The 57671-nt window shown below is 37.7% G+C and carries 51 protein-coding genes; 30 read left to right on the forward strand and 21 right to left on the reverse strand.

All coding sequences use genetic code 11. From position 1 onward, the window contains the following. Positions 1-209 precede the first annotated feature (209 nt). Positions 210-530 (forward strand): hypothetical protein, encoded by a 321-nt coding sequence (locus ABIB40_RS09910; RefSeq protein ID WP_354358529.1) that lies wholly within the window; start codon positions 210-212, stop codon positions 528-530. Between the two features lie 227 nt (positions 531-757). Here ABIB40_RS09910 and ABIB40_RS09915 read toward each other — a convergent pair whose 3' ends face one another. Continuing rightward, entirely contained in the window at positions 758-2959 is a 2202-nt protein-coding gene (locus ABIB40_RS09915) for a B12-binding domain-containing radical SAM protein (protein WP_354358531.1), read from the reverse strand. A 147-nt stretch (positions 2960-3106) separates the two neighbouring features. Between ABIB40_RS09915 and ABIB40_RS09920 the strand changes: the two genes are divergently transcribed. Next, positions 3107-3868 (forward strand): hypothetical protein, encoded by a 762-nt coding sequence (locus tag ABIB40_RS09920; RefSeq protein WP_354358533.1) that lies wholly within the window; start codon positions 3107-3109, stop codon positions 3866-3868. Between the two features lie 78 nt (positions 3869-3946). Here ABIB40_RS09920 and ABIB40_RS09925 read toward each other — a convergent pair whose 3' ends face one another. The 8 genes from ABIB40_RS09925 to ABIB40_RS09960 all read right to left on the reverse strand — a co-directional run bounded on the left by ABIB40_RS09925 (position 3947) and on the right by ABIB40_RS09960 (position 10592). Next, positions 3947-4168 carry a hypothetical protein gene (locus ABIB40_RS09925; RefSeq protein ID WP_354358535.1) on the reverse strand — a complete coding sequence of 74 codons (222 nt, stop codon included), beginning with the start codon at positions 4166-4168 and terminating at the stop codon, positions 3947-3949. 197 nt (positions 4169-4365) lie between these two features. Next, positions 4366-4824: a GyrI-like domain-containing protein gene (locus tag ABIB40_RS09930; RefSeq protein ID WP_354358537.1), complete on the reverse strand. Its 459-nt coding sequence runs from the start codon at positions 4822-4824 to the stop codon at positions 4366-4368. A 51-nt stretch (positions 4825-4875) separates the two neighbouring features. Then, on the reverse strand, positions 4876-5598 hold the full coding sequence (locus ABIB40_RS09935) for a helix-turn-helix transcriptional regulator (protein ID WP_354358539.1): 723 nt from the start codon (positions 5596-5598) through the stop codon (positions 4876-4878). Positions 5599-5818: 220 nt separating this feature from the next. After that, positions 5819-6217, reverse strand: coding sequence for a type II toxin-antitoxin system VapC family toxin (locus ABIB40_RS09940; protein ID WP_354358541.1), 399 nt, complete (start codon positions 6215-6217; stop codon positions 5819-5821). Beyond that, positions 6217-6459 carry a hypothetical protein gene (locus ABIB40_RS09945; RefSeq protein WP_354358543.1) on the reverse strand — a complete coding sequence of 81 codons (243 nt, stop codon included), beginning with the start codon at positions 6457-6459 and terminating at the stop codon, positions 6217-6219. The genes ABIB40_RS09940 and ABIB40_RS09945 overlap by 1 nt, the downstream gene beginning before the upstream one ends. A gap of 281 nt (positions 6460-6740) precedes the next feature. Then, positions 6741-8366 carry a DNA cytosine methyltransferase gene (locus tag ABIB40_RS09950; RefSeq protein ID WP_354358545.1) on the reverse strand — a complete coding sequence of 542 codons (1626 nt, stop codon included), beginning with the start codon at positions 8364-8366 and terminating at the stop codon, positions 6741-6743. A gap of 5 nt (positions 8367-8371) precedes the next feature. Further along, the gene (locus tag ABIB40_RS09955) at positions 8372-9208 is read right to left on the reverse strand and encodes a TdeIII family type II restriction endonuclease (RefSeq protein WP_354358547.1); all 837 of its coding nucleotides are present in this window, start codon (positions 9206-9208) and stop codon (positions 8372-8374) included. 193 nt (positions 9209-9401) lie between these two features. Then, entirely contained in the window at positions 9402-10592 is a 1191-nt protein-coding gene (locus ABIB40_RS09960; protein ID WP_354358797.1) for a BaiN/RdsA family NAD(P)/FAD-dependent oxidoreductase, read from the reverse strand. Positions 10593-10641: 49 nt separating this feature from the next. Here ABIB40_RS09960 and ABIB40_RS09965 point away from each other — a divergent pair, with 49 nt between their 5' ends. The 3 genes from ABIB40_RS09965 (at position 10642) to ABIB40_RS09975 (ending at position 15140) form a co-directional block, all read left to right on the forward strand. Then, positions 10642-11781: a 5-(carboxyamino)imidazole ribonucleotide synthase gene (locus ABIB40_RS09965; protein WP_354358549.1), complete on the forward strand. Its 1140-nt coding sequence runs from the start codon at positions 10642-10644 to the stop codon at positions 11779-11781. Positions 11782-12507: 726 nt separating this feature from the next. Continuing rightward, entirely contained in the window at positions 12508-13023 is a 516-nt protein-coding gene (gene purE, locus ABIB40_RS09970; protein WP_354358551.1) for a 5-(carboxyamino)imidazole ribonucleotide mutase, read from the forward strand. Between the two features lie 386 nt (positions 13024-13409). Next, a complete protein-coding gene (locus ABIB40_RS09975) occupies positions 13410-15140 on the forward strand; it encodes an arylsulfatase (protein WP_354358553.1) in 1731 nt (576 codons plus the stop codon). A 140-nt stretch (positions 15141-15280) separates the two neighbouring features. On the opposite strand, the gene ABIB40_RS09980 is transcribed toward ABIB40_RS09975, so the two are convergent. After that, positions 15281-15844, reverse strand: a complete 564-nt coding sequence (locus tag ABIB40_RS09980) for a YqgE/AlgH family protein (protein WP_354358555.1) — start codon at positions 15842-15844, stop codon at positions 15281-15283. Positions 15845-15888: 44 nt separating this feature from the next. Here ABIB40_RS09980 and pdxH point away from each other — a divergent pair, with 44 nt between their 5' ends. The 19 genes from pdxH (at position 15889) to ABIB40_RS10075 (ending at position 36338) form a co-directional block, all read left to right on the forward strand. Beyond that, positions 15889-16539: a pyridoxamine 5'-phosphate oxidase gene (pdxH, locus tag ABIB40_RS09985; RefSeq protein ID WP_354358557.1), complete on the forward strand. Its 651-nt coding sequence runs from the start codon at positions 15889-15891 to the stop codon at positions 16537-16539. Positions 16540-16552: 13 nt separating this feature from the next. After that, positions 16553-17467 carry a 3-hydroxyacyl-CoA dehydrogenase family protein gene (locus tag ABIB40_RS09990; protein WP_354358559.1) on the forward strand — a complete coding sequence of 305 codons (915 nt, stop codon included), beginning with the start codon at positions 16553-16555 and terminating at the stop codon, positions 17465-17467. A 631-nt stretch (positions 17468-18098) separates the two neighbouring features. Next, entirely contained in the window at positions 18099-19121 is a 1023-nt protein-coding gene (gene ruvB, locus ABIB40_RS09995) for a Holliday junction branch migration DNA helicase RuvB (RefSeq protein ID WP_354358561.1), read from the forward strand. A 71-nt stretch (positions 19122-19192) separates the two neighbouring features. Continuing rightward, positions 19193-19444, forward strand: coding sequence for a hypothetical protein (locus tag ABIB40_RS10000; protein ID WP_354358563.1), 252 nt, complete (start codon positions 19193-19195; stop codon positions 19442-19444). Positions 19445-19620: 176 nt separating this feature from the next. Continuing rightward, the gene (thrS, locus tag ABIB40_RS10005) at positions 19621-21546 is read left to right on the forward strand and encodes a threonine--tRNA ligase (RefSeq protein ID WP_354358565.1); all 1926 of its coding nucleotides are present in this window, start codon (positions 19621-19623) and stop codon (positions 21544-21546) included. Between the two features lie 23 nt (positions 21547-21569). Further along, complete coding sequence (gene infC / locus ABIB40_RS10010; protein ID WP_354358567.1) at positions 21570-22139, forward strand: translation initiation factor IF-3; 570 nt, start codon at positions 21570-21572, stop codon at positions 22137-22139. 33 nt (positions 22140-22172) lie between these two features. Next, positions 22173-22373, forward strand: coding sequence for a 50S ribosomal protein L35 (gene rpmI / locus ABIB40_RS10015; RefSeq protein WP_354358569.1), 201 nt, complete (start codon positions 22173-22175; stop codon positions 22371-22373). Positions 22374-22452: 79 nt separating this feature from the next. Continuing rightward, positions 22453-22797: a 50S ribosomal protein L20 gene (rplT, locus tag ABIB40_RS10020; RefSeq protein ID WP_354358571.1), complete on the forward strand. Its 345-nt coding sequence runs from the start codon at positions 22453-22455 to the stop codon at positions 22795-22797. Positions 22798-22925: 128 nt separating this feature from the next. Next, positions 22926-23690 (forward strand): DeoR/GlpR family DNA-binding transcription regulator, encoded by a 765-nt coding sequence (locus ABIB40_RS10025; RefSeq protein WP_354358573.1) that lies wholly within the window; start codon positions 22926-22928, stop codon positions 23688-23690. A gap of 41 nt (positions 23691-23731) precedes the next feature. After that, entirely contained in the window at positions 23732-24097 is a 366-nt protein-coding gene (locus tag ABIB40_RS10030) for a response regulator transcription factor (protein WP_354358575.1), read from the forward strand. 447 nt (positions 24098-24544) lie between these two features. Next, positions 24545-26137, forward strand: a complete 1593-nt coding sequence (locus ABIB40_RS10035; protein ID WP_354358577.1) for a beta-galactosidase — start codon at positions 24545-24547, stop codon at positions 26135-26137. Positions 26138-26319: 182 nt separating this feature from the next. Beyond that, entirely contained in the window at positions 26320-27000 is a 681-nt protein-coding gene (locus tag ABIB40_RS10040; RefSeq protein ID WP_354358579.1) for a TolC family protein, read from the forward strand. A gap of 17 nt (positions 27001-27017) precedes the next feature. Further along, complete coding sequence (locus tag ABIB40_RS10045; RefSeq protein WP_354358581.1) at positions 27018-29162, forward strand: exopolysaccharide transport family protein; 2145 nt, start codon at positions 27018-27020, stop codon at positions 29160-29162. A gap of 39 nt (positions 29163-29201) precedes the next feature. Further along, the gene (locus ABIB40_RS10050) at positions 29202-30479 is read left to right on the forward strand and encodes an O-antigen ligase family protein (RefSeq protein WP_354358583.1); all 1278 of its coding nucleotides are present in this window, start codon (positions 29202-29204) and stop codon (positions 30477-30479) included. Between the two features lie 243 nt (positions 30480-30722). After that, positions 30723-31892, forward strand: a complete 1170-nt coding sequence (locus ABIB40_RS10055; protein ID WP_354358585.1) for a glycosyltransferase — start codon at positions 30723-30725, stop codon at positions 31890-31892. Positions 31893-31920: 28 nt separating this feature from the next. Further along, positions 31921-33117, forward strand: coding sequence for a glycosyltransferase (locus tag ABIB40_RS10060; protein WP_354358587.1), 1197 nt, complete (start codon positions 31921-31923; stop codon positions 33115-33117). Further along, the gene (locus ABIB40_RS10065) at positions 33114-33971 is read left to right on the forward strand and encodes a beta-1,6-N-acetylglucosaminyltransferase (protein WP_354358589.1); all 858 of its coding nucleotides are present in this window, start codon (positions 33114-33116) and stop codon (positions 33969-33971) included. Before ABIB40_RS10060 ends, ABIB40_RS10065 begins: the two co-directional genes overlap by 4 nt. A gap of 29 nt (positions 33972-34000) precedes the next feature. Next, positions 34001-35101, forward strand: coding sequence for an acyltransferase family protein (locus ABIB40_RS10070; protein ID WP_354358591.1), 1101 nt, complete (start codon positions 34001-34003; stop codon positions 35099-35101). Positions 35102-35312: 211 nt separating this feature from the next. Next, positions 35313-36338, forward strand: a complete 1026-nt coding sequence (locus ABIB40_RS10075) for an acyltransferase family protein (protein WP_354358593.1) — start codon at positions 35313-35315, stop codon at positions 36336-36338. Between the two features lie 337 nt (positions 36339-36675). Here the strand turns inward: ABIB40_RS10075 and ABIB40_RS10080 are convergent, their stop codons facing one another. Together ABIB40_RS10080 and ABIB40_RS10085 are read right to left on the reverse strand one after the other, a co-directional pair. Next, the gene (locus tag ABIB40_RS10080) at positions 36676-37464 is read right to left on the reverse strand and encodes a glycosyltransferase family 2 protein (protein ID WP_354358595.1); all 789 of its coding nucleotides are present in this window, start codon (positions 37462-37464) and stop codon (positions 36676-36678) included. Positions 37465-37477: 13 nt separating this feature from the next. Then, positions 37478-38332 carry a glycosyltransferase family 2 protein gene (locus ABIB40_RS10085; protein WP_354358597.1) on the reverse strand — a complete coding sequence of 285 codons (855 nt, stop codon included), beginning with the start codon at positions 38330-38332 and terminating at the stop codon, positions 37478-37480. Between the two features lie 137 nt (positions 38333-38469). Here ABIB40_RS10085 and ABIB40_RS10090 point away from each other — a divergent pair, with 137 nt between their 5' ends. Further along, positions 38470-38982: an LbetaH domain-containing protein gene (locus ABIB40_RS10090; protein ID WP_354358599.1), complete on the forward strand. Its 513-nt coding sequence runs from the start codon at positions 38470-38472 to the stop codon at positions 38980-38982. A gap of 37 nt (positions 38983-39019) precedes the next feature. On the opposite strand, the gene ABIB40_RS10095 is transcribed toward ABIB40_RS10090, so the two are convergent. Both ABIB40_RS10095 and ABIB40_RS10100 read right to left on the reverse strand, forming a co-directional pair. Continuing rightward, positions 39020-39925, reverse strand: coding sequence for a glycosyltransferase family 8 protein (locus ABIB40_RS10095; protein ID WP_354358601.1), 906 nt, complete (start codon positions 39923-39925; stop codon positions 39020-39022). 2 nt (positions 39926-39927) lie between these two features. Further along, a complete protein-coding gene (locus tag ABIB40_RS10100) occupies positions 39928-41277 on the reverse strand; it encodes a lipopolysaccharide biosynthesis protein (RefSeq protein ID WP_354358603.1) in 1350 nt (449 codons plus the stop codon). 113 nt (positions 41278-41390) lie between these two features. On the opposite strand from ABIB40_RS10100, the gene ABIB40_RS10105 reads away from it, so the two are divergent. Both ABIB40_RS10105 and ABIB40_RS10110 read left to right on the forward strand, forming a co-directional pair. After that, on the forward strand, positions 41391-41966 hold the full coding sequence (locus ABIB40_RS10105; protein WP_354358605.1) for a gluconate 2-dehydrogenase subunit 3 family protein: 576 nt from the start codon (positions 41391-41393) through the stop codon (positions 41964-41966). Continuing rightward, a complete protein-coding gene (locus ABIB40_RS10110; protein ID WP_354358607.1) occupies positions 41966-43663 on the forward strand; it encodes a GMC oxidoreductase in 1698 nt (565 codons plus the stop codon). Before ABIB40_RS10105 ends, ABIB40_RS10110 begins: the two co-directional genes overlap by 1 nt. 957 nt (positions 43664-44620) lie before the next feature. Here ABIB40_RS10110 and ABIB40_RS10115 read toward each other — a convergent pair. The 6 genes from ABIB40_RS10115 to ABIB40_RS10140 form a co-directional block, all read right to left on the reverse strand. Beyond that, positions 44621-46126: a right-handed parallel beta-helix repeat-containing protein gene (locus tag ABIB40_RS10115; RefSeq protein ID WP_354358609.1), complete on the reverse strand. Its 1506-nt coding sequence runs from the start codon at positions 46124-46126 to the stop codon at positions 44621-44623. A gap of 386 nt (positions 46127-46512) precedes the next feature. Next, entirely contained in the window at positions 46513-47472 is a 960-nt protein-coding gene (locus ABIB40_RS10120) for a glycosyltransferase family 2 protein (protein WP_354358611.1), read from the reverse strand. 56 nt (positions 47473-47528) lie between these two features. Then, the gene (locus tag ABIB40_RS10125) at positions 47529-48521 is read right to left on the reverse strand and encodes a UbiA family prenyltransferase (protein WP_354358613.1); all 993 of its coding nucleotides are present in this window, start codon (positions 48519-48521) and stop codon (positions 47529-47531) included. A gap of 1 nt (position 48522) precedes the next feature. Further along, a complete protein-coding gene (locus tag ABIB40_RS10130) occupies positions 48523-49602 on the reverse strand; it encodes a hypothetical protein (RefSeq protein WP_354358615.1) in 1080 nt (359 codons plus the stop codon). 1 nt (position 49603) lies between these two features. Then, positions 49604-50779, reverse strand: a complete 1176-nt coding sequence (locus ABIB40_RS10135) for a glycosyltransferase family 4 protein (protein ID WP_354358617.1) — start codon at positions 50777-50779, stop codon at positions 49604-49606. Further along, complete coding sequence (locus ABIB40_RS10140) at positions 50776-52593, reverse strand: ABC transporter ATP-binding protein (protein WP_354358619.1); 1818 nt, start codon at positions 52591-52593, stop codon at positions 50776-50778. The genes ABIB40_RS10135 and ABIB40_RS10140 overlap by 4 nt, the downstream gene beginning before the upstream one ends. A 151-nt stretch (positions 52594-52744) precedes the next feature. Between ABIB40_RS10140 and ABIB40_RS10145 the strand changes: the two genes are divergently transcribed. Both ABIB40_RS10145 and ABIB40_RS10150 read left to right on the forward strand, forming a co-directional pair. After that, entirely contained in the window at positions 52745-53662 is a 918-nt protein-coding gene (locus tag ABIB40_RS10145) for a glycosyltransferase family 2 protein (protein ID WP_354358621.1), read from the forward strand. Beyond that, positions 53662-54840: a glycosyltransferase family 2 protein gene (locus ABIB40_RS10150; protein WP_354358623.1), complete on the forward strand. Its 1179-nt coding sequence runs from the start codon at positions 53662-53664 to the stop codon at positions 54838-54840. Before ABIB40_RS10145 ends, ABIB40_RS10150 begins: the two co-directional genes overlap by 1 nt. Here ABIB40_RS10150 and ABIB40_RS10155 read toward each other — a convergent pair whose 3' ends face one another. Next, positions 54841-56358, reverse strand: a complete 1518-nt coding sequence (locus ABIB40_RS10155; RefSeq protein ID WP_354358625.1) for a GumC family protein — start codon at positions 56356-56358, stop codon at positions 54841-54843. 254 nt (positions 56359-56612) lie between these two features. Here ABIB40_RS10155 and ABIB40_RS10160 point away from each other — a divergent pair, with 254 nt between their 5' ends. Further along, positions 56613-57068, forward strand: a complete 456-nt coding sequence (locus tag ABIB40_RS10160; protein WP_354358627.1) for an OmpA family protein — start codon at positions 56613-56615, stop codon at positions 57066-57068. Positions 57069-57671 lie beyond the last annotated feature (603 nt).

A 57671-nucleotide genomic window follows, 5' to 3' on the forward strand; every position in this document is an offset into this window, starting at 1 on the left:
AAATCACCCTGAACTCATTTCAAGGTCTTTTCTTTTAATCGTAATTATACTATTCTATGGTATAACCTTATACAAATCAAGATAAACGTTTATGTTGATTTTTAATTTCAGTCAAAACATTCACTCAGTAAGTGAATGTTTATTAAATTTGAATTATGGAAACGGTTCTGCTCCACATTAATTTATTCAAATAATTATAACTTACCAAAATGGACAAGGACATTATAGAGGTAATCGCTGAGATGCTGATTAAGCAGGATGAAACTACGGCGGGAATAAAAGAAACCAACGAGAGGATCAAAGGAACTGCCGAAAAGATTAATGAAACCAACGAAATATTACGTGAGTTTATGGCTGTTTCCGTTAAGCGATGGGACCAACAACAAAGATTCAACGAGAAATTCTTTGAGAAATTAGGAAATATCGAAAAATGGATGGAAAAGATGTCATTGCTTGAAGACCGTGTAAAGCATCTCGAAAGCTTAGAAGATAGGTTGCTTAGAATCGAAAAATTATTAAAAGCCTCTTAAACCTCAAAAAACTTCAAGATGGTTTCCCTTTATTAAGGGATATACATTCATCTTAACCCGCTAGACATCATTAATGATTAAATATGTAATTGGACTAGTCTTTTTTTTTCATCAATAAAGTCGGTGCATGCTCAATACATATCAAAGCAAATAAGACATCAGTACACTTAATCTTATTGTTGAGCTTTCTCTTTTGATGAATAGCCGTTTTAAAATTTTAGGACTTTTTAAAGTACCAACAAACCGTTTTTTCTTAAGATATTAATCGGCTTTGAAAACCAGAAAAGCTCAAAATTTTCAAGCTGTTCTTCGAAATTTTGTTTTAATTCTCCGAAAGTATATATTTTCTCATTTCCTACGGATACGCGATTTAGCATTTGCGCCAACCAAATCCCTTGGTTGCGATTCGTTTGGATGCTGATGGTTTCTTTTTTGGTGTGAAAAGTAAGCGAGGACATTTCCCAGGTTTTTCCCTTCTTCGATTTTTGAGAAAATGTTAGAGCGGCCTTCGCCGAAATCCAAACAACCTTTGCACTTGCCTTGATGTTAAAGAGGTGCTCATCTACCAAGGCATCTTCTATAAAGTTTGATTGGATTTTTGTTTTCGGAATTTTAAAGTCGAACCATTCTTGCAACTCGAAATCGAAACAAATTCCATGCATATAGTTAAACAAGGATTTTTTTAAACCATGACTAAACTTATTATGGTCGATACCCGTTTTATCTACATAATTTATGTCGTTATTGGCGAAAGTTCCAACAGTTTCTGTCTCTTTAACCACCCCAAATTTTTCTGGATACATGCCAACTGGGCTATGCGCGGTCATGGCAAATTGGTGCCAAAACCCGGATTGCAATACACCGGTTTCAAACATTTGCCGCACCATTTCTAAGCTATCTACCGTTTCTTGAATGGTTTGGCTTGGATAACCGTACATTAAATAAGCATGTACCATGATGCCAGCTTCGGTAAAATTTCTAGTTACTTGGGCTACTTGTGCTACAGTTACTCCCTTATCTATCAACTTAAGCAGTCTATCTGAGGCCACTTCTAAACCGCCAGAAACGGCAATGCAACCTGCCGATTTTAGCAGAAAACAAAGGTCTGCAGTAAAGCTTTTCTCAAACCTGATGTTAGCCCACCAGGTTACAGAAGTTTTTCTTCTTAATATTTCTAGTGCTACTTCTCGCATCAATGCTGGCGGCGCAGCTTCATCTACAAAATGGAAGCCATTTTGCCCAGTATTTGTAGCCAGCTCTTCCATTCTATCCACAATCATGCTTGCCGCTACTGGCTGGTAATTTTTGATGTAGTCGAGCGAGATGTCGCAAAAAGTACATTTTCCCCAGTAACAGCCATGCGCCATGGTCAACTTATTCCATCGCCCATCACTCCACATCCGGTGCATGGGGTTTACCATTTCTATTACAGAGATATAATCATCTAGCAGCAAATCGCTATAATCTGGCGTACCGACCTCAGCATGTTTGTAATCAGCCTGAAAGGCATCATTTCGATAGACTACTTCGCCATTTTCTAACAAAAATGTTCTTTTAAAAAGTTGTGCTTCTTTGGGTATGTCGCTGCAAATATTTTTATGCAAAAGTTCTATGGGTACCTCCCCATCATCCAAAGTAATGTAATCGAAAAACTCAAACACACGCGTATCGCTCAACGAGCGTAACTCTGTATTTGGAAATCCGCCACCCATGGAAATTTTAATAGTCGGATAATTTTTCTTTACAAATTTGGCAATGCGAAAAGCGCTGTACAGATTTCCAGGAAAGGGAACAGAGATAAGTAGCAATTTTGGTGTTGTATTCTCGATTTTTTCTGCCATCAAATCGAGCGAAATGGCATCGATGTAGCTGGGTTTTTTAGCTAGCGTTTCATAAAGTTCATCAAAAGAATTGGCGCTGCGGCCTAGTCGTTCTGCATACCTGCTAAAACCAAAATTTTCGTCTACACAAGCCACCATAAAATCAGATAGGTCTTCTAAATAAAGCGTTGCTAAGTGTTTGGCTTTATCTTGAACACCCATGCTGCCAAAAGCCCAATCTAATTCTTCTAACTGATCAAATCGCGAAGCTTCGGGCAAGTAATCGCCACTGCTGATCTGCATAGCCAATGTTGGATTTTTACCTTGTAAAAAAGCTATCACCCCATCTATTGTTCTTAAATACTCTTCTTTGAGTGAAAAAATTCGAGAGATGTTAGGCAATTCAGGTGTAACTTTTTCCGCAGCTTCAACGAAGATGTCGCGTAATCCATTTTTGGAGAAAAGTTTTGTAATAACCTCTATTCCCAAATCTGCCTGGTAGCACGATATTTTTTTGGTATTTAAAAAACCTTTGATGTATGCCGAAGCCGGATACGGAGTATTTAGTTGGGTAAACGGTGGCGTGATTACAAAAATGTCTGATTTCAAAGGCTAAGGTTGAATAAGCAAAAGTAAATATTTTAAAGGATTTAAGTGGAAAGCGCAGTCGTTTCTGATAAAATGTATAACAACCAAGGTAGAAAAGCCATTCTAACTTGTCTTTTATAAGATTGGCTAAGCATTAATTGTAATTAATTGCCAAAACAACCGTTAAATAATCCTGCACCCCCTTTATTGCCTATGCGTTTAAAATATTTGGTAGTTTTCTTGTTTTTAACAAATGTTGCCACTGCACAAAAATCATTTCATTTCCCCAAAATCCCATCGGCGATAAGCGCTGTTGAACAGGCAGTACCAGCAGGATGGCATCTTTTCTCTAAAACCTATGGCGATTTAAACAACGACGGAACAGATGATTTGACCGTTATTTTAGAGGCCAACCAAGAAATAAATGAAACACGGGTTTATGGCGACAACCATACCGCAATCATTCGAGAAAAACAGAAACCCAGAATTTTGGCCATGTTCTTTCGGGATAAGAATTCAAATCAATATCAACTATCTGTCCAGAATAATAATTTTATTCTAAGGGCAAAAGAAGGCGGCGTGGTGGGCGAACCTTTTGAGCAAATGGCCATAAAAGACGAACAGCTTTATCTGCGCTTTAAAGGCGGAAGTGTTTGGCGTTGGGAAATGGGTTATACGTTTAAGTTTTTAAACAACAGTTGGACGCTTACAAATGCCATTAGTTCCTATTACAACAACAATACCGGTGCTTTTACCGAACGAATTTTTGATTTTATTAACCGCCAATTGTTTACCAATTTGGGTAATCTCTATCAACGTGATTTGGCAAACCGAAAAACCAGCGAGATCCTCTTGTTTGGTAAAATGCGAACATTCGATACCTTTAAGAAACCTTGGGCTTGGGAAATTATGCCCGATGTTTATTTGTAGTCGTTTGTGCGCCAATTATTTTTGATGCGACCAGCTCAACAAAGCCTTATTTTTTAGATTTATGTATTTTCCTGTAAGTCAGCTTTTTAGGTGTGCGATACCTGTTTTGTACAAGTCCAACGCTTTTTGTAAAATGCGCTCAATTTTCTTTATGGGCAAATCTTTGTTTGGGTTAACTCTAAAAATCTTCATTCTGGAACGGTCGCCTTCTTCCAATTCGGGATGGTTAATATTTTTTCCTTCTACCATAAGAATGTAAGGTTCGTCCGTCTTTTTATCAGTCCATAAATAGCAAAACATTTTTTTCTTATAGCAGAATCAAGGCATTCCCCACTTCTGCGTTTCAGTAATGTTTGTATCCTGATTAAGAATAATGCCGCGTAAGGCGAGCAAACAACTTTTGTTTGGCTCGTTTTTGTCTAGATAAAAGTTTTGAAGTTCCTGTGCCATTTCGTGCAATTGTTGTTAACGATTTTAATTGCAAACATAGTATTGGTTTAGTTTATTGCAATTAGAATCTCCACTTCCGCATCATTTGAGTTTTGTGCCTTTTCGCCATAAATTTCAAAATCGGTAGAGAATAGTCTCGGTAATTCGGTGTTCCAAATTTCTATCCATTTATTATAGACGATATTTTGTTGCAAATTTCCTTTTGCTATAAAGCTTGAATAAGATGCTTCGGGAATATTTTTGCTTATTAGCCCATCTGGAAGAGTATCTAGCGTAGAAACTTTACATCCTAAAATTACGGTATAGGGCATGGTATGGTCTTTTTCATAATCAGTGTACATACAATAAATAGCATCACTTACTTTGTTAGGGATTTTTTTAAGCACTTGCTCTGACATGAATTTAGACCATAACGCAGGAATATCTTTTGCAGCCTGATTATCTTCATTTGTGGTTCTTATCGAAATACCGATTACTTGAAAGGACTCGATTTTTACTTTTTTCATTTGTTATTGATTTTTGTTAAGTCACAAAATTAAAACGGTGTTTTGACAACCCTATGTCAAGGGTTGCGACGAATATTTCTCTTTGCAAATTTCGAAATATTCCTGCAAAGTCATTTTGTGAGGTTCAAACGACTCGTTTAGTGTCATAAGGTTTTGGATTCTATCAAGGCGAAATGCCCTAAAATCCTTCCGTAGTAGGCAAAAAGCAATAAGTAACCAGTTGTCTTGCGTGCTGTAAATGGCAAAAGGTTCAATTGTTCTTTCAGTAGTTTGGTCATTATCGGGTGAATGATATTTTATTTTGACAAGCTTAAAATTTGTTAAGGCTAATTGCAATGTTGATAGATAATTGCTTGTTCGGTCATTGTCTGCATTTTGTCTAAATACAATTCGGTCGGAAAGCAAGTTTGCTTTGTTTTTGGTGTTATATTTAAGTACAGATTTTATTTTGCTGATGGCTTCTGAATACTCCCTTACGAATGAGGCATCTTTGTTTTTTAGTATCAGTTGTTCGGCTGTTATAAGTGCGTTGGCTTCACTTTCGGTAAACATTACAGGAGGAATCCTGTAACCTTCCATTAGGGTGTAGCCTTTCCCTTCTTCTGTAAGGATCGGAACACCTGCTTGCTCCAATGCTTTTATGTCCCGGTAAATAGTCCGAACGCTTACAGAAAATTTGTTGGCCAATTCCGAAGCTGTTAAAAGTCGTTTTGTTTGCAATTGGGTCAGAATTGCAGTCAGTCTCGAAAGCCGTTTTGTATCGTTCTCATTCATTTGTTATTTTTGTCTGATGGCTATTTGCAGGATTTTCGGTAGTAATATGCGTAACGCTTTGGTGGGTTTTCCGATTTTTAATTTTACTTATTTTAATAAGCCACAGCACTAACTTAATTGATAGTTACGACTCTCGCACAGTTTTTAATATCTCAGATTAGGAATACCACATTATCAGAACTTCGGGATCCGCAAGGGCAACATTCCGAAGAGCAAAACGTCATCGTTTTACCCAGTTTTCTATTTCGATACTAGAAATCCGCTCAAATTCCCTAACGTTTTCTGTAATCATTATCAAGTTATTTGCAATTGCCGTTGAACCAATCAAAAGGTCAAAATCACTAATCATTAACCCTTTTCTTCTTAAACAAACTTTTTCTTTTGCGTAAATGAAGATTGAGCTGAAAATCGGCAGAATTTTTACTTGTTCAGAAAAAGCATCAATAATTTTATAATTCTTTTTAGGATTTGGACTGTTTTCTGCCCCAAAAATCAATTCAGCTAAAGTGATTTCTGAAATTGCACAATCATCTAAATTTATTTCCCTAAATTTTTCTATCAGATTAAATTTACCACGAAAAAGATGAATGCAGATATTTGTATCCAGTAAGTACTTCATTATAAGTTTTCGGTATTTTGCTTTTCAACCCTCGAAGACTTAATTTCGCTTATTATCCCGTCAGATGTTCTATCATCTTCCCAAACTCCAAAAATCGATTTGATATCAAATGCCTTTTTTGGTTCAGTTTCTATAGAGTTGGTTAATTTTACTATCAAATCCTTTTTGGCATTATTATCCAAGTATTTCAAATAACCGAAATATTTGTCCAATATTTTATTTGATATAGCTAAACTTCCCATTTTTTGTTTTTTTATGCAAGTTACTTATTTTACCGTAATGTTTTACCAACAGCATTAGCCGCAGTTGCGATGTGGCGAAAATTCCTCTAAATGTTTCAAGGCATAAAAAAAGCTTCTAAAATATTGGAGTTGCTTTCAATAAGCAAAACGGCTTTCGATATTTCCCGTAGGTAAATCTGGTCGTTTTGTTTGGAATTGATTTTTAATATATCAGATTAGGAATACCACATTATCAGAACTTCGGGATGCGCAAGGGCAAAATTCCGACAAGCGGCCTTGTTCTAACAAGGTCTTAATTGTTGACTCTGTGAATCCATCGAAGGCTTAGTTGTTACAAGCGAGCTTTTTTCCTTTGGTTGCTCAGCAATTGTTCGGTATATAAATTTGTCGGCAACGCTCGGGCTTTTTGTAGATGTCGAAACATTATCAAAAACACCTGTCTCAATGATTGCTTTCGCTAATATTTCTATCACAGGAACAGAAACGCTGTTACCAACTAACTTCATCCATCTTGCTCGGTTTTCTGGCAAAATATAATCTTTCGGAAAACCTTGAATTAAACAGGCTTCTTCTTTGGTAACTCTTCGGTAGTTTTCTTTTTTATATACTTTGTTAATAAAAGAATTTCTATGCTCTTCTTCGTTTTTCGCATTAATAACTCTTGTCGTTACATAGTCGTTTGTATCGCTTGCAACAAGCGTAGGAAAGATATTTGAAGTTGGAAGGAAAATTCGGTTTACGCCGTAAAGCCCTGTGCTGATTTTAGTATTCTTAAAATCATATCTTGTTTCAGTTGGAATAAGGATTTCCTTTTCAATCAATAATGGTAATATTTTAGAAAGAGAAATCTTCTTCAATTTAAGTTCCCTGTTGATTTTTAAAACATCAACCACTAATAAATCATTTTCACAATTGTTGATGATAATATTTTCATCTTCAGATAAACAAATTGCTTTGGCTCGGTTGATGTTGAATGAATAACTAACTTTTTTCAAAATTTTCATTTCAACCAATTCATCCAATTCACCTTCATCAATTGAATTGTCTATATCTTGAAAGTGTTTTAATGATAAAGGATTTCCGTCCAAATTTCCATAGTTACTTTTTCGCCTGTTTTTAAGTAACAAATAACAAATTCTTTTTTGTCTTTCTGTTGTATCTAAAATATCCCAAGAATGAATTGTTGAGTGTCCGTTTCGCAAATCATTAAATAAAAAATAATCGTTTAATCCATTACTGGTTGATAAACTCATACTTCTTTGTGTAATGATTTCTCCAAATAAATCTCTTGGTTGTTCATTTTCTTTTTCAATGATTTTTTCATTGAAGTCAGATAAAATGTCTGCTAATTTAATTTTTTTGTCGATTGGTTTCGGCAATCTAAATTTATCAGCAAATTTTTTATCTCGAAAACCAATAATGTAAATCCTAATTCTGTTTTGTGGTACACCATAATCAAAAGAATTTAAAACATAATAATTTGCAAAATATCCTGCTTCGGATATTCTTTCTAAAATATAGTCTAACGCTTTCTTGTTTCTTGGATCAACTAAACCTTTTACATTTTCAAAAATAAATGCGTCAGGCCGTGATTGATTTAGCAAAAATATAGTGTCATTCCACAACTGTCCACGATCATCATCAAAACCTAAATTGCGTCCAGCAATTGACCAACTTTGGCAAGGAACACCTGCTGTCAAAAAATTATGTTTTGGCAACTCTTTTATTTTAGTAATGTCTCCTAAATTTTTCTCAATTGGCTCGTTTGAATTTTTGCAATAGGTGTCAATTGCATCTTTGCTTATTTCGCTAAAATGCAAACACTCTCCGCCATTGTTTTCAAGTGCCATTCTGAAACCACCAATACCAGAAAACAAGTCTATGAAAGTGAATTTATTCGTTTCCATAGTTTTTATTTTAGTGGATTTTTGTCAAAGCTTTGAGGCGGCTCAATTTCTAAAAACTCACGATAAATCCGTTCTCTGTATGTTGTGCCAAGTTTGTTTACTTCAGTTATGAAAGTTTTGTAAGTTCCCTGGCCACCAATTAAATCCCAAAATTCGTTGCCAATTAATACAGATGCGTCTTCGTGCATATTGAACCAACGCATTGGGAAAGTCCATTTGTAATCTGATTTTTTGCCGTAAGGATTATAGACGAGTGCATAAAAAGCATAATCTACTTGCTTTGGTTCCATTGCAAGTAGTTTCAGTATTTTCTCTTTGCTTACTTTTGTCTGGTCGCTATTAGGCAATGGCCCTTTTAGCTCAAAAGCATATTTTGTGTTTGTTTCTTCATTATAGATAAAGATGTCGCAAGTTACACTCACAGGAATTGGTTCGCCACCGCCCTGTTTAATGTATTCAAGTTCTTTAGCCCAGTCTGGTTTTATTTTCGCTTTACCTTTTTGATTATGTTCAAGATTGTTAAGCACTTCTTGAATTCTACGCAAGCTTTCACTTCCAACAATTCCACTAACATTATGCCCCATTGCGCAATGTCCATGATTTTCGGTGGCTACAACTTGTGCTAACTTTTCCCAAACACCACCGAAAGGTGTTACAAATCGCCTTTCAAAATGAGAACCTTTAAATATTTCGTCAGGTACTAATGCAGCGTAAAGAGGTTTTAAAGAATGATGTTTTTCTTTAATGAATGGATCTTTTATGAGCACATTGTTCAATACCCTTTCCATCATAGTTGAAACTACATTTTTTATTCCTTCGCCAACTCGTTTTCGCTTACTCAAAATTTAATTGAAATATCTGTCTGCGAATTTACATATTTTATGTTTATGATTTTCGCCTTGAGGTCAAAAGTCGCGATTCGGGCAGGTTTGCTTTTAGCGGCCGCTAGATTGAAGATATTGGTTTAAAAAATAACCGCAATTCATAATTAGGTGAACTTTATCTTGCCCAAGTGTGAAAACCTTTGGGAAACCCTCACAAACCCTGCGCAATCACAAAACCGCTTGCCCAGGCCCATTGAAAATTGTAGCCGCCCAACCAGCCGGTAACATCTACACATTCGCCGCCAAAAAATAGGTTGGGCACTTTTTTGCACATCAATGTTTTGGAGTTTATTTCTTTGGTGTCTATCCCGCCACGCATCACTTCGGCTTTTTGATAACCTTTATCGCCGGCAGGCTTAACCTTAAACTGGTGGATGGTTTTAGCAATCATTGCCAACTCTTCTTTGCTCAAAGAAGCAATCGGTTTTTCTAATGGCAAGAATTTTGCGAATGCATCGGTTACGCGTTTGGCATAAAACCTATTTAAAAAATTAGAGAGTTGTATCTTTCCATTTAATCCGCGTTCTTTTTCTAACAAGCCGGCAATATTTTGATGTGGCAATAGGTTTAAATTAATCTCTTCGCCCCGTCTCCAATAAGAAGAAAGCTGCAAAATTGCCGGCCCGCTCAATCCCCAATGGGTAAACAATATGTTTTCTTCAAAAGAGATCTTATTGTTGCTTACCTCGCAAAAAATGCTGTTTCCAGATAAGCTTGCAAACCATTCTTCATCTTTTCCGGTAATGGTAAGCGGCACAAGCGCTGGGGCAGTTTCTATAATGCTTAAGCCAAGTTCTCGCGCAAACCGCAAGGCAAAATCGGTGGCGCCCATTTTCGGGATGGGTAAACCGCCTGTTGCAATAACCAAGCTTGGGGCGTTAACCTTATTTGTTTTTCCATTTCTTTCAAACACCACCTCAAAACCCTCGGGTTTGAGGCATATATCTACCACGTTTGCATTGCAGACAATGTTTTGGTCGAAATCTGCACATAACGACGAGAAAATCTCTACCACATCTTTGGCATTTTTTTCTTTCGGAAAAAGTTGTCCCAAGGTTTTTTCAGCGCCGTTGATGCCGTTCATTTCGAAAAAGTTAACGCTATCTTCAACAGTCCATTGGGCTAAAGCCGATTTAATAAAATGTGGATTGTTGGAGATAAATTGCTCTTCTGTAGTGTGCAAATTAGTGTAATTACATCGGCCGCCGCCAGAGATAAGGATTTTTGCTCCGGCTTTTTCATTTTTCTCCAAAACAAGTACTTTTTTGCCCAAATAACCTGCCTGCACGGCACACATCAGTCCACAAGCGCCGCCTCCAATTATAATTGCATCTGTATCCATCAATAAAAATTTATACTTTTGTACAAAAGTAGTATACTTTTTCAACGTCATGGCAAAACAGATAAGCGATTTAAAATTAGGGATTTTAGGCGGAGGCCAGCTTGGCAGAATGCTTATACAACAGGCTATCAACTACAATTTAACCACGTTTGTGTTAGATCCCGACCCAGATGCGCCGTGCAAAGACCTTTGTAAGGTGTTTGAAAACGGCTCAATTACCGATTTCGATACGGTGTACAATTTTGGAAAAAAAGCAGACATCATTACCATAGAAATAGAAAAAGTAAACATTGACGCTTTAGAACAGTTAGAAAAAGAAGGGAAAAAAGTCTTTCCGCAATCGCGCGTAATTAGGCTGATACAAGATAAAGGCGTGCAAAAGCAGTTTTTTAAGGAGAATGACATTCCTACAGCTCCGTTTCAAGTGGTTACCGGGCTAGACGATATTCGCCAAAGTTCATTTTCTTATCCTTATGTATTAAAACTTAGAAAAGATGGGTACGATGGCAAAGGGGTAATGGTAATTAACAGCGACAAAGATGTAGAAAATGCATTTGAAGCACCTTCGATTATAGAACAATATGTCGAATTTGAGAAGGAAATAGCTGTAATTGTAGCTAGAAATTCTAAAGGTGATGTGAGCACTTTTCCAATGGTAGAAATGGAATTCAATTCCGAGGCAAACTTGGTTGAGTTTTTAATCTCGCCATCTACTTATGCAGAAACGGTTCAACAACGTGCCGAGAACATTGCCAAGAATATTGCTGGGGCTATGAACATTACCGGTATTTTGGCTGTAGAGATGTTTGTTACCAAAGAAGGTGAAATATTGGTAAATGAAGTGGCGCCGCGTCCGCATAATAGCGGGCATCATACCATAGAAGGCAATTACGTTTCGCAATATGACCAATTAATTCGGGCTATTTTTAATTTGCCTTTGGGCGATACCCGCAGTTTAACCAATGCGGTTATGATTAACTTACTGGGCGAAAAAGGATTTGATGGCGTGGCGAAATACGAAAATTTAGACAAAGTATTATCGATAGATGGCGCTTATGTGCACCTTTACGGAAAAAAATACACCAAACACTTTCGTAAAATGGGGCATGTTACCGTGGTAGATATAGACCGAGAGAAAGCCATAGAAAAAGCCAGGTTTATCCAAAAAACACTGAAGGTTATTGCTTAAGTCCCCTAGGCCTTAACGGTAATGTCATAAAGTTAAGGAAAAACCTACGCAATGGCATCATTCAGAGGTTTAATATATTTCACATAAATCAACATAAATGATGTTTTTTAACGCGCTATAGCCATCTCGCTACTCCCGGCCTAGCAGCAGTTTGGAGGGAAAAATGCCAGAAGCTGCTTGCGGAAGCCGGGCACTTTGCAGCTACGAAGAGGATTCGCAGCCTTGCGAGGGAATAAGCTTAGGGAAAGGCCTCGAAGCATCGATACTAAACAGCTTGGCGAATTTTTACCCAAAGAGGTGCCAGCCTTGATTTTATTCATCAGTGTTTATTGTTTTATTTGCATTCATGAGCTCGCAGAAATGCTCGGTTTGTCTCTTTTTATCAAGAAAAAGAGAGACGCCCCTCCGGCTAGGAGAACGTAGGGAAGAGTTGGTAGCCATTTTTTATAAGACTGAAGGAACGAGTAATAAAAATGAGACATAATTTAATTAACTGATAGTAAATAACTTATGTTAAAACGTCAATGGTAGCTTCAAGAATGGTCGGGACAAGTAGTCGAAGGACAGCCATTTTATTAGTTTTTTAGATTTATTTAAGGTCTTCGACAGGCTCTGACTGACAGTAATTTAGCTTAACTTTATGGCATTGCCCCTAAGGGGAAGATAAAGAAGAGTGTTAACAATAGGTTGAAAAAAATAAATGATGATAAAAGTATTAGTAATAATATGAACGAAATAAAGGAAAAAGCCCCTTCAGGGGTTGGGGTAGTGGGCATTATTATGGGTAGCAAATCTGATCTTGGTGTGATGCAAGATGCCGCAGATGTGCTAAAAAAATTCGAAGTGGATTTTGAACTTACGGTAGTTTCTGCACATCGCACGCCACAGCGGATGTTCGATTATGCTAAAGAAGCTGCATCCAGAGGTTTAAAAGTAATTATTGCTGGCGCAGGCGGTGCTGCACATTTGCCGGGCATGGTTGCTTCCATTACAACATTGCCTGTTATTGGCGTTCCAGTAAAATCTTCGAACTCTATTGATGGCTGGGACAGCATTCTCTCTATTTTACAAATGCCAAACGGAGTTCCCGTGGCAACTGTGGCGCTAAATGCAGCAAAAAACGCAGGTTTATTAGCCGTTCAAATTTTGGCTACCGCCGATGATTCTTTGCGAGAAAAAATGCAGGCGTACAAAAACGAAATGCGAGAAGCTGTGGAGAAAAGTGCCGAGAGTTTGGGGTAGAGATTTTGAGTTGCGGGTTCAGAGTTATGCGACTAGTCGTGTAGGGGTTAGGCGGTTAGAGTTTAGTCGGTGAGGCGGTTATTTAGGTTAGTTGTCGGGCGTTTAGTCGGTTAGGTGGCTTTAGGTTTAGTTCGTCAAAAGATTAGTAGTTCTCATGTCTCAAATCTCATACCTAACTCTCGCATCTCAAGTCTTCGCTCTGCTAATTAGGTTTTTTATCCACTTTAATGTTTTGTGAATGTCTGATTTCTGACCTCTGACCTCTGATTACAACCTGCTCTCTATTCCTTGCTCTCTTAGCATTTTATCAAATTTTTTTAGATATTAGCTACATTAAATCGATTTATGGATATTTGAAAAGGAAATATTCAATAAAAATTAAAACCATGGGCAAAAAAAATGGGTCAAAAACAAAAATGGCGGTTGCGTCATTAGTTTTTGGAGTTATTTTCGTTACTGTTTTTGCGTTTAAAAATCAGCATAAAAAGATTAATGTTGTTCAAAAGCGCCCAAATATAGTTGTTATTTTGGCCGACGATTTGGGTTTTTCTGATCTTGGTTGCTACGGTGGCGAAATACAAACTCCAAATTTAGATTACCTCGCATCAAAAGGTGTACGATTTACCAATTTTTACAACACATCGCGTTGTTGTCCAAGCCGTACATCATTGCTTACTGGACTTTACAATCACAATGCGGGAATTGGCGAAATGACTACAGATGAACATTTTCCTGGCTACAGGGGGCACATCACAAAAAATGCAGTAACCATTGCAGAGGTTTTAAAGGCAGCGGGTTATCATACCGCTATGTCGGGCAAATGGCATGTGTCAAATACAGTTGTACAGCAAAATCCAAAAGAACAACTCAAATGGTTAAACCATCAAACGAGCCATCCGTTGTTTTCGCCAATAGATCAATACCCAACAAATAGAGGTTTTGAAAAATACTTTGGCAACATTTGGGGGGTGGTAGATTATTTCGATCCATTTAGCTTGGTGAGCGGCACCATGCCGATAGAAAGCGTTCCAAAAAATTATTATCACACAGACGCTATAAATGATACCGCTGTTACTTACATCAAACAGTTAAGTAAAGAAAACAAGCCGTTTTTCCTCTACGTTGCAGAAACCGCGCCACATTGGCCGTTGATGGCATTGCCCGAAGATATTGCAAAATATAAAGATACATATAAGGTGGGATGGGAGGCTGTTCGCGAGGCAAGGTACAAACGAATGGTTAGTATGGGATTGATCGATTCGACAAAAGCCATGCTTTCTGAACGCTGGAAAGATGGTTTAGATTGGAAAGACAACCCAGATAGTGCTTGGGATGCACATGCCATGGCCGTGCATGCAGCTATGGTTGATCGGATGGATCAAGGCGTTGGCCGAATTATTAAAGCTTTGAAAGAAAGTGGTCAATTAGAGAATACACTGATTGTTTTCTTGAGCGATAATGGCGCGAGTGCAGAAAATGCAGCAGCCTATGGGCCCGGATTCGACAGGCCGAGTGAAACGCGAGATGGTAGAGCTATTACTTTTAGAACGGATAAAAAAGTTTTGTCTGGTCCCGAAACCACGTATTCTTCTATCGGGCAAAGATGGGCAAACGTTGCAAATACACCATACCGCTATTGGAAACAAGAGAGTTACGAAGGCGGTATCCATACCCCGATGATTGCTTTTTGGCCGAAGGGAATTAAACTTAAAGGCGGTAGCAAGACCCAACAAATTGGGCATGTAATGGATTTTATGGCGACCTTTATTGAGTTAGCGAAAACATCTTATCCAACTAATTATCAGGGGAATACCATAACACCAATGCAAGGCATTAGCCTATTACCAATCTTTAAGGGCAAAACAAGGCAAGGCCATAAGGTGCTGTTTAACGAACATACTGGCTCTAAGTATGTGCGCTATAACGGATGGAAACTGGTGACCGGTAGCAGAGATCGCGATAAAAAATCTGTATGGCACCTGTATCATATCGCTGTAGACCAAACGGAAACGCATGATCTGGCCGCTAAATATCCTGATAAGGTAGCCGAGCTGACCCAAATGTGGAAAGATTGGGCTGTGAAAAATAAAGTGTTGCGAAAAGGGGAAAAAGAGTAAGGGCTTGAGGTATGAGACGTTAGATTTGAGAACTACTAACATTCTACAAACTAAACCTCAAACCGCCTAAACGAACAAGCGAACAAGCGACTAACCTCTAACCTCCTAACCCCCTAACCTATAACCTCTAACCCCTAACCTCAATTCAAACTCGGATCTGTCGGAAAATTGCCAATGTGCGCATATTTTGGGCCTAAATTCACCACCACGTCGCGCCAAAGTTTTTCCTCATCTTTGCTAAAAATAGTATCCGGATTTGGAATATCGCTCACCATCCAAGCATTCTGCTCCAATTCTTGCTGAAGTTGTTCCTTTCCCCAACCAGAGTAACCAATAAAAAACTTAATTTCAGACGCGGCAATAGCATTATTATTGATTAATATTTTCAAAGTTTCGAAGTTGCCGCCCCAATAAATATCATCGCCAATAGCCTCTCCACTAAGCATTTTATCATAACATCTATGGATAAAAAAAATACTATCTGTTTGTACCGGGCCGCCAAAATAAATCTTATTTTCCGCCTCGAATGTATCGTCCAATACGTCTTTAAGCTTTATTTGCTCTGGTTGATTTAATATAAAACCAATGGTTCCTTCTTCATCGTGCGCAGTAAGCAGCACTACCGATCGTTTAAAGTTTGGATCCGACATAAATGGCTCTGAAATCAATAATCTGCCTTGGGCGGGTTTTATAGTGTTGAGCATAAATTTTCTTTGTAAGCCGTTTAATTTGGCGTAAATTTGTTGGTATGCAAATTACCAGTGAAGCGCTACAAAATATGCGCCAAAATTACATTAACGCTACCTTAAATGAGGCAGATGTAGATGAAAATCCTATTGTTCAGTTTAAAAAATGGTTCGAGCATGCGATAGAAAGTAAGGTAACCGAGCCAAATGCCATGACTTTAGCTACGGTAACCAAGACAGGAAAACCAGATGCTCGCATTGTGTTACTTAAAGGTATCGATGAGAACGGCTTTCAATTTTACACCAACTACCTAAGTGCAAAAGGAAAAGAATTGAAAAAAAACCCTTATGCCAGCTTGGTGTTTTTTTGGCACGACCTAGAACGTCAGGTGCGCATTGAAGGAACGGTAACAAAGCTGGATAAGGAAACATCTGAAGCTTATTTTAAATCTAGACCTCGTAAAAGTCAAATTGGCGCCATTGCTTCTCCACAAAGTCAGGTGATCGAAAGTAGAGTTATGCTTGAAGATAAATTTAACGAGCTGGAGACTCAAAACGAGGGAAAAGAAATAGTTAAACCAGCACATTGGGGCGGTTTCCTTGTAAAACCAACCCGCATAGAGTTTTGGCAGGGTAGAAGAAGCCGCCTGCATGATCGAATTAACTATGAACTTGTCGCCAACAAATGGGTGAAGACAAGGTTGGCTCCTTAAAATTTTTGTATACATGGATCACTTGATTAGAAATATAGCTGTTTTAGGTTCTGGCACCATGGGGAATGGAATTGCACACACCTTTGCGCAGTTCGGCTACCAAGTAAATTTGATAGACATCAACCAGGCTGCTTTATCAAAAGCCTTAACAACCATACATAAAAACCTAGATAGGCAGGTTGCAAAAGAAATTATCAGCGAAAAGCAAAAAGAACAAACGCTAGCCAATATTATTTGTATTGATGACTTGGAAAAAGGCGTGGCAAATGCCGATTTTGTAATTGAAGCTGCAACAGAAAATACAGGGCTAAAATTAAATATTTTTAAAGAGTTAGATAAGTTTGCACCCAAAGCAGCAATTTTAGCATCGAATACTTCCTCTATTTCCATCACTAAAATAGCTTCTGTTACCAATAGAGGAGAAAAAGTGATTGGTATGCACTTTATGAATCCAGTGCCGGTAATGAGATTGGTTGAGGTAATTAGAGGATACGCTACGAGTAAAGAAACCACGAAAATGGTTATGGATTTGGCGACAACATTACAAAAAAACCCAGTTATGGTAAATGATTATCCAGGTTTTGTGGCCAACAGAATATTAATGCCCATGATTAATGAAGCCGTTTACACGCTTTACGAAGGCGTTGCTGGCGTTACCGAAATAGATACTGTGATGAAATTGGGGATGGCACATCCAATGGGTCCTTTGCAGCTGGCAGATTTTATTGGGCTAGATGTTTGTTTGGCCATCTTAAAAGTATTGTATGATGGTTTTGGAAATCAAAAATATGCACCTTGCCCGTTGTTGGTAAATATGGTCGCTGCTGGTAAGCTTGGCGCGAAGACTGGTGAAGGATTTTACCGTTATACAACGGGCAGTAAAGCACTTGTTGTGGCAGAAAAGTTTAAGTATCCTGAAACAATGTAAACCTAGTTTAATCTTGGATTTTTAAAGTTCCACAAACATCAGCAGATCTAAAGTCGATATGTAAGAAAGAATTCAACTTTTCTAACGAAAATTGTCAATGTGAGGTTTAATATATTTCATAAAAATGACGTTTTTTAACGCGCTAAAGCCATCTCGCTAATACCGGCCTAGCAGCAGTTTGGAGGAAAAAACGCTGGAAGCTGCTTGCAGAAACCGGACACTTTGCAGCTACGAAGAGGGTTCGCAGCCGCGCGAGGTTATGGGCGAGGGGAGGCCTCGAAGCATCGATGTAAAACAGCTTGGCGAGTTTTTGCCCAAAGAGGTGCCAGCCTTGATTTTTGTCTCTTTTTATCAAGAAAAAGAGAGACGCCCCTCCGGCTAGGAGAACGTAGGGAACAGTTGGTAGCCATTTTTTATAAGACTGAAGGAAGAAGTAATAAAAATGAGGTGTGATTTAATTAACTGATAGTAAATAACTTATGTAATCACGTCAATGGTAGGTACGAAGCAATTTTAATGAATTGCCAGACTGAGATTGCTTCCATAAAAACCTAACAATAATCGATGTAAAAAATATAAAAACAGAAATTTTTGCGGTGACTGCCTAATTTCAACTATAGAAATAAAACCAATGAACGACAACCTAGATCCATCCTCAGAAAACCTAAACCAAACCGATAGAGAAATCGAACGGGTACTGCGGCCGCAAGAGTTTGAAGATTTTACGGGCCAAGAGAAGGTAATGGAAAACCTGAAGATTTTCGTTCAAGCGGCGAAACTTCGTGGCGAATCTTTAGACCATGTATTGTTGCACGGCCCCCCAGGTTTGGGAAAAACAACCTTATCGCATATTATAGCCAATGAAATGGCTACGGGCATAAAAGTTACCTCTGGGCCAGTGTTGGATAAGCCAGGCGATCTGGCCGGATTGCTTACGGGTTTAGATACGGGCGACATTTTATTTATTGATGAAATCCACCGCTTATCGCCGTTGGTAGAAGAATATTTGTATTCTGCCATGGAGGATTTTAAAATCGACATTATGTTAGAGACTGGGCCAAATGCCCGTTCTGTACAGATTTCTTTAAATCCGTTTACCTTGGTGGGTGCCACCACGCGATCGGGGCTTTTAACTGCACCGCTTCGTGCCCGTTTTGGTATCAATTGCCGATTGGCCTATTACGATTCTAAGTTATTAACCACCATTGTATTACGGTCTTCTACCATTTTAAAAACAGAGATTAGCGATGAAGGTGCTTATGAAATTGCCCGCAGGAGCAGGGGAACCCCCAGAATTGCAAATGCATTGTTGCGTAGAACCAGAGATTTTGCCCAAATTAAAGGCAATGGTAAAATAGATACAGAAATTGCTAAATATGCCCTAAACGCGCTTAATGTAGATGAACACGGCTTAGATGAAATGGACAATAGAATACTCGTTACCATTATAGATAAGTTTAAAGGCGGGCCGGTGGGGTTGAAGACGATTGCTACTGCCGTTGGAGAAGATGAGGGCACAATTGAAGAAGTTTATGAGCCATTTTTAATTCAAGAAGGTTACATTATGCGCACTTCTAGAGGAAGAGAAGTAACCGAGGCGGCGTATAAACATTTAAAGAAAAACTATCCAAACCAAACTGGAAAGCTGTTTTAGGATGATATTTCGTTTATAAACTTGGTCAAACATATATTTTGCTCCGAAAGGAAAAATAAATTCAAATAACAATGAAACCATCAAAAATATACAGTTTTATAGCACTTGGCTTTTTACTTCTTGCATTGCTAGTGTTCGTTTCTGGCGGATATTCTTTTGTCGGCATTCCAACCATCGACTTGTTTTTTGCGCTGGTGGCTTTCGCTTATGTTACTGCGTTTATTGCATTAATGAAAAATACAAAATCCGTGCTAAGTTGGTCGGTGCTTATACTCGTTTCTATATTGGTGGTTTGCGTTATTTATTTCATTAGCAATTTTTAGTTTAAAATGTAATACTTTTAAAATACAGAAAGAAAACTTCCATAATTCACCTTATTCGTTTAGGTTGCTTTTAAAACCCTCATATTTTCCTTACCTTTGAATCATTCGCATTGTAGGCGGACATTAAAATTTTTTAACCGTTTGAAGTTTTTACTAAGAACAAATCATAGTTGTAGATGATTAATATTACGTTACCTGATGGCTCCGTCCGTCAGTATGAAAAGGGTGTTTCTGCCCACGGTATCGCCTTATCGATTTCTGAAGGTCTTGCTAGAAATGTGCTTGCCGCCGAAGTGAACGGCGAAGTTTGGGATTCATCTCGAGCCATCGAAAATGATGCGGCCGTTAAGCTACTAACATGGAACGATACAGAGGGGAAATCTACTTTTTGGCATTCTTCTGCGCATTTGATGGCCGAAGCATTGGAAGTACTCTATCCGGGAACAAAATTCGGTATCGGCCCTGCTATAGAAACAGGTTTTTATTACGATGTAGATTTTGGCGAAAGGGAATTTTCTTCAGAAGATTTTAAAGCCATTGAAAACAAAATGCTCGAGTTTGCAAAGCAAAAGCAGGTATTTGAGCGTGAAAAAGTTAGTAAAGCCGATGCAATTAAATATTTCGAAGAAAAAGGCGATGAGTATAAGTTAGACCTAATTGATGGTTTAGAGGACGGAAAAATTACTTTTTACACACAAGGAAATTTTACCGATTTATGTCGTGGCCCGCACATTCCAAACACTGGTTTTATCAAAGCCATAAAATTGATGAATGTTGCAGGTGCTTACTGGCGCGGCGATGAAACAAAAAAGCAACTTACCAGAATTTATGGGATAACTTTTCCCAAAGCTAGTGAGCTAACAGAATATCTTGCTATGTTAGAGGAAGCCAAAAAGCGCGACCATAGAAAGTTAGGCAAGGAATTAGAACTTTTTGCTTTCTCGGAAAAAGTGGGAATGGGTTTGCCGTTATGGTTGCCAAAAGGAACTGCTTTAAGAGAACGTTTGGTTAATTTTTTAACCAAAGCACAAGCTAAAGCAGGTTATGAGCAAGTTATTACACCACATATTGGGCATAAGAATTTATATGTAACTTCTGGCCATTGGGATAAATATGGCGCTGACTCTTTCCAACCGATAAAAACTCCGCAAGAAGGAGAGGAGTTCTTTTTAAAGCCGATGAACTGCCCGCACCATTGCGAAATTTATAAAACCAAGCCACGATCTTACAAAGATTTACCCGTAAGATTTGCAGAATTTGGAACCGTTTATCGCTACGAGCAAAGTGGAGAATTACATGGCTTAACACGCGTTAGAGGGTTTACACAAGATGATGCCCATCTGTTCTGCATGCCGAGCCAAGTAAAAGAAGAGTTTAAGAAAGTGATAGATTTGGTGCTTTACGTATTTAAATCTTTGGGCTTTGATAATTATACTGCACAGATTTCACTTCGAGACAAGGCAAAAAGTGATAAGTACATTGGCTCTGATGAAAATTGGCGACTATCTGAAAATGCCATTATAGAAGCAGTTGCAGAGAAAGGCTTAAACACCACTATAGAGTACGGTGAGGCGGCTTTTTATGGTCCCAAGCTAGATTTTATGGTAAAAGATGCACTTGGAAGAAAGTGGCAATTAGGTACTATTCAGGTAGATTATAACTTGCCAGAGCGTTTTGAGCTAGAATATACGGGTAGCGATAATTTAAAACACAGACCGGTAATGATTCACAGAGCTCCTTTTGGATCTTTGGAAAGATTTGTTGCTGTGCTAATAGAACATTGTGCCGGCAATTTCCCGTTATGGTTAAGTCCTGAACAATTTACCATACTGCCGATATCAGAAAAATTTGAAGAATATGCCAAAAAAGTTTTGGATGAGCTAAATAATTCCGATATTCGCGGGTTGATTGATTTTCGTGACGAAAAAATAGGCAGAAAAATCCGCGACGCAGAGGTAAAAAAAATTCCATATATGCTCGTTATTGGTGAGAAAGAGATGGAAGAGGGTAAGGTTTCGGTTAGAAAGCACGGTGTGGGAGATTTGGGGAGTATGAGTCTGGCCGATTTTAACCTCATGATTATGAATGAAATAACAATTTAGTAATATCTAAAAACAGTACAAATTTGGCATTAGGAAGACCAGGATTTAATAGGGGGCCGCGTCCACCTTTTAAGAAGAAAGAAGCAGAGCATCGCATCAACCAGTATGTAAAAGCACCAGATGTGCGTTTGTCTGGAGATAATGTAGAACCCGGAATTTACCCACTTGCACAAGCTTTGGCCATGGCCGATGAACAGGAGTTAGATTTGGTGGAAATTTCGCCGAATGCAGCGCCGCCTGTTTGTAGAATTATAGATTACAGCAAGTTTATTTACGAGCAAAAGAAAAAGCAGAAGGAGATAAAATCTAATGCAAAACAAACTGTAATTAAGGAGATTCGCTTTGGGCCTAACACCAACGAACACGATTTTCAGTTTAAGCTAAAGCATGCAATGAGCTTTTTAGAAAACGGTGAGAAAGTTAGGGCTTACGTACATTTTAAAGGTAGGGCCATTGTCTACAAAGAACAGGGTGAGATATTGCTTTTAAAATTTGCACAGGCTTTAGAAGACATAGGCAAGGTAGAGCTTTTGCCGAAATTAGAAGGCAAGCGAATGTTTTTAACCGTTGCGCCTAAGGTATCAAAGAAATAAATACACATATAATAAATATAATAAAAACAGGTTATGCCAAAAATGAAAACCAATTCTAGTTCAAAAAAGCGATTTTCGCTTACTGGAACAGGTAAAGTCAAAAGAAAGAATGCATACAAAAGCCACATTTTAACCAAAATGAGCACTAAGCGTAAACGCGCTTTAGGCCAAACCAGTCTGGTATCTGACGCCGATTTGGGAAATGTGAAACGCATGCTTTGCATCGGAAAGTAATTAATTAATTTAACCAGGTATCAGGCATTAAAGTTTCCTTTAAAAATAGGAACGCCGCTTACCAAAAAACAACAAAAACATGCCACGTTCGGTAAACGCAGTCGCTTCGAGAAGAAGAAGAAAGAAAATCCTTAAAATGGCCAAAGGCTATTGGGGAGCTAGAAGTAAGGTTTATACTGTAGCTAAAAATACGGTAGAAAAAGGTTTGCAATATGCATACCGCGATAGAAAAGTTAAAAAGAGAGAATTTCGTAGTTTATGGATTCAGCGTATCAATGCAGGTGCACGCCAGCACGGATTGTCTTACTCTCAATTCATTGGCAAGCTAACCTCAAAAGAAATTGGTTTAAACCGTAAGGTGTTGGCAGATTTGGCAATGAACCATCCAGAGGCATTTAAGGCCGTGGTTGATGCTGTAAAATAGTAGCTGCATATAAATATACTTAAAAGAGGCTTTGTTTTAGGCCTCTTTTTTGTTACAACAAGCTTTTTTCAGAAAATAAAATTTCTAATTTTCTGTTTAAAGAAGGGATAAGACACCGATTAATATATATGAAAAATTTAACCGAACGACACCAGTTCATTTTAGATCGTTTATTAACCGATCAGTTTATACAGGTGGTAGATTTGTGTGAGGAGTTGAGGGTATCGCAGGTTACCATTAGAAAAGATTTGCAGCTGCTAGAGAATAAGGGCCTTTTGTTTAGGACTCATGGCGGAGCTACCCAAAACAACCCTTATACTGTTGATATACACTTCAGCGAAAAAGAAAAGCTACAATTGGCCGAGAAGCAACGAATTGCTGCAGCTGCTGTAGTTCTTTTAAAAGAAAATGATTCTATTGTAATCAACAGCGGCACTACCGTGCTGTTTTTTGCAAAGAACATTCCCGTTATTCCTAAGCTTACGGTATTAACATCGGCATTGAATGTAGCATTGGAATTGGCCAGAGATACCAATATAGAAATCATCCAACTTGGGGGCTCTTTAAGGCAAAGTTCCTCTAGTGTTACAGGCAGTTACGCCGAGCAGATGCTTGGTGATTTCTTTTGCAACAAACTCTTTTTGAGCGTAGATGGCATAGATTTAGAGTTTGGGCTAACCACTACAAATGCAACCGAGGCCCAGTTAAGCAAAAAGATGGTCAAATCTGCGCAACGAACCATTGTATTGGCAGATTCTACCAAATTCGGACGAAAAGGTTTTGGCCGAATATGCGGCATAGAGGAGATAGACCACATCATTACAGATGGCGGTGTTTCTACGCAGATTGTAAAACACTTGGAAACAGCTGGCGTTAAGGTTACCGTTGTATAAAATAAAAGTTATATTTACCGCTTGAAAATTTAAATCCGACAATGGAAAAGAAAAGAATACACATCCTAGAAGACGATCAAGATATAAGAAACGTAATAGAGATTTTTTTAGAGGAAGAGGGATATGAAATGCAACTTTCCTCTTCATTTGCAGATCTAAAAAGGAACATTCAAGACGCGATGCCCGATTTATTTTTGCTTGATGTAATGTTGCCAGACGGAAATGGTGCAGAGATTTGCAAAGATTTAAAAGAGGATATGTTTACCAAGCACATTCCAATTATTGTGATGTCTGCCCAAAACAACAGCGAACAAAAAGCCGTAGAGGCCTTGGCCGACGATTATATTAGCAAACCATTTGATATTAACGATGTGTTGGCTAGGATTAAAGCGCAGATTAAGGATTAGGCGAGGGAGCAAGGTTAAAGAACGAAGACCAAAGCTGAAAGACTAAAGCTACCCTGACCGTCGTCAAGGTGGAAAGCAGTCTGTTTTTTACTTAAAGGCGTAAATAAAGAGCAAAGCGGTAGCCAAGGCCAGAAGGAGGAGTGTTTGAGATGCTGGCTTTTAAATTCAGACGAATTGTAAATCAGCAATCAGTTATCAGACATTTACTTAGGAACAGCTACAGGGTTTCGTAAATCAAACTCCCCTCCTTATCTTCAAGGTGGGGTCGGGGGAGATTTGGAATAGGAGCACAGAGCATCGTCTTCCGATTTCTGACATCTGATTTCCCTAAGCTGGCGCACGCATGTCGCGTGTGAGCCATCAATTCAAGTTATTTTCTTTTATCTAGTTTGTTTTTCCAAGATTTTAGCAGCTTCTTTGTATAGAAATCAAGCAAAACCAAACGGAATGAAGAACCCACTAGTGTTTTTATTAATTTGCATTTCCGCGTTTGCCTGTAACGGCATCAATAGCTTTCGCAAGCAAGCCGCTCTACCTAATTTTTTAAGAGATACAGTTCCCAAAAATCTTTCTAGCGTACCTTTTAAAAATTACTTAGAGGTAAATGCTTTCGAATGGGATTTTGTTGGACCCAATAGTCCAGATAAAATAGATGAGTCTAAGTTCGATGTGATAAAATGTTTTGGTGGAATTAGGCATTATTTAGATTGGGTAAGAATAGAGCCACAAAAAGGTAAATATACTTTTAGCGTTACACATGCGGGCGGTTATGATTACGATTTGATTTATACCCGCATGAAGGAAGCGGGACTAAACGTTTTGATAGACCTAAAAACTTGTCCAAAATGGTTGGTGAACACCTATCCCAAAGACCAGAGAGATGCGGAAAACGTGCCGGCGCCTTATGGTTTAGACAGAGGTAAGGCAAAATCATACATTTTACAGGCAAAAGCTGCCTTTCAATTAGCTGCCAGATATGGGGCCAATAAAAATATAGATAGCAGTCTACTTTTGGTAGACACAACTATTAGGTGGCACGAGGATAAACAAAACACCGTTAAAATTGGGTTGAATGTCATTAAATACATCGAATGCGACAACGAGCGTGATAAATGGTGGAAGGGAGCAAAGGCGCAGCAAAGTCCAGAAGAATACGCTGCAAATATGTCTGCATTTTACGATGGCGATAAAGGGAAATTGGGTGAAAATGTAGGGGTAAAAACTGCGGACTCAACCATGCTGGTGGTAATGGGCGGCCTTGGTACCGCTGATCCTAAGTTTGTAGAGAAAATGATTGAATGGTGCAGGAAGTATCGCGGTATTAAGCCTGATGGTAAGGTAGATTTGTGTTTTGACGTAATAAATTATCACTTATATGCCAACGACGCCGATGCGCATGGGGGTAAAGCGACCGAAGGCGTTGCGCCAGAGTTATCAAGTCTAACCGCTGTGGCGAGAGATTTTTTAAAAATGGCAAAAGAAAAGGCTAATGATATGCCAGTTTGGGTAACCGAAAGTGGTTACGATGTTGGCAAGTCAACTCCACAGCGTGCCATCCCGATCGGTAAAAAAAGTAGCGAGGTAACACAGGCAGACTGGAATTTAAGAACAGCATTGCTGTATGCTAGGTTGGGCATCAAGAAATCTATCTTTTACATGTTAGACGATGTTGATTTAAATTCTACCAGCCAATATTCTTCTTCTGGCTTTGTAAATGCAGATGGGTCTCGGCGGCCATCGGCAGATTATTTTCTGCAAACCAAAAAACTTATCGGAGATTTTAGCTATAGCGGGACGATCAATAACAACCCGATTGTTGATGTGTACAAACAAGGAAGCAAAAAGATATTTGTACTTGTTACACCAGGTCAAACAGGTATATTAACTCATTATCAGTTAGATATGGGAAATTCGAAACAAGCCACAATTTATTCCTTGCAAATAGGTAAAAACCAAATGCTTGCTAAAACCGTAAGCATATCAAATGGTAAATTAAACATAGAAGTTTCTGAGACACCTATATTTGTAGAGGTTCTTTAAGAGAGCTAGGATAGGTTGAAGCAACTGCCGAACACACGACAAAAAAGTGTATTTTTAAATTGAACGTAGTCTGAAATGGCGACTTTTTTTTACAATTAAGTAGATTGAAATTATATCTTCTAGTTAAAGCTAGTTTTCATATCTTTACCGAGACATAATCTAAACATAAAAGCATCCCAAAAATGAAAAAAATATTTAAACTTTCGCTTATACTCCTCACTTTTTTTGCTGTTAAGAGCTTTGCGCAAGAGAGCATCATACCAGAAGTTAAATATGACGACCTCGAGAAATACATCGCGTTGGCAAAACAAAATGAACCAAAGCGGAAAATATTGGCTGAGCAAGCCAGTAGTATTAAAACGGCTATACCGATGGCATCTCTTTCTTATTTAGATCTTTTTAACGGATCTTATATTTACAGACCACAAGGTAAGGTTGCAATTGACCCAGTTAACCCTTATAGTGTAAACGGTTTTCAATTGGGCATTAATTTGAATTTGGGAGCTTTTTTGCAGAAGCCTTTCGCGGTTAAAAAAGCTAAGGCAGATTATAAGGTGGCGCAATTACAGCAACAAGATTATGATGCTATCCTTACCACAGAAGTTAAGGCAAGATATTATGATTATATTCAATCTTTAGCGCAACTTAAAATCGCTACCCAGGCCGCGCAAGATAACAAGGGGGTTGCCGAAAGCCAACGCTATAAGTTTGAAAAAGGGGAAGTTACGTTAGATACTTATAATCAATCGAGGACTTTGCTTACCGAATCTAGTACTTCAAAAATTACTGCAGAGGTTAACTTTCTTAAAGCGAAAGACCAATTAGAAGAATTGATTGGGGTAAAATTAACTGATGTCAAATAGTTTAGGGCTCTTTTCAAATGGATATCAAAGCTTTTTTTAAATTTTTAGGTAGGTATAAATGGTATGTTCTGCTAATTCCAATTGTAGCAGTTGTAATTACCTACTTTGCGGTACAAAACCTGCCTAACCAATACAGTTCTGAGGCAAGTATCGCCACTGGTTTATTGGACCCGTCTAAACAGATTATTTCAGATCAGACCGTAGATTTTTTTCAGGTAAGTCAGCAGTTTAAGAACATTATGGATAAACTTCAAATGAAGAGAACCATAGACATCTTATCTTACAACCTTATTATACACGATCTTCAAAATCCTAAAACCGCTTTTAAAAAGCCCAGCAAGCAGTTAGATTCTTTATCAGCTGCGCAAAAGACAGAAGTGGCAGGGATTTTCAGAGAGAAGTTGCTTAAAAAAGACATTCTTACCACCACAGATAATAAGGGAAAGTACAGGTTGTTTGACATTGTGCAATCTATGGGCTATGACCAAGAGTCGCTGCAAAAGAATTTGAGCATTACCCATCAGGACATCAGCGATTTCATCGACATTGACTATAAGTCTGAAAATCCTAATCTTTCTGTTTTTGTGGTAAATAACTTAGCTACCGAATTTATAGGAAATTATGGAGAAGATGTGTTAACTAATCAAAATACATCTTTGGCGTTGCTAGATTCTATGGTAAAGAAGAAGGAAGTTGTTATGAATGAGAAAAACAATGCTCTGGCAGACTTTAAAAGAAGCAAAGGTGTGCTAAATCTCTCTGAACAGTCTGCAACGGTTTTTGCTCAAATTACAAATTACGAAAGTGAACGTGCAGAAACACTGAAAAAGATACAGTCTAGTTTGGGTGCCTTGTCTGTTATAAATGCAAAACTTAAGGGTGGAGATGTTTATGTAGATGGAAGTACAAGGTCTGATAATCGCGAAATTGTAGCACTTAAAAAGAAATTGCAGTCTGCCAATGAGCGCTTTATAGACAATGGGTTTAAAATTGCTGACCAGAAATCTATTGATTCTTTAACCAAGCTGATCAGTGCAAAGAGCAATCAAAGTGTAGATAACAATGCTTATGATCCAACTACTTCTAGGCAAGCCTTAGTTCAACAAAGAACTAGTTTGCAAATAGAAATTCAGCAAGCTAAAAGCAGCATGAGCAGCATAAACAACGAGTTGGCTAGCCTTCGTGGCAAATACAGCAGTATGGTGCCTTATGATGCAGACATACAAAATTACGAACGCGATGCCGAGTTGGCCACAAAAGATTATACTGGTGCTTTAGATAGGTATAATAAGAACATTACTGAGCAAAGAACTGGTCTAAAATTACAAATTGCCGAGATGGGTTTGGTTGGTAATCCCTTACCTTCTAAAAAGATACTCTTTTTAGCGGGTGCAGGTCTCGGGTCATTCTTCCTTACAATAGCTATATTTTTTGGCATATTTATAACAGATCACTCCATCAAAACAGGCAGAATGTTAGAGTTGGCAACCAAATCTCCTACGTTGGGGAGCATTAACTTAATTGATGGCGACGAAAGAATTCCACGGAATATATGGACTGATAAAAGCAACAATAAAGGTTACGATTTGTATAGAGATCACTTGCGATCCATCAGATTTGATATTTTAAACAAAATGGATGCTGATGATAGTAAGATTTTAGGCGTAACAAGTTTAGCCAACAACGCGGGTAAAACATTTTTAAGTTATAGTTTGGCTTATGCGTTCGCTATGACTGGAAAAAAGATTCTGTTGATTGCAGAAGACCAACCATTTGAGGCTTCGAAAGACAAAACACTAAGTACCTCTACTTCCTTTCAGTCTTTTTTGGTAAAAAAAGAATTCCATACAGATGATTTGATTACGGTAATGAACAAAAGTGCCGAGCGAAATTCTTTGTTAGAAGTGCAAAATATTGCAAGTTTAAGGGCTGGTTTTGATGTACTACGTAATGAATTCGATATCATTATCATTGATATTAACAGTCTAACGGATGTTAACATAGCCAAAGAATGGTTGCTGTTTACGGAAAAAAATATTGGTGTTTTTGAATATGGAACTAGTGTTACCGAGCACGAATACCCACACATTAAATACATTAAAAACCAACCCGGCTTTTTAGGTTGGGTATTAAATAAAGTCGACCACAGCAAAACTGCCTAACTTAGTGTTTACAATCTACACACTCGGCAAATAGTCAATATGCAAAGAATTCTTTTTTTCTCTTTAATTATTTATTGCTTTACATACGGCTTTCTAGGTCGCGAGGTTGGTGGATTGCCTTATGGGGTATTTATTGAAGTTTTCTTGGTGCTAATCTTTATCGCGACTTTAGTTCAAAACCCTGGCAGCGATTGGAAGAAGACCAACACCGATCTATTTTATTTACTGCTGGTATGGTTTGGAGTCAGTTTATTAGAAGTCTTAAATCCCGGTGCAGCATTTATGGGTTGGCTGAACGAAATTAGAACTACGGCACTCTACCCATTAACTATGGTAATTTTGGGATTGGTGGTATTTAAGACAAAAAGAGACCTCGATGTTTTTTTAATCATTGTGTTGGCTTTTTCTACCTTGGCCACCATAAATGGGTTAAAACAATTATACATTGGTTTATTTCCTGGAGAGGCTGCTTTTTTAAGGGATAATGCGAGTACCCATTTGCTTTGGGGCAGGCTACGTGTATTTTCTTTCTATAGTGATGCTGGTCAATTCGGTGCTTCACAGGCACATGTTGGGCTAATTGCCTTGGTTTTAGCGTTGGCGCCAATGAAAATTTGGAAGAAGTTGCTGTATCTTGGCTGTGCGGGCTTAAATTTGTATGGAATGCTTATCTCCGGAACCCGAGGTGCACTGTTCATTTTTTTCGTAGCGGCATTTGTGGCCATTCTATTGAGTAAAAACTGGAAGATATTGATTGTTGGCGGCTGTATTGCTGTCCTTGCTTTGGGTGTATTAAAATTTACACATATTGGCGATGGAAATTATCAGGTCTATCGGATGCGAAGTGCCTTAAACCCAGAAGATGCATCTTTAAACGTGAGGTTTGAAACTCAACAGCAGTTAAGTATTTTAATGGACGATCTTCCGTTTGGGGGAGGACTTGGGATTTTAGGCTATAACGGTAATCTATATAACAGCGACAAATATCTCTCTACTTTTCAGCCAGATAGCTATTTTGTAAAGGTTTGGGTAATGTATGGCGTAGTTGGGTTAACCATTTGGTTTACCATTATGATGTTTATTTTAGGCAAATGTTGTAGCATAGCGTGGAGCATAAGAAATAGTGAATTGCGTCTAAAGATTATTGCCCTTACTGCTGGGTTTGCTGGCATATTGGTCGGTTGTTATGGCAATGAAGTGATTAACATTATGCCAACTTCTATTATTGTATACTTGTCTTGGGTGTTTATTTACAAAAGTCCAAGTTTAGACGATAATCCGGTAGAGGAAATAGATAATTTGGCGATAGACTACTAACCCATAACCCTTAACCCTTAACCACTAACCCTTAACCACTAACCCTTAACCACTAACCACTAACCATTAACCCCTAACCTTTACCCAATTAACCCATAACCCATAACCCATACCCACTAACCCATAACCTTCCACAATGCCTGTAGGAATTTTTATATTACCCGGAATTATTGCCTTTATCTTTGCCTTTTATAAAGGATTTAAGCAGTATTATAGAAGAGACGAAACCTCAACCGAAGAAGAATGGTAAATTATATATGGTACTTTCTTCAAATTTTAATAGGCTACCAGTTGGTTTTTCCAATTGTACTGTACTGTTTTTATAAGATTGTGCCGAAACCTCGCTTGCATAACAAAAGTGGCAAGCAATATGATTACGCCATAATTGTTACCGCCTATCAACAAACAGACCTACTTCCATCTGTAGTAGCCTCGCTTTTAGCGTTAGACTATAGCAATTACCTCATTTACATTGTGGCCGATCATTGTGACATTAGTAAGTTGGAGTTTACTGACGATCGAGTTGTGCTCTTGAGACCGGAGGAAACCTTGGCCAATAATGTAAAATCGCATTTTTACGCCATTTCTCATTTTAAAGGAAATCACGAACTGTTGACCATTATAGATAGCGATAATTTAGTTGAACCAGATTATTTACAACGGCTTAACCTTTTTTTCGATAATGGTTTTGAGGCGGTACAAGGGGTTAGGAAATCAAAAGAATTATCTACAACACTAGCTGCACTAGATGCTGCTCGTGATTATTATTATCATTTCTATGACGGAAAGGTGTTATTTGCGCTAGGTTCTTCTGCTACCTTAGCCGGCTCTGGAATGGCTTTTACTGTGCCGTTATATAAATCATGTTTTGAAAATGTTGTGTTAGAAGGCGCTGGCTTTGATAAAGTATTGCAGGCGCAACTCTTGCTGCGCAACAAACAAATTGCCTTTGCAGAGGATGCCGTAGTGTACGATGAGAAAACAGCCAATTCTGTACAATTGGTTAATCAACGGGCCAGATGGATAAATACTTGGTTTAAATACTTTAGGTTTGGTTTTCAGATACTTCGGCGTGGAGTTATGCGTGCTGATAAAAATCAATTTATCTTCGGGTTTGTACTCCTTCGGCCGCCATTATTTATGTTTTTGCTCTTATCGGTATTGTGTTTGTTTATTAACCTTTTAATTAACCCTGTTTTAGCTGGTTGTTGGTTCGTTGCACTCGCCTTATTTGTTTTGGGATTTTACATAGCGCTTTGGGATGGCCATGCCGATAAAAAAATCTATAAATCATTGGTTAATATTCCTAAATTTATTTTTTTACAATTGGCGGCTTTGCTTCATGTTCGCAGTGCAAATAAAAAATCGGTAGCCACTACACATGTAGTCGTTTCTGAGGAGAAAAAAGATTAGAGCAATATATTTAGTTAAATTTTTTGATTTGAAAAACCAGAACATCGTTATTGTTGGACAGCAGGCTTGGGATACCGAAATAGGAAGCAATTGTAAAAATATAGCCCTAGAGTTTGCAAAACATAACCGCGTGCTCTACGTAAATCCTCCTTTAGATCGAATTACGAAGTGGAGGTCAAAATCTGATCCAAAAATTCAAAAACGGATACAGGTAATTGAGGGCAAAATATCAGGTTTAGTTAAGGTTTCAAATAATTTGCACCAGCTTTATCCAAACGTACTCATCGAGTCAATTAACTGGGTGCCGCTAGATGGACTCTTTGATGTTTTCAACAAGATTAATAACACTAGATTTTCTAGGTCGATTAAAAAGGCGTTAAAAACCTTGGATTTTGACACGTTCATTCTATTTAATGATAGTGATATGTTTCGAAGTCTTTATTTAAAAGAATTGTTAAAACCCGAGCTTAGCATCTATTATTCTAGAGACAACATGTTGGCAACCGATTATTTTAAAAAGCACGGCAAGACTTTCGAACCAAAGATAATAGCTAAAAGCGATTTATGCGTTGCAAATTCAGCCTACTTGGCTAATTATTGTCAACAATACAATCAGAACTCGCACAATATAGGCCAGGGATGTGATTTTGAGCTGTTTGATCAGCTAGATACCTCCGCAGTTGCCAGCGACATTAAAGGGATAAAAGGAAGTATTATTGGTTATGTGGGCGCATTAACAAGTGCTAGGCTTGATATACAACTCATAACAGAAATTGCAAAAGCGAAACCAACCTGGCAAATAGTGCTGGTTGGTCCAGAAGATGATGATTTCAAAAAAAGCGCCCTGCATGAATTGCAAAATGTTCATTTTTTGGGAGCAAAGCCCACGGGACAATTGCCATTGTACATCAACTCTTTTAACGTTTGTTTTAATCCCCAACTATTAAATGAGCTAACCGTTGGTAACTATCCACGTAAAATAGATGAATACCTGGCCTTGGGTAAGCCAACCATTGCCACTAAAACAGAAACCATGTTAAGTTTTGCGGAACATGTTTGCTTGGCAGAAGATTTGGAGGGTTATTTACGTGGTATAACCGAGTTGTTAAAAACAGATGACTCAGCCAAACGATTGGCTAGAATTTCTTTTGCGCGCTCGCGCACTTGGGAAAACTCAGTAAATCTAATGTATAAAGCGGCAAAGGAGACGCTTTACAAATTATGAAAATAGCGACCTTAATTACGGCTTTTAAGCTTCCGCAGCAGTTAGAACGGATGCTCAAAGCCATGGAACATCCTGATTTTTACTTTTTTATCCACATAGATAAAAAAATAGACATCAGTTTATTTTTCCATTTAGAAAACTTGCCAAGAGTAACATTTATCAAAAATAGAACGCTTTGCAATTGGGGAGGTTTTAGCTTTGTGAACGCTTATTTAACGGCCTTAGAAGAAATTTTGGAATCTAACGAAAGATTTGATTTTTATAGCCTAATGAGCGGACAGGATTATCCCATAAAACCCATGCAACATATTGCCGATTTTTTTTCTGATCATTTAGGTAAAAATTTTGTTTCGTATGATGAAGAAGACAAGAAAGATTGGTGGGCACATGCCGTAACGCGCTATGAACTATATCATTTTACGGATTTAAAGTTTAAAGGGAGGTACTTTGTGCAAAAAATTCTCAACAAGATGTCGCCAAAGAGGAAATTTCCATTGCCAATAAAAATGTATGGGAGCAGCGATTCGAGTTGGTGGACAATTACCGAAGATAGTGCAAAATACCTAGTAAAATTTAGACAAAAGGAGGTAAAGTTGTTTAAGTTTATGAAATATACTTGGGCACCAGATGAATTTTTAATTGCGACTATTTTGATGAATTCTCCATTCAAGGACTGCGTAATTAATGACAATTTAAGGCTAATTTCTTGGCAAGAGGGCATCGCCAATCCGATAGTTTTTAAGGATGGAGACTTTGAAACTTTGATCAATTCGACAAAATTATTTGCTCGGAAATTCGATATGAGTGTGGATGAAGAAATTTTAACGAAATTGGATGAAGTTCAACATAAATAAGAATTGGACACATAGAAAAAAAAGATTAAATGAAGCATAGATTTGGTGTACTCGATATTTTTAGGGGGCTTTTTGCAAGTGCAGTAGTTTTTTACCACATGAGTGCTTTTTCTGATACTCCAATTATCAATAATGACTTTATAAAAAATGCAGACATGTTTGTCGATTTTTTCTTCGTCTTGAGTGGTTTTGTAATTTGTTATTCTTACAGGGAAATAGCAACTGCTTCTGATTGGAAAACCTTCTTAAAGAAAAGAATTTATAGACTTTATCCTTTACACCTCGTCATGCTACTTGTCTTTTTGTTGGTAGAAGGTATTAAGCTCTTGTTACAAAACCATGTCCACATCAATAACTCTTTAGATAATTCTACAACTACATTTTTTACATCATTGTTTTTGGTCAATTCGGTAAAATTTCCCGGCGTTCACGACATCGGATGGAATATGGTAAGTTGGTCTATCAGCGCGGAATGGATCAGTTATATTGTGTTTTCTACTGTTTGCTTCGGTCTCACTTCTCTGAAACTTGGGAGATGGAAGGTTATACCCTATTTTCTAGTGGCAATTGTTTCGTATTTCATTTTACTTCAATTTACAAAAAACACAAAACTAGATTATACTTGGGATTATGGTTTTCTTCGTGGTTTGATTGGTTTCTTTACTGGTACCGTCTGTCTTTATTTTTTCGATTTTAGCTATCACAGATTGAAGGAAATATCTAAAGTTTTATTTACGTCGCTAGAAGCAATTGTTGTAGGATTGATTATATATTTTGTGGTAAATGGAACTATTTACAAAGAGATTGGAGTTGTTTACGAGCTTCTATTTTTTATATCCATTTTTGTTTTTGCTTTTGAGAAGGGTTATATTTCGCAAGCACTCAATAACGTAGCTGTGTTCAAAAAAATGGGAAAATATTCTTACTCCATCTATATGACGCACACACTACTTGTCAGTCTTTTTAACGTAATTTTTATTCGCATTTTTAAACTTTCGCCTACCGCTTATTGGTACTTGTTTGCGGTTAACTATTTGGCAGTTTATTTTTTATCTGCTTGGACATATAAAAACATTGAGATGCGATTCTCTAAAGTAAAATCTCATCACGTAATTAAAAAGATAGAGTGATGTGTGTTTAAAGTGAGAACAAGAATTTTTGTATGTATTAGGTATGTTAGGATTTTTTAGCTAGTGAGTCGGGCTCTAACCGCTCCGATGATTTTTTTGCTAAAAATTTGACACAATCGGTAACGAGGAAATTTCGAATATAACTGAGTAATGTTAAATAAATGAAGAAAAATATTATCTGGATCAAATATATATTTGTACCGCCAACAATATGAAAGGAAAATTACGGAAATTAGAATCTCTGAGGGGATTTGCAGCAGTATATGTGTTGGTCAGCCATTTACAAGATGTTGAATATTTAAATCTTGGTAGGTTCGAAGGGATTTTGAAATTTGGACAAGAAGCCGTGATGGTCTTTTTTATTTTGTCTGGCTTTGTAATTCATTATTCATTTCAAAAATCTAAAGATCAAACCTTTAAAACTTATTTTAAAAAGAGATTTCTGCGAATTTACATTCCGCTGATTTTAGTATTTATTTTAAGCTATATTCTATATATTGCCTTTAGTAAAATAACCTATCATGATATTGGGACACAGCTTTTGGGAAATCTTTTAATGTTGCAAGATAGTGCAATAACCAAACCAAATGTAATTGTTACCCCTTTTCTAAACAACGGTCCGCTTTGGTCTTTATCATACGAGTGGTGGTTTTATATGTTATATTTTTTTGTTAACAGGTATTTTAAAGACAAAGCTTTTTTCATCGTTTCTACAGTTGCCATAATATCTGCTTTAACTTACATATTTTATCCTTTTTTTGTCAATCGGATACTTATGTATATGATTATTTGGTGGGGCGGCGTAGAGCTAGCCGAACTTTATATAAACGACAAAAAAATAACCTTGTTCAATTTAAAACATATTCTTCTTGTTATGTTAATCTACTTGGTAACCATGGGAATAAATTGGTATGTTCATTATACGCCTGAATTTAAGTCAGTAACTCATCCGTTTATAGAATTTAGGCATATTGCATTCGCTATTATTGCAATTTTTGCTGCCATAATTTGGAAAAGGATACATTGGTGGGGATTTGACAACACTATCGGCTTATTTACTTTTATTGCACCCATTTCTTACACTATCTACATTTCACATTTTTCTTTGATAATATATCCAGACTTCATACATCCAATAGTCGGTGTGTTTATCTGTCTTTTCTTTTCTTACATTGTGGAAATTGTAATATATCCCAAAATTGCGTCAGTATTCCTAAAACGAAAAGTTATCAAATAATACAATCGTTGCTCTTTCACATGTTCCCCAATACTATCTCGAACTTCAGTTAAAATGGGATTTGCAATCCCGATAAAGGCAGCTTAAAGCGCTTTGCTATTTTTTGATTAGGAATCCGAGTCATCCACACGTAGGGATGAGCAAGCTCGGTTATGTCACCCTGAGCTTGTCGAAGGGCTCTTTTAGGCGTTTCGACAGGCTCAACGTGACAGCCAGAAAAAAAAAGTGTTTGGCAAAAATAGATCGTTTGTCCTCCTGAGCCTGTCGAAGGGCTGTCGAAGAATGATAAGAAGCGTTTCGACGGGCTGAACGTGACAACAATATCTCCCGCTAACTACTATTTCTTCAAATTTTTCATAAAATGTATGTCGTAATTGTACTTTATCTGCCGATAAGTATCGCGAATTATATTCATAAATACGTTCTGCTTTGCTTTCCAACTTTCTCTAGTCATGGTGCTTGGCTCGTCGTCGGAATTTTTTTGCGTTAATAAGTTAGCAAAATCTTTATAGAATAAGCCTTGACCCTGGTTTTGGAGAAACGAAATACACATCTTGTACTCGGTAATGTCTCCTTTTATGCCTTCCGGATATCTACCGAATTTTTGAAAGAAAGAAGACCTACGTAAATGTGGATGATCGGTATACGCATATATTTTACTATAATCCCAACCAAGTGCAGGTAAAAACATCCGATCGAAATTTGAATTGAACGGTTTTAAGTAGGGGTAAGCGTAATAGGCATAGTACTTTACCATATCTAGGTCTGCATGTTGCTCCATTAGTGTTAAAGATTCTGCTAATTTTTCTGGAAACTTTTTACTTGGTTCGAAATCTTCTTGGATATAAAGCGTGTATTTTTTGCTTACGGCGTCTTGGCCTTTATTAATGTTGTTCCCTAAACCTTTGTTCTTTGGCGTGGTAATCAGTTTAAATGAGTAAAGACCTTGGAGTTGCCTTAACTTTTCCAAGTGCTCTGGCTTACTTCCATCGTCAGATACCACAGTTTCACCGAAAGTACAATATAGGCGACGAAATGAGGCCAGTAAATTCTCTAGAGATTCACTCCTGTTGTAGTGTGTAATAAGCAAACTTATGTCGTCGAAAATATGTTGGTTATTCGTCATGGTAAATTTCGCTTTATTCGTTCTTGCTTTTTTTAGTATTGTGAGGTTTATGTGCAGTAAATAGAGAAAATAGTTTTTTAGTTTCAACCGATAATCTTGAAGCCAGAGCCTGTGAAAAACTTCCATCTCGTTGCAAAGTTCTTGGTGCCGTCCAAGGTCTGGCCTTGTCTGTTTTGACTTGCCTTACTTTTCCATATTGCATTAGGTCGAAACAGAAGCGACCATCGTCTCCTCTAGTATTATGCATGATGTAGCCGACTTTGAGGCCAAAGTCTGTTACGTAGCCCATACTAATGCCAAATGCATTTAAATAAGGTCTTTTGATATGTCTCAATTCTGCAATAACATCTTTCATTTTTTCCAATGCCCATAATTTCCATCTAGGAAACCCTTGTTCGGCAATAAAAGAATATCTGCCGTAAACACACACTACCCCAGGCTTAATCAGTTGCTTCATCATTTCTTCCAACCAGCAACTTGGGTAAACACAGTCGGCATCAGCCAATAAAATGTATTTTCCCTTAGCGTGTTCCATGCCCATTTGTCTCGCTGGACCACAACCTTGTATTTCTTGAAAATACGTGCGGATATTTAGATTACCCAACGTTTTCTCGGTATTGTCTTTGGAATTGTTATCTACCACTATAATTTCAAAAGGAATGTCTGTTACTTGGTCTGCTAGACTTGCAATGTTCTTTAGAATGTTGATTTCTTCATTCCACGCAGCAATAAGTACCGTTACCAAGGGTTTCGAAACTTGGTTTTTATTCAGCTTTAGATTAATCGAATCGAAAATTTGCTGTGGAATTTCCTCGAAACGCTGAAAGCCAAAATTATATTTTCTGATCCAAGAAGGTTCTTTTATCATAAAGTAACTGTTGTGAGAAAATAATTAATTTCGTAAAAATACTAATCTTTTGCTTTGTTTAAGGTGTAGTTGCCTTTTTAATAGAACACGAATGTGTTTTCGAGATTTTTATTCTTTATTTTTGGAGAAATAATCCCATGGGCGTAATTAACTACATTTTTCAAGATAAGCAGGCAAACATCGCAAACCCAACCAAGGGAAAGTATGTAGTTGTGTTGTTTAGAATATCCCAACTGATTGTTAAACGTAAAATAACTAAAATTTTATTTTTTTGGTACTTGTTGTTTTATCGGGTTGTGGTAGAGTATTTTATGTGCGTAGAGCTGAGTTGGCATACAGCGATTGGGCCAAATTTTGCCATTTGGCATGGCACAGGTTTGGTAATCCACCCAGAAACAACTATTGGTAGCAATTGCAACATTAGACAATGCACCACGGTTGGCGTAAAGCAAATTGGTAATGGTCTATACGGTAATGCGCCGAAAATTGGCAATTTTGTGGATATTGGCTGCAATACAGTTATTATTGGCGACCTTGTTATTGGTGATTATGTTGCCATTGGCGCAGGTTCGGTAGTGGTAAAACCTATTGAGTCGAACGCTGTTGTAGCCGGTAACCCAGCGAAATTTATACGTCTGTTAAATCATTAATCGCAAAAAAAACATCCAAAATTTTGGCTTAATCTGATTATTTCCTGAGGGAAGAATTTATTCTCTTTAATGCCTTGTTGTACAGTTTTTGCAAAAATCTTAATATATTACTCTTTTGCTTAAATCCTTTCCACTCCGTTTTATTTAAGTAGTGAAAAAATAGATTTTTATAGGCTAAATTTGCCTCATAGCCCTTAAAAATAGGTTTCATTCCCGTAAAATGAATAATGTAAGGCTGCTTTTCTTCTAATTGGGCATAGCTATTCCATCGTTTGTCCAGTTCAAACCAACGCTCGTTAAAAATTACATTCAAACTGTATTGATCTGCAAAAGAAATAAATGAAATGTTCTCGTGTGCACATTCAAACGCCTGTTCAGGAATCTTCAACCTTTTCCATTCTTTTGGTCTTAAAACAAATATGCCCGAATTTAAATATCTGCTTTCTGCTTTCAATCCGAGTGCTGCATAATTTTTTATCCCGCCCCAAGGAGAGGATACCACCTCGGACCTATCTGCTACTGCAGCAATGTTAAAATCAGCTATATCAGTATACCAAAGTTTGGCAATGTCTTTAAGCACAATCATATCAACATCCAAGTAAATTGCTTTTTCTGCTGTTGGATTGATAAAATACGGGATACAAATTCTCGCATAGGTGTTAGCGGGAAAAGTAGTGCTATCTAAAGGCAACTGTAAATGCTTTGGAATTGCATCTGCTAACGCTATCCAAATAAGGGTAAGTTTATTTGGATGTAAACTGGCAATTATTTTTTGTTTATTTTTTTCGGTAATGTTGTCGTCTACAATATACAGGTCAATTCTTTCGGTAGAAATATGGTTTTCTTCTAAAGATTTCAATAGCGCAGCTAATAACACCACAAAGTTATTGTTACATACGGTAACCAATGTTATCGTCTCTTCGTTTTTTATCTCTTCTTTCATCTTTAAGGGCTGCTTTTCTTCCAAGGTAAGTTTTGATAAATTAATTCGCGTAATGCTGTATAACCAAGAGTATACACGCTCAACCAGCTAAAGCGAGCGTATTTTTGTAGATGGTGGTTAGAAATGAGGATAGCTGCAAGTACAGGAAAAACGGTAACGACGACTATGCCATACACATTGCCAAAAATATAGACGCCGATGACGTCTGTAATCAGGTTGATTAACAACATCACAATTAACTTATAAAAATTTACCTGTGGCTTATGGATAGCGTCTAAAGCAACTGCCATAAATCGGTCTGGAGGCGATAAAAGTGAAAAAGACAGGTAGAGCCTAAAAATAACTACTGCCATACCGCCTGCTACTGTGTCTTTGTATTGGCCACCCCCAATAATGCCCATGGCAAATGGAGCAATAAAATAAGAAACTATTAACACGGGTATTAAGCCAATGGTCACCATCCCAATGTATTTTTTCATTATCGCAATCAATTCCTCTTTATTTCCTCTATTGAAAGCAGCTGCAAGAGATGGTAGAGCTGTTGCAGTAAAGCTCCTGAGAGGGATTTCTACCAATTCAAGCAGTCTTTTACCAAGATTGTAAATAGCTAAAGCAGATGGGCCAATCATAAAGTTCATTATCGTAGTATCAGTTAACCCAAACAAGTTACTGCCAATAGAGCTACCTACGGTGTATTTTCCAAAATTAAAGATTTCTCTAATCGTTTCTTTTTTCTGTCGAAAAAAATAGATAATGCCAGACCAACGCATAAGAATACAGAGCAAACTTGTCGCTAAGGAAGCAACGATGTTGGCATACATTAAATGATCTAGTGTAGTTTTTTTAAAGAATATAAGCAAACACAATAGTCCGGTAAGAAGCAATACCTGAAACATTCGGATATACAATAAATTATCGAAGCGCAATTTTGCTTGCGCGATGCACATGGCCAAAATCATCGGCAGCGAACACAGCAAATTTATAGAGAAGTATTTAAAGAAATAACGTAAGCTGTCATCACCAACATCTTTAAGAAAGAAAAAGAAAGGAATGTTAAGAAGCACAAAGCCTCCCGTAATGCAAGAGGCGATAAACCAAGTAGAGCCAATCACTTCATGGCCGCGCTCCTCTGAGGTTCCAGCAAAGAATTTGATGAATGCCGTAGTTAGAAAGCCCTGCCTAAAAGTATCTAAAAAGGAAAGGTAGGTTTGAAAGAAGAACCAAATGCCCAAATCCCGAACACTTAGCGACCGAAAAAGGATAGCTGTAAAGAAAAAAGTCAGTACAGACATGCCTCCTGTACCCATGAGCGATAGAAAGTGAACGTTTTTTAATTTAGATAAAAAATTCATTAAAAGGTCTTTCGGTAACGCAAAAATATTAGTTTACATTTGCGTATAAACCACATTAAACTGGTAGCTTACGTAAATAAATGCTAAATTAGTTTAAATTATTTACATCCATCGTGAATAGAAGAAAAGCAATTAAAAATATCTTAGCGCTCGGGCTAGTAGGCGGAGCTGGTTATGCTGGGTTTAGGGCTTTCGAACTGCATAAGGAAGCAAACATGGCTAGTTTTCGCGCAAAAGAAACGTTAATAGCAGATTTAGCTGATACCATTATTCCAGAAACAGATACTCCAGGCGCAAAAGCGGCCAAGGTAGAGGTTTTTATAATCTCTGTGCTGAGCAATTGCACCTCTAATGTAGAACAAAATCTATTTGTAGAGGGCTTGGAAGATCTAGAACGTTATTGCAATGGCAATTTTAATAAGTCTTTCTCTGCATGCAGTCCTCAGCAGCGTGTTTCGGTGTTAACGCATGTTGAGAAAAGCGAATTGTATAATTCTGCACTTTTAAACAAAATAAACAATAAGTTTTTTGGTGTGCCATTCTTTGCTAAGTTGAAAGAACTTAGCATTCAAGGTTATTGCAATTCTTCTTTAGGAGCTAGTAAGGGTTTGGCTTATGATTTTATTCCGGGTCATTTTGCTGCTTGTATTCCCTTAAAACCGAATCAAAAATCTTGGGCCACAAAATAATGAACATTAACACCAACAACTTTAAAGAAAACACCTTCGATGCCATTGTGATTGGATCTGGCATAAGTGGGGGATGGGCAGCAAAAGAACTTTGCGAAAAAGGATTAAAAACCTTGGTGCTAGAGCGGGGTAGAGATGTAAAACACGTTGCAGATTATCCTACTGCCTTGTTAAAACCGTGGGAATTTAAAAATGGGATGTTCAACACCACAAAAGACATAAAAGAAAGTCCTGTTCAAAGTCAGTCTTTTGACCCTAGCGATAAACATTTTTTTGTGAACGACTCTGAACATCCCTATAAACAAAAAAAGCCCTTTAATTGGATTAGGGGTTACCAAGTTGGTGGCAGGTCGCTTACATGGGGTCGCCAATGTTATAGATGGAGCGACCTAGACTTTGAGGCAAACGCTAAAGATGGACATGGCGTAGATTGGCCGATCAGGTATAAAGACATCGAAGATTGGTACAGTTACGTAGAGAGATTTGTTGGCATAAGTGGGCAAAAAGAGCAATTGTCTTATTTGCCGGATGGTGAATTTATAGATCCAATGCCACTAAACTGTATAGAGCATCATTTAAAAGACAGCATAAAAAATAGCCAAGATAGGTTATTAACCATAGCGAGGGTTGCCAATTTAAGTAAAGGTTGGCAAAACCGTGGTCCCTGCCAATACCGCAATTTATGTAGCCGCGGTTGCCCTTTTGGTGGCTATTTTAGCAGCAACAGTGCTACCTTGCCTGTGGCTATGGCTACAGGGAATTTAACGTTAAGGCCTTTTTCTGTAGTTACAGAAATTGTGTATGATGATAAAACGAAGTGTGCCACGGAGGTGCGCATTATTGATACGCTTACAAAAAAAACGGAAGAATATTTCGCCAAGATTGTATTTGTTAATGCGTCTACCATAAATACAGCAGCTATTTTATTGCAGTCTACCTCTAACCGTTTTCCAAATGGTTTGGGTAACGACAGCTTAGAACTTGGCCATAACCTAATGGACCACCATTCGTCTGCAGGTGCATCTGGCTACCATGATGGCTATACCGATAAATATTATGAGGGTCGTCGACCTGCTGGTTTTTTGATTCCAAGGTATAGAAATCTGAGCAACGAGAAAGAAAAGTTATCCTTTACAAGGGGATATAACCTGCAAGGCCACGGCGAACGGCAGGAATGGATCGATAGAAGTTATGCCCTTTCGGGCTTTGGCAAAGATTTTAAAGAAAAACTTACCACTCCTGGCCCTTGGACGGTTTGGATGGCAGGTTGGGGCGAATGCTTGCCTTATCATGAAAATAAGATCTCTTTAAGCACAACACGCGATGATTGGGGAATGCCGGTAGTAGACATCGATTTTTCGTTTAAAGATAACGAAGATAAGATGATGGACGATATTAAGAATACGGCTGCCGAAATGTTGGAGAAGGCGGATTTTAAAGGGATTAATGCCTTTAATTACCATAAACCTGGTGGTTCTACGGTGCATGAAATGGGTACTGCAAGGATGGGAAAAGACCCGAACACTTCTGTGCTTAATAAATTCAATCAAGTACATACTGTTCCAAATGTGTTCGTTACAGACGGCAGTTGTATGACTTCATCTGCCTGTCAAAATCCTTCGCTTACCTACATGGCGTTAACAGCGCGCGCTTGTGCTTATGCGGTGGATCTGTTGAAAAAGGGGGAGTTGGGGTAGAGGGTTAGGCGTTAAGTCGTTTGGACGTTAAGTTGTTTAGGCGTTATGTTGATTATTCGGTTAGGAGTTAGTTGGTTAGTCGTTCATTCGTTAAGTTGTTTTCTTGTCTGAGCCTGTCGAAGACCAATCAAAGGGCAAAAATCAGTAGAAATGGCTATTCTTTGACTACTTGTCCCGACCATTCGGGAAGCTATCATTGACGTTTTCGTATAAACTTTTTATTATCAGTTAATTAAATTATATCTCATTTTTATTACTCGTTCCTTCAGTCTTATAAAAAATGCCCGCCAACTCTTCATTACGTTCTCCTAGCCGGAGGGGCGCCTTACTTTTTTCTTGATAAAAAAGTAACAAAAACTCAAGGCTGGCACCTCTTTGGGTAAAAACTTGCCAAGCTGTTTTATATCGATGCTTCGAGGCCTTTCCCTAGGCTTATTCCCTCGCAAGGTTGCGAATTCTCTTCGTAGCTGCAAAGTGTCCGGCTTCTGCAAGAGCTTCAGGCGTTTTTTCCTCCAAACTGCTGCTAGGCCGGGACTAGCGAGATGGCTATAGCGCGTTGAAAAAACGTCATTTATATAAAATATAAACGTCAAGGTGACGATCCCTTGGTGTTGCGCGTGCTCCACACTGGCGCACTCGCTCGTTATAACGATAGGAAACACCTCACACGCTAAGTACAATTTGAAATACTCCATTTTTTTACCTCTTGCACATCACCCGAACTCGTTTCAGTGTCTTTACTTTGATACCAAGTTTTTTAAGAGCACATGAGCTTAACCAAGTTTGGCACGACCGAAAATTGGAATTACAAAAAAACCTCTTCCTTTTAAGAGAAAGAGGTTTTTAAGTTGATGTAAGAAATGAGAAGTTAGATTTCTTGCAGTAAGTTACTCATTAATAAGTCTTTGTTTCAAACCTTAGGCTTAATCTTAACCTCAACCTCAGTCTTAACCTTCCTTATCTCGATGCACCAACTCCTGGTATTAACGATCTAAATGTTCTTAAATCCGCTACAGCGTCGCTAGCATTTGCTTTATATACGTTGTTAGAATTTTTTATCAGGGTTGTTAGTCCGGCCGAAGACATTTGATTAAGAATTTTATTGTCTCGGTTGTTAAATAACAAGTTGTTGTACACTTGAACTGAAGTATAAACATCATAAAGATCTAATAACCTGCCTTCAAAATATTTAGGCATTCCTGTATTTAATTGTCCAACCGTATTGTTATATACTTTAGCGGTTATACCAGGTTTAAATGCACGCGTTGCTTTTAGCGAAGGAGGCACTTGGAGCTCGAACGCTCCATAACGGGTGGAGTTCCAGACCACATTATTGTATATTTCTACACTACCAGGCTTCGTAATACTACACATCCAAGCCCTAACCATATTACCTTGGTGATTGGTACAGGTATTGTTAAATATTTTCCCGTTGCCTTGGAGATGGAAAATCCCGTTATGGTTACCTTGCTTACTATTTACATTGTTAATCCTATTGTTCGAAATTTCATAATCTTCTGCACAACCTAAAAATACTCCATCGGACAACCCAGGTGAATTTTTTATCGTGCAACTGCTCATCTTAAAGTTCTTAATCAATCCAGTGAATCCGTTGTTGGTTACCGAACCATTTCCACCGAAAAAGGTAGAGATATTGTCTGCAACAATATTAAGCAATTGGATATTGTTCGAATAGCTGCTCGGCTGACCATTGTAGGGCTTATCGGCATGGAAAACCATACAAACATCACCAATATTGGTCATTGTTAAGTTTTTCAGAATAAGGTCGTTAGCTACGTCGTATACGTCCACTGCTCTATACGGACTGTTTAGTATGTCAAAATTCATTAATGTAACGCCAGACATATTGGTAAGGTGTACGCCACCTCCAACAATTTTTACATTATGAGAGCCGTCTACCGTTACATTTTTAAAATTCTTAAATTCGAAGTAAGTGTAAGTGCCTGGCTTAATGGTAAGTTTTTTGTTTGTTAGGCCGTTAAGAATCAGGGCTCCAGAACCAGTACCAACCATATCTATTCCTGAGGTAGGCGGCGTTACTGGTGGTGGTGGCGTAGTCATCGGTGGCAAGGGCGGTGTTACTGGTTTGGTAGGAGGGGGAACAGGTTTCGCTGGTGGAGTTACCGGTTTGGTAGGAGGTGTAACAGGTTTTGTTGGGGGTGATGGCTTGCCAGTCGGCGAGGTGGCCGGTGGTTTTACCACCACAGGCGGATCAAAAGGATTGTTTTTGGCAGTATCTGGCTGTTTGCCTATGTTGAGTGAATCTTTTTTGATAGAATCTCTTATCACGGGTACCGTTGCAACAGTATCTGGATGTAAAATTGTTACGTCGCCACCTGCGGGAGGTACCACAGGAAATTGGTCTTTTTTACAGGAGCCAGTAAGGGTCAAAACGACGAAAATGGGTGTTAATTTACTTACGTGTTTAAAGTGTATTTTCATATAATTGTTTGAATGGTTTTTTTTAAATTGTTTGTTCGACAGTATAACCATCATTTTTAAGTATTGGTATTTATCGACTTTGAAAATTGTTTTAACAATTTTGATAAAAAATGGAAATATTGCGTAAATAGCATGTAAATGGCCTTTTTACAGGTATAAATACTTGGATGAGAACAAAAAACTGACAAAACTGTGACGTTAAAAAGAGCACTTAAAAATGCTTTTTTCGCTAACACGCTGATTGTCTACAGATTAAGAAGACGTTCTACGTAGACAACAAATGTGTCTTGTTGTATTTTTGATAATACATTTTTTGAGATTTTAGCGTTATCGTAAACGAAAAACGCGTAAAAAAGCATCAGATGGAAAAACGGTTGCAAAAAAGATTAAGTTTTGCTTAAAATTTTTCTCTGAAAAGCTTTAAAGAAAATGCGCGGAATCGCAGAAAAAGTGAACCGTTTATTTAATAAAAAAGATTTTCGGAGTAAGCAATAGCCATTGACAAATTTACGCTCTCTTACAAACTTATGCTTGGCGAGTTCTACCAAACCTTCGATGTGCTTTCGCTCCAAAATAGCTTTTTCTTTTTCGGAAATGAGCTGTTCGAAATCTTGAATGAAGATTTCGAGATCTGCGACATATAAACGTTCCAAGATTTCGCTCCATTTTCGTCCATCGTACAGGTTAATTTCGTCAACGCGTTTGTTCCAAAGCCGTTCTAAAGTATAGGCGGCTTTGCTCGGTTGGCTTAATACAATTTTTAAAAACATATACCAGTCGTCGCCAATGTGCAGATCTTCTCTCCACTGGCTGGTTATAAGACTCTTTTTAAAAACAAGAGAGGAAGAGGGAGAAGGGCAGGCCTGAAGATAAACTTTCCGTAGTGCTTTAGCGTTTAAAGTCACCCAACCGTCTTCTGCATTTTCGTTGTAGGGAGCTAAGTAGGGATCTTTTAATAAAAAGTTCCAAGATTCTCCTCCTTTTTCGTCCTGGTCCCAATTGGCGAATACAAAATCAAAATTATCTGATTCTAATTTTTCAACACATTTTTCTAAAAAACTGGGATACCATACATCGTCTGAATCTAAGGTTGCAATAAGATTACCTTTTGCATGCATAAAACCAAGGTTTCTACCAGAAGCTTGGCCGCCATTTTCTTTATAATAATACGACACTTGCGGATATTGGGCTACCAATTCTTTTGTCTCATCAGTAGAGCCATCGTCTGCCACAATTATCTGAATATTCTTATAGGTTTGCGCTAGTAGGCTTTCTATAGCATCTTTAAGCTTATCGGCTCGGTTATAGGTAGTTATTATTACACTTACCAAAGTTATTGGAGTCATTAAGGGATGATTGGGACTATTTCTGAGCGAAAAAAAGGTTAATTAATAAAATATTCTTAAAGCATTTTTTTTAGAATTAGGAAGCAATCTTTCAGCACAGCAGCAGTTTTAGACGGAAACAACAATACGTGCGCCAACATTAAAAACCATCCGAAGTTGAAAGAAATTGCATTGGATAGCAATAATGACAGCGGTAAAAATACGAAATAATACTCATTCATAATTATTTGATGAGGAGTATCTTTTCGAACCAAAATTATAAAAACTTTATAATGAAGAACGTATCGTCTTGACATTACAAAAATTACGTAGAGAATAAGTGCCGCAGTTACGTAGACATCAGCTACTTGAAACAACATGACAGCCAATGCAGAAATTTCCAAGATAAAAATAACAATTTCTATGGGCTTAAATTTAGCTGCGTTTGTAGTAGATGCAAAGGTAGTTGTTCCAGATTTTAGGTCGTTTTCTTTATCAGAAAATTGATGCCATAAAATCCCCCTTAAACCATACGTAAATGACCAAATACCAATTGCAACAGTTAATAACAGGTTAGGTCTATGCCCAAAGAAAAACATCAAATTGATTGCCATCACAAGGCTTGGGAATAAATGAGCGCCAGCTGCATCGCAAAATACGCCCCAAATGCCGCGCTTTTTTAAACGAATCGGTTTTACAGAATATAACGTAAATACGATATAGGTAAGTGCACCAAACAGCATCGAGAGTACATCTGGATAGAGAATGGAGATAACATAAGCACCAAACAAAAGGCATAACAACACGACAGCACTTTGCACCCAAGGGTTTACGTTTGCCATACTATTGCGTTTACCTGCAATGGCGTCTTCTCTAATATCTGTAATGTCATTGATAACACTAACGTAGATTGCGCCAACAATCAATGCCGCAAAAAGTAGCGCGATTCTTGGCAACGCCACTCTAAATGGTTGATGAATGCTGAGCGCGGTAAGGTATGCTACAGACAAGAGCGGTACTAATTTATACTCCCACCATTCGCTATATCTAGTAAATTTTAAAAGGCGCATATTAAAGATTTATGGAAAGCTTGGCTTTATACATGGCGAGGGCTTCTAAACAAAAACCGGTTGTGGTTTCTTCTGAGCCCCATCCTGCCGATTTCGAAGGACCCGTGTAAAAAAGGATGGAACGCCGCCAATATCCTGCCTCGTTTTGGGCAGCTAATAGGGCGATTACAGCATTGTCTAATTCTGGTCCTTTATGTTCGAAATTGAGTAAGGTTGCAATTGCCATCGCATTTTCTAAATCGCTTCTACCAAAGCCACCGTTGGTATTGCCTTTTTTTAACAGGCGCTTTAAAATTAATCCTTTTGCAGGTTCTAAAGCTTTGACTTTGAGATAATTTCTCGACACGAAATAATAGAATACGATTGGGTTTTTATACCATTTATCGCTGTTTTCTTCATTCGATTCTCTAAGTAAATTTGTGAGAAACTTAACGACAACTTCTGTTTTTTCGTTTAGACCAACGTAATATAAAGCGTTTGCATTTACTACGGCATCTATATCCCGTCTTTTAACCTCATGCTTTAGCCAAAAGAAAAGTGCATGGAATGGCCTTTTAAATTCTCGTCCTACCACTTTTAGATTTAAAAAACTGAATGTAGAAGTGTGTCTCAGCACAATCCAAGTATAAAAAAGCCCATTTTTATCTGTATTTTCTAAAAGCAAAGACTTGTTGTCTGGAAAATCTATGCCTAGTTGCTGCAATACAAAACTGGTATAGGCGGTTGTATCAGCATCGGCAGGTACAGCCTTAAAGCGGGCGTTAGATTTAGTGAAAAAATTCCAAAGCCCGCCTCTCATCATCTCATAGGCCAGAAAACTGCCAGACTTCTCTAAAATACAAGCTCTTTTCTCACTTTCTTCTAATTTAAGCAGGCAGCTGGAAATTACCGCGGTACAGAAAACATTGCTCTCCAGGTGACACCATTCTTGCATCTGCTCGTCTGGAGATAAATATGCGCAAAACTCTCCATTTGGAAATTGGTGCTCATACAAATAATCTATTCCCTTAGAAATTGCAATCTGTATGGGTTGCATAAATTGTCTGTCAATAACGTTATCGCTCGTTTGGTGTTTACTCATATTAATTTATCTGTTCTAAAATTAATTCTGCAAAAATTTTCTCTGGGCTTTCTGCTAGAAAGAGCTTCATCTTTTCACAGGCTGCATTGCCCATCTTCTCCCAGTTTTCTCTTGCCTGCCATGCGCTTTCCATAACCTCGTCGAAATCTTTTACATTAGCCTCCCCAATAAAACCAGTTACATTCTCCTCAATAATTTCCGCATTACCGCCTGCGTTCGTTACAATTACTGTTCTTCCCAAACTCATGGCCTCGATTACCGTTAGCGGCAACCCTTCACTTCTGGATGGTAAAATTAACGCGTGATATTGATGCCACAACTCATTTAAGTCGGCTTTAAAGCCTATAAATTCTACGTTTTTTATTTCAAAAAGGGCGCAAAGTTCTTTTAAGGCTTGCTCATCTGGACCCTTACCTATTAAAGAAATGGTTACTGCTCTTTCTTTCCACTTTGAATTACTTAAAATCCTTATCAAAATATCTTGGCCTTTATCTATTACAAAAAGCCGGCCCACGCAGGCTAATTTAAAGCCGTTAATTGTAGAGGGATAGGGCAAAGCCGATGGAATAACCTTAGTCGGATTTAGAATGACTTCAGCATTTTTAAGGCGAATTCCAAATTGTTCTTCAGTAGTTTTTAGATTATGGATAGAAACAAACAGACATTTCTTGGCTTTTAGAAGGGTTTCTCGCATATAGGCGCGATCGCTGTCTTGCGGCCAAAAAAAATCTACCGCTTTATGGCTAACGATAATATACGGGATTTTTAATTTAAGGCATTGATGTGCGTAAACCAACCCATCAAAATTTATACCCTGCGAAATAATGGCAAAATCAATTTTGTCTTTTTTTAGCTGCTTAAAAATACTTTCTGCTAATTTGTTCCATTGATACGTAGCGAGATTAAACTTTTCTGCGATGCGAATAAAAGTGCTTATGGATTTACGATAAATCTTGCCGACCGCTTTTGCTTTTGGAATAATTTCTATGAGTTTAACACCCAGTTTTTTTAACACTTTAAATTTGGGATGTTGAAAATTAATTGTGTTTTTGTAAACAGTAATGTCATTAATGCCCGCAGATAGGAGATGAGGGACGGTTTTTGCCCAAAGCTCCTCGCTTCCGCCCCAATCATCTAAGCAGCATGTTATAATAGCAAGCTTTGTTCCTTGTTTCATGGCTTTTCGTTTAGTACGGCATATTTAAAAAGATCTGAATAAATTCCTGCTGTTGCAAGCAAACTCTTATCTGTGCCATGCTGCACAATCTTACCTTTTGATAGCACGTAAATATAATCGGCATGTTTCACCGCAGAATGCCTGTGGCTAATTACCAGAGCGCTTCTATTTTCTAAATTTTTCCTAAACGAATCCAATAGCTTCTTTTCTGCAATGGCATCTAAGGCACTGGTGGCTTCATCTAAAATAAGCAGTTTTGCCGAACCAAAAAAGGCTCTGGCAATGGCAATCTTTTGCCACTGACCAATGCTTACCTCCATTCCATCTTCGAAAATCCTGCCCATTACAGTTTCGTATTTCTGGGGGAAAAGATCAATAAATTCTGACGCACCAGATTTTTCTGCCGCTTCTTTAATATCTTGAAGATTGTACTCTTTTTTAAGGTCGCCAAAGCGAATATTATCTGCTATGGTTACGTTGTATTTGGAGAAATCTTGAAATACAGGACTGACATATCTACGATAATCGGTGGCATTGAGCGATTTAAGGTCTTTACCACCCAATGTTATACTTCCATCATTTGGCGTATACAGGTTGCACAACAATTTAATCAGCGTAGATTTGCCAGCACCATTTAAGCCGACTACAGCAACTATTTTTCCTTTTGGAATTTTTAAATTGATATTGCTTAGGGTTTGTTTTTTGCTATACGGATATTTAAAAGAAAGGTTATGAAATTCTAAATCGAAGCATTCGTTTTCTGTAATCGCCTGTAAGTTCTCCCCATTATGTTTAGGCGGATTTAAATCTAGAAGTTCGAAAATGCTTACAATAAAAATATTGTTTTGGTATAAAATGGAGATACCACTGGTAAGGTATTGAATAAGCGAGAAAGACTGCGGGAAAATGACCAGAAAGATCAAAATGTCGCCAACGGTAGTTCTACCTGTTATTGCACCTAACGATATATATCCAATACACATAAAAAAGCCTACAGTTGCCAAAGAATTGGTAATCATTTCTAGCCAAGTTCTGCTATAACTTATTTTAAGTCTGGTGGTAAAAACCTCTGTTTTATATTTATTGTACAGATTAGAAAAATAACGACCCAAATCGAACGCTCTAATCTCTTTAGCCGATATATCGGTAGTAATTAAGTTGCTTAGGTAAGATGATTTGCGCTCTAAGGAGGTGTGTTTAATGCGCCAAACGTTCTGTTTGTTTGCAAAGAAAATTCTAACGAACAGCGTGGGGATTAAAAAAAGAACCAAGAGGGGCAGTAAGAACCAGCTGATGGAAAAAATGATAGCGCCAATTGCACAAAGACTCAATAAATTTTTGGCAATTTCTAACATAGTTGTAATCACCAAATTCGGCCTGTCCGATCCGGCTTCCTTCGCTCTACTTAATATGTCGTAATATTCAGGATTTTCATAGTAAGAAAGCTCCAGAGAAACCGCTTTCAGATGGATTTCTTCATCTATGTGATGGGCAACTTTCGTAGATTGTACTTCTATTAAATAGGTGGAAACAGCCCTGGCGATACCATAAAGTATGCTTACCGTGGCTGCAAAAACAACATACTTAATTACATCGCTACTTGCATTTGGATTTGCTGCGTTGAGATGCGAGATTTTATCGACCAAAAGTTTAAGTGCATACAAAGAACCCAAAAACAAAACCGTTTCTACCAAAATCATCACAATAGAAGCGATCATCCAACCTTTGGCCGCAGTCCAAACGAGTGTAAATGTTTTCTTTAAATTTAGATTTGTCCGAAATTTTTTTACTTTTTCAGTAAATTGTCCAATCATGAAAAGGTGTTGAATGCGTTAATCTAAATAAAAATATTCAACGCAAAGATACTTTTATTGAGCTAATAACGAAAGCTCTAAGGGGTTATCAAACTTTGTTGTTTTAAAAACCTGCCATTTATGTCTCAAGTTTTTCTATTTTTACGGCAAAATGAGCTCAGTTTCTATTATTACGGTCAATTTCAATCAGTTCGAGGTAAATATCGATTTTTTAAAGTCGATAAAAGAGCATGCAGGTAGCCATAATCTCGAGCTTATCTTTGTGGATAATGGAAGTTTGGAGCAGCATGAGGCCCTTTACAAAGAAATTTTCCCCGAGCTTATTTACATCCGCTCCGATCAAAATTTAGGCTTTGCCGGTGGGAATAATCTTGGTGTTGCTGTTGCTAAACATAAGCACCTGTTGTTTTTAAACAACGATGTGGAAATTTCTGAGCATTTTATAGATGTGATGGTAGCTAAAATGGAAAGTAATTCTCAAATAGGCCTTTTATCGCCATTAATTCTTTATTTCGATGATCCTGAAACCATTCAATATGCTGGCTTTAGCGAAATGAATTATGTTACCTGTAGAAATACGGGAATTGGTTTTGGTGAAATTAACAAGCAGCAATACGCAACTGATGATAGAGAAACTGGCTATTGCCATGGCGCTGCAATGATGTGTAGAAATGCAGATTTAAAAGAGGTTGGCACGATGGCCGAGAACTATTTTTTGTATTATGAGGAACTGGATTGGTGCGAGCGTTTTAAAAAAGCTGGCAAGAAAATCTGGTTTATCGGCAACACACATATTTTTCATAAGGAATCTATGAGCGTTGGGAAGGAGAGTAGGCTAAAAAGCTATTTTATGACCCGAAATAGGATGCTTTTTATTCGAAAGAATACCGGCTTGCTTAATACAATTGTTTTTTATTGCTACTTCATCGGAATCGCCTCTTTAAAACAGGTATTAATTTATTTGATAAAAAGTCGGACAGATTTAGCTAAATGTGTTTTAGACGGCATTTTATGGAATTTTACGCACTCAAAAAACAGTACACACCTAGGCTTTAAAACAACTCGTTGATGATTCTTATATTTTGGATTTGTTTATTTATAGTAGCTTACACCTTTGTTGGTTATGGGTTTTTACTTTACTTTTTAGTTAAAATAAAACGTGCTATTAAAAAGCAAATCCCATTTCAAAAAGATGTGTTTTTTCCGACCGTTACCTTGTTAATTGCCGCCTATAATGAAGAAGATCTTATTTTAGAAAAAGTGGCAGATTCCCTAGCGCTAAACTATCCCAAAGAAAAACTGCAACTTATTTTCGTTACCGATGGATCTACAGACAATACGCCAACTTTGTTAAGGAATTGCGAAGGCATCACAACGTTGCATGCAGAGGCTAGGAATGGAAAAATGGCCGCAATTAAGCGCGCTATGCCTTTTGTAGAGGGGGAGATTTTGGTTTTTTCTGATGCCAATACATTTTTAAATGCCGATGCGATAAAGGAATTGGTTAAGAACTATCAAAACCCAAAAGTTGGCGCAGTAGCAGGAGAGAAGCGTATTTTGGTTGACGAACATGCCGATGCAAGTGCGGCCGGAGAGGGTTTTTATTGGAAATACGAATCGTTTTTAAAGAAGTTAGATTACCAACTCTATTCTAACGTGGGTGCTGCCGGCGAACTTTTCAGCGTTCGGAAAAGCCTGTATCCGCATGTAGAAAGCGATACCATAATAGACGACCACATGATTGCCATGCGAATTGCCGAAAGCGGCTACATCATCGCCTACGAGCCAGATGCTTATGCCATGGAAACTGCCTCTGCAAACACTAAGGAAGAGTTGAAACGGAAAATTAGGATCGCTGCGGGTGGAATGCAGTCGATTTTAAGGTTGAAAAAAGCAGCTAACCCTTTTAACAATGCAATACTAACTTTTCAGTACATTTCCCATCGGGTGTTACGGTGGACGGTTACACCATTTTTTCTGGTGCTAATATTCGCGTTAAACACGTTCATTTGTGCTAAATACCTAGGGTTCATTTATCAATTTTTGCTCGTGGCTCAAGTGCTATTTTATGTATGTGCATTAATAGGCTGGTACTTTGAGCATAAAAATCTAAAAGTCAAGGCGTTTTTTGTGCCATATTATTTCTGCTTGATGAATTATGCCGTTGCTGCTGGTATTTTTAGGTATTTTAGAAAAGAACAAAGCGCCGCATGGGAGAAATCTATCCGCAAAACCAAGACATCATAGCTATTTCGTTTTCTTGTCATTGTCCCTTTCTGAAACGAAAAATCTAGAACCTTGAATTTCTTTAAATTTGGTGTAGGCAATGCAGCCCATTATCGCAATAAGAATAGCTACCAGGAAAATTTTGGGTCTATTTGGGCTTATTGGAGCAAGCAAAGCAGAGGCCTGTTTTGTTATTTTTCTGTCGGCCCCATCTGTAATATAAGAAATGGAAGTCTTTTCTTTTTGTTGAAGCAAAAAGGTGTAAATATTGCTCTTAATCTGTTGTTGTCTCTGGATATAAACTACATTCTTTTCGGTTTCGGATAGCGAATTTAACATAGAAGAATAGCTATTTGCCCTATTTGAGAGCATGCCAATATCTTTTTTAAACTTGTCTTTAAGTGTTTGTAATCTATCTTTTAACTGGCTTTTAAGTTGTAGCACTTCACTGTTGGTTGATATAGAGCTTTTGTTTTCGCTTTGAGCTACTGTTTTAGCTTGCTGTAAACTTGCCCGTTTTTTATAAAGGGCTTTTACTGTCTGGGTTAAATTTAAATCGTCTATCCCTGCGTTTGAAGGATTTATTCCGCCTTTATTTTCTGGAGATTCGACGTAATTTTGTAATTGAGTTATGATGATTAAATTAATACTCCGTTCGCCCATTTTTTCGTCGACTTGGATTACTTTTTCTAAATAGCGTTTACTCAATTCTCCAAACGCTCCTTTTTCCTTGGCTTGATGCGCCTTCAGTTTTTGCTCGATGGTCAATAATTCTGCCTCGACCAATTCCAATTGATTGTTGATGAACTTTGCAGTATTTACGGCAAGAAGATTGTGCGCCTCGATAGAACGCTCTGTGTAATTTTTAATAATGGTGTTCAAAATAGCTATTGCCCTAATTGGGTTTTCGTCGGTCAACGAAATATTTAAATGATTTGTATCATTAGCTGATGGAATAACAATTATTTTCTTTGATAAAGCGGAAATTGCCTCCTTCGCCGGGAAAAGACTGAAGTAATAGTGCTCCGACTTAATTCGACTAACAAGCATATTTCTCGAAAACATAAGTTCGCCATACGGAGTTTTTACCCATTTGTTATATGGATAGCCTTTGCCATTTATTTCTACCAAATAGTCGTTGAAGTTAAAAGGTATGTTTTCGGTTGCTTTTAACGTACTTATTGTTTCGGTTTTAATTTCTATTGGAGCATTCTTATAAAGAGAAGACTTCTTAAAATTACTTTTAGAAAAAACTTCAGCATACAAACCTAATTGCTCAACCGCCTGATAGAGTGCTACTTCTGATGTAATGGTTTTAGATGCATCGGCTATGTTCTGAATCGCTTTAGCTTTTTCACCGTTAGGACTGTTAAAAACCTCCGCGCTTGCCTTGTAAATTTTTGGCGTAATTCTAATATAAAGCCATGCACAAAAAACCGCTAGGATCAACAAGAATAAAAAAGCCGCCCAAAAGCGGTTGAAAGTCTTTTTCAGAGTAGGTTTTGCTCCCTGCTTGTCTGTCTCGTTTTTGTTTGTCACGTTATGATGATTGATCGAGCATTAATTTAAGTGCTAAATACTATCGGAATCTATCTTGTATACGTTATTTTAATGAAAACAGTTTCCTATTTATTGAAATTAGATTTCGCAGAGCCCATTGGCTTGCTGGAAATTAAATCTTTACAAGATTCCTGTTAAAAAACTACAACCTATATGTTTACTTACGATGGTGGTAAATCTAAATTACCCAAATTTTCGTAAGTATCCATTAAAAAACTAAAAACTACAATATTATGAAAACGAAAATTTTTACAGGATTGGCCATGGTTTGTTTGTTCTTAACGGTTAAAGCAAACACAAACAATGCAAAACGAGTTTTAGCCAATTCAACTTCTGCTGCTACGTTGAGTGCTTTAACAAAGAATGTAGAGTACGGATTTGATAGGGCTAACGTGCAGGATGACTATTATGCAAATTTAGATCAATTGGCAAAAGTAATGTTAAAGGAAGATTACGCCGTATCTTTAAAAGGTTATGCGGATGAAATTGGTGCATACAAATACAATTGGGTACTGTCTGACAAGCGTGCTAATAGTGTAAAGGATTATCTGGTAAGTAAGGGAGTACAGCAAAGCAGAATCATTACTACACCTTTTGGAAGTACTGAGCCAATAGCTAGCAACCAAACTGAAGAAGGTAGACAAAAGAACAGAAGAGTTGAAATATCTCTAAAAAAAATAAATGAGTAGCTTTATAAAGTATCGACTATAAACTTTAAAATTAAAAGAGAAGCTGAAAATGCTTCTCTTTTTTTATCGGTCAATTGCTCGTAATTCTCTTTTTTTTCTAAAATTCTTTTGTCATTCTGAGCCTGTCGAAGAAATTAAAAATTACAAAAACCAACAAAACGGCGATTCTTCTACTAGTTGTCCCTACCATTCAGGAAGCTATCATTGACGTTTTTATGTAATTAATTTATTTTCAGTTAATTAACTCATATCCCATTTTTATTACTCGTCACTTCCGTCTTGCCAAAACGGACCAAAGCCCTGCGGTGTCCTATCGGACTAAAATCCTAATTTTTTTTGACCAAAAATAGCCAAACCGAGCCTTTGGCGAGCTCATGAATACAGCAAAAACAATGAATGTTAATGAATAAACCGAGCATTTCTGCGAGCTATTGAACGCATTCAATCAATAACCACCCTTAAATAACTCAAGGCTTGGATTTCTTTGGGTAAAAATTCGCCGAACCGTTTCTCACATAATTTGAGTTAAATCTCAAAACAAGGTACTGGTTTCATTATTCTCTACATGTTAGATGTTTCCTTTCGGCGAAATGACGACGCCAA

It is taken from the genome of Pedobacter sp. UYP30 (genome assembly GCF_040547165.1).
Taxonomy (GTDB): Bacteria; Bacteroidota; Bacteroidia; order Sphingobacteriales; family Sphingobacteriaceae; genus Pedobacter.

Coding starts and splice junctions, on each gene's coding strand:
- ABIB40_RS09910 (WP_354358529.1), top strand. CDS start 210: ATGGACAAGGACATTATAGAGGTAATCGCTGAGATGCTGATTAAGCAG.
- ABIB40_RS09925 (WP_354358535.1), bottom strand. CDS start 4,168: ATGTTTTGCTATTTATGGACTGATAAAAAGACGGACGAACCTTACATT.
- ABIB40_RS09930 (WP_354358537.1), bottom strand. CDS start 4,824: ATGAAAAAAGTAAAAATCGAGTCCTTTCAAGTAATCGGTATTTCGATA.
- ABIB40_RS09935 (WP_354358539.1), bottom strand. CDS start 5,598: ATGAATGAGAACGATACAAAACGGCTTTCGAGACTGACTGCAATTCTG.
- ABIB40_RS09940 (WP_354358541.1), bottom strand. CDS start 6,217: ATGAAGTACTTACTGGATACAAATATCTGCATTCATCTTTTTCGTGGT.
- ABIB40_RS09945 (WP_354358543.1), bottom strand. CDS start 6,459: ATGGGAAGTTTAGCTATATCAAATAAAATATTGGACAAATATTTCGGT.
- ABIB40_RS09950 (WP_354358545.1), bottom strand. CDS start 8,366: ATGGAAACGAATAAATTCACTTTCATAGACTTGTTTTCTGGTATTGGT.
- ABIB40_RS09960 (WP_354358797.1), bottom strand. CDS start 10,592: ATGGATACAGATGCAATTATAATTGGAGGCGGCGCTTGTGGACTGATG.
- ABIB40_RS09965 (WP_354358549.1), top strand. CDS start 10,642: ATGGCAAAACAGATAAGCGATTTAAAATTAGGGATTTTAGGCGGAGGC.
- purE (WP_354358551.1), top strand. CDS start 12,508: ATGAACGAAATAAAGGAAAAAGCCCCTTCAGGGGTTGGGGTAGTGGGC.
- ABIB40_RS09975 (WP_354358553.1), top strand. CDS start 13,410: ATGGGCAAAAAAAATGGGTCAAAAACAAAAATGGCGGTTGCGTCATTA.
- ABIB40_RS09980 (WP_354358555.1), bottom strand. CDS start 15,844: ATGCTCAACACTATAAAACCCGCCCAAGGCAGATTATTGATTTCAGAG.
- pdxH (WP_354358557.1), top strand. CDS start 15,889: ATGCAAATTACCAGTGAAGCGCTACAAAATATGCGCCAAAATTACATT.
- ABIB40_RS09990 (WP_354358559.1), top strand. CDS start 16,553: ATGGATCACTTGATTAGAAATATAGCTGTTTTAGGTTCTGGCACCATG.
- ruvB (WP_354358561.1), top strand. CDS start 18,099: ATGAACGACAACCTAGATCCATCCTCAGAAAACCTAAACCAAACCGAT.
- ABIB40_RS10000 (WP_354358563.1), top strand. CDS start 19,193: ATGAAACCATCAAAAATATACAGTTTTATAGCACTTGGCTTTTTACTT.
- thrS (WP_354358565.1), top strand. CDS start 19,621: ATGATTAATATTACGTTACCTGATGGCTCCGTCCGTCAGTATGAAAAG.
- rpmI (WP_354358569.1), top strand. CDS start 22,173: ATGCCAAAAATGAAAACCAATTCTAGTTCAAAAAAGCGATTTTCGCTT.
- rplT (WP_354358571.1), top strand. CDS start 22,453: ATGCCACGTTCGGTAAACGCAGTCGCTTCGAGAAGAAGAAGAAAGAAA.
- ABIB40_RS10025 (WP_354358573.1), top strand. CDS start 22,926: ATGAAAAATTTAACCGAACGACACCAGTTCATTTTAGATCGTTTATTA.
- ABIB40_RS10030 (WP_354358575.1), top strand. CDS start 23,732: ATGGAAAAGAAAAGAATACACATCCTAGAAGACGATCAAGATATAAGA.
- ABIB40_RS10035 (WP_354358577.1), top strand. CDS start 24,545: ATGAAGAACCCACTAGTGTTTTTATTAATTTGCATTTCCGCGTTTGCC.
- ABIB40_RS10040 (WP_354358579.1), top strand. CDS start 26,320: ATGAAAAAAATATTTAAACTTTCGCTTATACTCCTCACTTTTTTTGCT.
- ABIB40_RS10045 (WP_354358581.1), top strand. CDS start 27,018: ATGGATATCAAAGCTTTTTTTAAATTTTTAGGTAGGTATAAATGGTAT.
- ABIB40_RS10050 (WP_354358583.1), top strand. CDS start 29,202: ATGCAAAGAATTCTTTTTTTCTCTTTAATTATTTATTGCTTTACATAC.
- ABIB40_RS10055 (WP_354358585.1), top strand. CDS start 30,723: ATGGTAAATTATATATGGTACTTTCTTCAAATTTTAATAGGCTACCAG.
- ABIB40_RS10065 (WP_354358589.1), top strand. CDS start 33,114: ATGAAAATAGCGACCTTAATTACGGCTTTTAAGCTTCCGCAGCAGTTA.
- ABIB40_RS10070 (WP_354358591.1), top strand. CDS start 34,001: ATGAAGCATAGATTTGGTGTACTCGATATTTTTAGGGGGCTTTTTGCA.
- ABIB40_RS10075 (WP_354358593.1), top strand. CDS start 35,313: ATGAAAGGAAAATTACGGAAATTAGAATCTCTGAGGGGATTTGCAGCA.
- ABIB40_RS10080 (WP_354358595.1), bottom strand. CDS start 37,464: ATGACGAATAACCAACATATTTTCGACGACATAAGTTTGCTTATTACA.
- ABIB40_RS10085 (WP_354358597.1), bottom strand. CDS start 38,332: ATGATAAAAGAACCTTCTTGGATCAGAAAATATAATTTTGGCTTTCAG.
- ABIB40_RS10090 (WP_354358599.1), top strand. CDS start 38,470: ATGGGCGTAATTAACTACATTTTTCAAGATAAGCAGGCAAACATCGCA.
- ABIB40_RS10095 (WP_354358601.1), bottom strand. CDS start 39,925: ATGAAAGAAGAGATAAAAAACGAAGAGACGATAACATTGGTTACCGTA.
- ABIB40_RS10100 (WP_354358603.1), bottom strand. CDS start 41,277: ATGAATTTTTTATCTAAATTAAAAAACGTTCACTTTCTATCGCTCATG.
- ABIB40_RS10110 (WP_354358607.1), top strand. CDS start 41,966: ATGAACATTAACACCAACAACTTTAAAGAAAACACCTTCGATGCCATT.
- ABIB40_RS10115 (WP_354358609.1), bottom strand. CDS start 46,126: ATGAAAATACACTTTAAACACGTAAGTAAATTAACACCCATTTTCGTC.
- ABIB40_RS10120 (WP_354358611.1), bottom strand. CDS start 47,472: ATGACTCCAATAACTTTGGTAAGTGTAATAATAACTACCTATAACCGA.
- ABIB40_RS10125 (WP_354358613.1), bottom strand. CDS start 48,521: ATGCGCCTTTTAAAATTTACTAGATATAGCGAATGGTGGGAGTATAAA.
- ABIB40_RS10130 (WP_354358615.1), bottom strand. CDS start 49,602: ATGAGTAAACACCAAACGAGCGATAACGTTATTGACAGACAATTTATG.
- ABIB40_RS10135 (WP_354358617.1), bottom strand. CDS start 50,779: ATGAAACAAGGAACAAAGCTTGCTATTATAACATGCTGCTTAGATGAT.
- ABIB40_RS10140 (WP_354358619.1), bottom strand. CDS start 52,593: ATGATTGGACAATTTACTGAAAAAGTAAAAAAATTTCGGACAAATCTA.
- ABIB40_RS10145 (WP_354358621.1), top strand. CDS start 52,745: ATGAGCTCAGTTTCTATTATTACGGTCAATTTCAATCAGTTCGAGGTA.
- ABIB40_RS10150 (WP_354358623.1), top strand. CDS start 53,662: ATGATTCTTATATTTTGGATTTGTTTATTTATAGTAGCTTACACCTTT.
- ABIB40_RS10160 (WP_354358627.1), top strand. CDS start 56,613: ATGAAAACGAAAATTTTTACAGGATTGGCCATGGTTTGTTTGTTCTTA.